The organism is Clostridium sp. CCUG 7971, assembly GCF_017590215.1.
In the GTDB taxonomy this organism is placed as follows: domain Bacteria; phylum Bacillota; class Clostridia; order Peptostreptococcales; family Peptostreptococcaceae; genus Faecalimicrobium.
In genome coordinates, this window is record NZ_JAFFPK010000031.1 from 1 (window position 1) to 54094 (window position 54094).

The following is a 54094-nucleotide window of genomic DNA, read 5'->3' on the forward strand; positions in this document are numbered from 1 at the left end:
CTCTATAGGATACATTTTAATGAGAAAATCTTTAGGGGTATTTTTTATTTTATTTTTGTAATATTTTTATGAATTTATAAATAGAATTATATAAACAAACAAGAGAGGAGGACAAGGTATGAAAAAACTTTGTGATGAGATAATAAACTCGCTTTCAATGAACTTAAGAGAAAAAATTAAAAATATTTCAAATGATAATGTAAGTATAGAAGAAATTAGACTTAGGTCAAATAAGCCATTAATAGTAAATGCAAATAATAAAGACTACTTCTATAATCTAAATTCAAATAAGTTAGATTTAAATATGGACAATCCATATATAGTGAGTAAAGAAGATGTAGAACAAACATTTCAAATAATATGTAAATATTCAATCCATTCTTTTATGGATGATATTAAAAAAGGATTTATAACACTTAGGGGAGGGCATAGAGTAGGATTAGTTGGAAAAGCAATAGTTGAAGATGGACAAGTTAAGAACATAAAGCATATATCTTCACTTAATATAAGGGTTTCTAGAGAAATAATTGGATGTTCAGATAAAATATTATCTCATATTATAAGGGGAGAAAATCAAGTAAATAATACTTTGATAATATCTCCGCCTCAATGTGGTAAGACAACTTTAGTTAGAGATATAGTAAGAAATTTAAGTAACGGAAATAAAAATTATGGATTTAAGGGCATAAAGGTAGCATTAATAGATGAGCGTAATGAAATATCAGGGTCATACCTAGGTCAGCCTCAGATGGATATAGGTATTAGAACAGATATAATAGAGACTTGTCCAAAAGACTTAGGTATTACAATGCTACTTAGATCAATGTCTCCAAATCTTATAGTAACAGATGAAATAGGAAATATGGAGGAAATAAAGGCTTTGTATACAGCTTTAAATGGAGGGGTAAGTTTAATTACTACAGTCCATGGTGACTCAATAGAGGATATAAAAAGTAGAAAAGAGCTAAGTTGTTTATTAGATAAAGAACTATTTACAAAAGTAATCATATTATCGGCTAAAAAGGGTCCTGGAACCATAGAAAAAATATATGATTTAGAAGAAAAGAGATGGTATTTTGCAAATTAAAATAATTATTATAGGTATTTTAGTTGGATGTAGTTATTTAATAGGAGAACATATTTATAAAGCTTATACAAATAGGCATAAACAGCTAAATGACCTCATAAGAATATTAGAGATAATAAGAATGGATTTATCTTTTGGGTTATATACATTAGAGGAAATATTTAAAAGAATTGGTGAAAAAACAGAGTATTGCACATCAAAATTTTTTAAGAGTATGGAATATGAGCTACATAACAATCAAAGTAAGGTATTAGATGAAATTTTAAATGACAATATAGGGATTTTAATAAAAGAAACTTACCTACAAAATAAGGAGGTTGATGAATTAAAAAAACTTATACTTACTTTAGGAAAGAGCGACATAGAATCTCAAACAAGAATGATAGATTTATCTGTTGAAAACTTCAAGGCATTAACTAAAGAGACTAAAGAGGATGTAGAAAAAAAAGGTACAGTCTATCGAAAATTATCTACCGTAATAGGATTAATAATAGGAATAATTTTAATATAGGGGGGAGCTATGGATATATCTTTAATAATAAAGGTTGCAGGAATTGGTTTATTAATATCAGTCCTTAATATGCTTTTAGAAAAAACAGATAGAAAAGATTGGGCATCATTTACAACATTAGCGGGAGTAATAATTGTATTAAGTATGGTACTAGGGGAGATAGGTAATTTATTTAATGCAGTTAAAACAATGTTTCAACTTTACTAAAGAGGAGGCGATATTTTGGAAGTTATGCAATTAGTAGGGATTGCAATAATATCAACGACACTCTGTTTAGTAATAAAAAAGGACAGACCAGAAATAGCAATGTTTATAGCAATACTTACAGGAATAACAATATTATTATCAGTAATATTTAAGCTTAATTTTATAGTAGAAAGTATACAAGATTTGGCACAAAGAGCCAATATTCCTACTATGTACATATCTTTAATAATAAAATTAATTGGGATAGCATATCTTATGGAGTTTGCCATACAACTTTGCAAAGATTGTGGGGAAGGCAATATTGCTTCTAAACTAGAGTTTGGAGGGAAAATAATAGTTATGACAATGTCATTTCCCATACTGTTATCAATTGTAGAAATGGTACTAAATATTATCCCATAGGAGAATGGTTACTTATGAAAAAAATATTTTCAAGCATAGTATTAGCCATACTTTTAGTATTTGGATCTTTTATGGTTTGCTTTGCAAATGATAAAAAGGAAGAAAACTATGGTGAAACTAAAAAAAGTATAGATAAATATATTGATGGGCAATTAGAAAAATAAATTTAGATGAAATACAAGGTTATATAAAAGAATCTACAGCTCTAGATAATGTAAGTCTAAAAACATTTATAAAAGAGCTTGTCAGTGGAGATAAAACAATGTTGGACTTATTTAACAAAGAGGGAATCAAGTTAATGATATTTGATGAAGTTAAGTCTAGTATAAAGGTAGCCACCATAATTTTAGTATTAGCATTATTATCATCAGTTTTAAAAAGTTTGGACAATTCTTTTTCATCAGGTGCAGTTAGCCAAATAACTACATATATAGTATTTATAACAATGGTTTCACTTACATTAATAGGATTTAAAGATGTACTTGAAATATGTAATAACACCATAAATTCAACAGTTGGTCTTATGCAAGTTATAATGCCGGTATTAATAACATTATTAGTATTAATTGGATTTCCGATCACATCGACAGTGTTAAATCCAATATTTATAGGTGGAGTAACATTTATAAATGTTGTATTCAAAAACTTTTTATTTGTATCAATTGCAGTTGCTTTTGCAATTTTAGTCGTAAACAACTTATCTAAAAATATTAAACTAAAAAAATTATCATCATTTATAAAGCAAATAAATTTAGTGTCTTTAGGAGCGATGTTTACCATATATTTAGGGCTTGTTTCAATGCAAGGTTTATATGTAACAAACATTGATAACTTTACAGTAAAGACAGCTAAATATGCTATAGGAAATTTTATACCAGTTGTAGGTGGATTTGTATCAGATTCAGTTGATATATTATTATCCTCATCTCAACTTATAAAAGGTGTATTTGGTGGATTAGGGCTTGTTTTATTAGTTGGAATTTGCTTAGTACCTGTAATAAAAATATTATCAATAATAGTTGTATATAAGGTTTCTGCAATAGTAGTAGAACCTATAGGAGAAGAAGGTATATCAAGTTTTTTAAATGAAGTTGCAAACTTAATGGTAATAATGCTTGCATGTATAATAGCTATAACAATAATGTTTTTTGTAACAGTAGCAGTATTAACTTCAATAAGTGTAGTAGCTCAAGGATAGAGGAGGAGCTATATGATAGATAACATAAAAATGTGGATTATAACTATTTTAATAGGAGCATTTATAGTAAATATAGTAAATATGATTTTGCCTGAATCTAAAATAAAGCCATATATAAATTTAGTACTTAATTTTATATTTGTGTTTATTGTACTAACTCCAGTAATAGGATTTTTTTCAAAGGATATTAGCCTAGAGGATAAAATATTGCAATCTATGAGTCACTATAATAAAGAATATGTAGATAGTATAAATACACTGGCTGATAAAACAGGCAATAATAGCTTATCAAAAGGATATGAAAATGGATTAAAAGATGTATTAAAACTTAAATTAGATGAATACGGTTATGAGCTTGATGATATAGAATTTAACGGATCAGAAATAGGAAATATTAAAGTAAAAGAAAAAAATAATAGTAATAAAAGTCAAAATGAGGACATACAATCTAATGAAAAAGAAAAATCTAAACAAGTATTTAAAGAAAAGGATGCACCAAAAGAAAAGGAGCATGAACTTAATCTAAATGAAAATAAGTTAAAAGAAGATTTAGTAAAAATACTTGATGTATCAATTGAAACTATAGAAATTGATTAATAGGGGTTGGGTGAATGTTTAAAAACTTAAATGAAAAAGATAAGAAAAAGATATACTCACTATTATCTTTAGGGGTTATATGTGCTATAGCGCTTATAGTATTGCCGGGCTTTTCTAATGATAAAAAAGGTGAAGAAGAAAAAAATGCTAAGACTGATAAACAGACAGAAGCATCAAAGGAAAATAAAAATGACGCTATAGAAACAAAACTAAAAAATATACTATCAAAAATAGAGGGAGCTGGAGATGTTGATGTAATGATAACATTTGAATCTAGTGAGGAGATTCAACCGGCATTTAACTCTAATTCAAACACAGAAAAAACGCAAGAAACAGATGCGCAAGGTGGAGAAAGAACAGTAACGACATCTAGCGAAAATAAAACTATGATAACATCTGGTTCAAATAACCCTGTAGTACTAAAAACCAATGAGGCTAAAATAAAAGGGGTTATAGTGGTATCAAGTGGAGCTAGTGATTCGCGTGTTAAAGAAACTCTTTATAGCGCAGTACAAACAGCATTACAAGTATCAGGACATCAAGTAGAAGTATATACTAAATAATTATATTAAACTTGGGGGGATAAAAATGAGATTCAATTATAAGGGAAGAGGATTTGTAGTAATAAGTTTATCAGCAATGCTAGTTGTATTAGGAGTAGTTAATTATAAGTTCAGTCAAAAGTCTGTACTTGAAACGTCTAAAGAAATGAAGGCATATGAACAAGCTCAAATGAAAAAAAATGAAGATAGCGAAAATAATAAAGAAGCTAAAAGAGAAGCAAGTAAAGAAGATGTAGAAGTTGAAGTAGTAGATAGTAAAACTAACAAAATAAATGAAAAAGCTACAGAAACTAGTAAGGAAATAAAAAGCCAATTAACATCAGAAAAAAATATGAAAAAAGCTACATATATATTAGATATGAAAATGACTAGAGAAAAACAAAGAAATGAGTTAACTCAAGACTTAAATGAAATGATAAATAATCCATCTACAACTGAAGAATCTAGAAAAGAAGCTTCATCAATGAAACTTCAATTAGTTAAAGATCAAGAAACAGAACTAAAAATAGAAAATTTACTAAGCGCTAAAGGATTTGAAGATGCACTAGTGTACATAAGCAGTGAAAATGTAAATGTTGTTGTAAATGAAGAAAAATTAGACAAAGCAGATGCAGCTAAAGTATTTGACTTAGTAGCAGAACAAGCAAGTGTAAAATATGAAAATATAAAATTAATGAATAATAATCAAAATTAGAAATAAAATAATCCTAAATATCTTAAGAAAATATATAAACCTCAGAATATAACTGAGGTTATTTTCTTGCAAAGTTCATTTGTATTTGGTATTATTATACTTATAAAATAGTTCCTTAAAATAAGGGGGTAGTCTTTATCATGGAAAATAACAATTTTGGACAAGTGAAAATATCTAATGAAGTTATTGCTACTATAGCAGGACTTGCAGCTTTAGAGGTTGAAGGCGTAGAAACGAATACAACATTCACAGATAAATTACTTAAAAATAATGGCGTAAAAATACAAATAGAAGAAGAGGAAGTTAACTTAGATGTAATGGTTATGATAGACTACGGTGTATCTATACCTGACATAGCTTTTAAGATTCAAGAAAATGTAGCTAATACTGTTGAAACAATGACAGGATTAAAAGTTTCTCAAGTGAATATACATGTTCAAGGAGTCAGCTTTAAAAGAGAAAAGGCTGAGAAAGAAGAAGCTAAGCAAATCAAAAAAAGTTAATACATACCCTCTGAAAAATCAGAGGGTTTTTTCTTGCTTAATGTGCGCATAATAGGAATTGAAGGAGGATTACAACCAATGAGAAACGATAAGGCAAAAAAAGTAACAAGTAGAGAATATATGATGAAATTAATATATCAAGCGGATTTAACTAAAGAAGATATGGGTGATATATTAGATAGTTTTTTAAATAATAACTTTGAATATATAGTTAATAGATATGAAGAACTTAGATTACAATACTCTAATAATCCGGAAATAGAACTTGGAACATTAGAATTAGAAAATGTAATAGATAAAGATTATATGAAAAATATGTGCGGTTACTTAAAAGAAAACAATGATAAAATAAATGAATTAATAAACCAATATGCTAAGAACTGGACAGTAGACAGAATGCCAAAGGTAGATGCATCTATATTAAAGTTAGCGGTATGTGAAATTTTATTTGCTAAAGAAATACCAAATAAAGTTTCTATAAATGAAGCAGTAGAAATTTCAAAAATATACTGTGATGACAAAGCTCCTAAGTTTATAAACGGAATATTAGGAAGTGTTGTTAATGAACTTTCAGGAAAATAATATAATAATCGGAATAGATACTAGCTGCTATACAACTTCTATAGCAGCTATATCTTTAGGTAAAAAAGTAATTTTTAATAAAAAAATTATGCTAAAGGTAAAAGAAAATGGAAATGGGCTTAGACAAAGTGAAGCTGTATTTCAGCATATTAATAACTTAGGAGAATTAAGCTTGGAAATAAAAGAGCTTACTAAAAACTATAATATAGTAGGTATATGTGTATCAAATAAACCAAGGCCAGTAAAGGATTCATATATGCCAGTATTTATGGCAGGATATAATTTTGCGAAATTGTCATCTAGCATGATTAAGTGTCCATTATATGTAACTAGTCATCAAGAAAATCATATAGAATCAAGTCTTTTAATAAACGAAATAAAAAATAAAGAAAAGTTTTTATCTGTTCATATGTCTGGAGGTACTACGGAAATACTTTTGATAAATGAAAATAAAGATAAAACTAATTCCAAGTATAGTATAGATATAGTTGGGGGAAGTAAAGATATAAGTTTTGGGCAGTTTATAGATAGAGTAGGTGTAAAGCTTGGATATAAATTTCCAGCTGGAAAATACATAGATGAATCTGCTATGAAATGTAAAGAAAAAATAAAACAAGGTCTAAAAACTTCTGTAAAAGAAGGTTATATGAATTTATCAGGTCTTGAAAATCAAATATATAAAATTATAAATGATGAAAGCGAAGAATATATATCTAAATTAGTACTAGATTCAGTTGTTAGAAATATGTATAAGTCTATACTATATATAAGTGAAAAATATAATGTAAATGAGGTTGTATTTGCAGGAGGAGTATCGGCAAGTAAGTATATATCAAAAGAATTAAGCTTAAAGCTAAAAAAGCATAAAGTAGATACATATTTTACAAAGCCTGAGTATGCAACTGACAATGGTATAGGATGTGCTATAATAGGCTTAGATAAGCAAATTTTAGGAGAATAAAAATGAAACTAAGAGCTTTAGATATAAGTGAAGCAAACTCATATATAAAAAGAATTTTAAGTAATGACCCAATATTATATAATTTAAAAGTTAAAGGAGAAATATCAAATTTTAAAGTACACACTAGTGGTAATGTTTATTTATCATTAAAAGATGAAAATTCTAAATTAAATTGTGTAATATTTAGAAATAACTATGATCCTACAATGAAGCTAAATAATGGGGTAAAAGTTATAGCTGACGGGTATATATCTGTTTATGAAAGAGATGGTTCATACCAATTATATATAAATAGTGTAGAGATAGAAGGAATAGGAAACTTATATATAGAGTTTAATAAGCTAAAAGAGAAGTTAAGTAAAGAAGGTTTATTTGATACAAAGCATAAAAAAACTATACCTAAAATTCCAAATTCAATAGGAGTTGTAACATCTCCAACTGGAGCTGTTATAAGAGATATAATAAATGTTATAAAAAGGAGATACCCTAAGGTTAGCATTAAACTTTATCCAGTAAATGTTCAAGGTGATAGATCTAAGTATGATATATGCGAAGGTATTAAATTTTTCAACGAAAGAGATAATGTAGATACCATAATTGTTGGAAGAGGTGGAGGATCTATAGAAGAACTTTGGTCATTTAATGAGGAAATTGTTGCTAGAGCAGTATTTGAATCAGAAATTCCTATAATATCAGCAGTAGGCCATGAAACAGATTTTACTATATGTGATTTTGTATCTGACATGAGGGCGCCGACACCTTCTGCAGCAGCAGAGATAGCAACTCCATCACTAGATGATATAAATTATAAGCTTGAAAATATAAAAAACAGAATGAATAAGTCATTAATAAATAATATCCAAGTTAATGAATATAAATTAAATTCAACATTTGATAAAATAAATGGTTACCTAGAATCATACATCATAAGAGATAAAATTATACAATTAGACAAAATATATGATAAAATAAGTTCTGAGATAGAAAATAATATATACAAAAAAACGGAAAAACTTTCAAATGTAGGAGCTATACTTCATAATCTAAGCCCACTTGCTACAATAGATAGAGGATATAGTATAGTTCAAAAAGATGGAGAAGTTATAAATAGTGTACAAGAATTAAAATTCAAAGACGATATAGATATAGTATTAAAAGATGGAAATATAGAGTGTATTGTAGAGAAAATTAAAAATAAAGAGGTATAAATATGAATTTAACATATGAACAAGCCTATAAGAAATTGGAAGAAATATTAGAAAAATTAGAATCTAAAGGTGCTAGCTTAGATGAATCATTAAGTTTATATGAAGAAGGTATCAGTCTTTATAAACATTGCAATAAACTTTTAGAAGATGCACAGCTTAAAATAAGTAAATTTACTCAATTGGGAATAGAAGAAGATTTAGATATGAGGGAGGAATAAACATGGAGTTTAAACAATCTCTAAAGGAAAGAGCTAATTATATAGAAGAGCTATTAAATATATATATGCCTAAAGAAGAAGGATATCAAAAGACTATTATGGAGTCTATGAATTATAGTTTAAGAGCTGGAGGAAAAAGGTTAAGGCCTATTTTGACACTAGAAGCATGTAAAATTGTAGGCGGTAATGAGAAAGATGCAATACCTTTTGCAGTTGCTATAGAAATGATACATACATATTCATTAATACATGATGATTTACCAGCACTTGATAATGATGATTTAAGAAGAGGAAGAAAAACTAACCATATAGTATACGGAGAAGATATGGCAATACTTGCAGGAGACGCTCTTTTAAATTATGCTTTTGAAATTATGCTTTCAAATTCAATAGAAAAGGAAAACCCTAGAGAATATTTAAAGGCTATAAATGAAATAGCAAAGTCATCGGGAATATATGGCATGATTGGTGGACAGGTAGTTGATGTTCAAAGCGAAAATAAACAAATACCTAAGGAAAAGTTAGATTATATACACAATAATAAAACAGCGGCAATAATAATTGGATGTATGAGAGCTGGAGCTATAATCGGTGATGCTAGCGAAGAAAATTTAGATAAGATAACAAAATATGCAAAAAATATAGGATTGTCATTCCAAATCGTAGATGACATATTAGACATAGTAGGTGACGAGGCAAAGCTAGGCAAAAAAGTTGGAAGTGATATAGACAATCATAAATCAACATATCCTTCTTTATTAGGTTTAGAAGAATCTAAAATAATTGCACATAAGTTAATAGAAGAAGCTAAAGATAATATAAAAGATATAGGGACTAATTCAGAGTTTCTAGTTGGCTTAGCAGATTATATAATAGATAGAGAATATTAAGGAGGATAAATGGACGTTTTTTCGGAGATTTTTAGCAACAGAGTTTTAGGAATAAGTATATATGCTTGTTTTTTAGCACAATTTTTTAAAATATTTACTGGAGAAGTTAAAAGAATTGATTTTTCAAGAATTTTTACTTCTGGAGGTATGCCAAGTTCTCATAGTTCCTTTGTAACAAGTCTAGCGACACTAGTAGGAATCGAACGAGGATTTAGTTCAACGGACTTTGCAATAGTAGCAGTATTTGCACTTATAATAATGTATGATGCGTCAGGTGTTAGAAGATCGGTAGGAAAGCAGGCTGCTATTTTAAATCAAATATTAGATGATTTACATCATAAAAAACATATAGAACAAAATAGATTAAAGGAGCTAGTAGGACATACTCCAAAAGAAGTTTTATTTGGAGCAATACTAGGAATTGTAACTGCCATAGTAATGTCTTAGTTTGAAAGAACATATACAATATGATATGATTTTTATATTTTAATATAGTTATAAAATGAATATAACTTAGTCAATACTAAGATATATTCATTTTGCGATTATGTAAAACTATGTAAAGAAAAAGTCTTCTCATAGAAGGCTTTTTTAAGTTAATAAAAATTTGATCAGTAAAAGGTGAGGATAGCATGTATAAATATTTAGATAAAGTAAATTCTCCAGATGATATAAAAGTTATGAGCATAGATGAAATGGATTTTTTAGCAAAGGATATAAGGAAATTTTTGGTAAGATCTGTTTCTCAAACCGGAGGTCATCTCGCATCTAACTTAGGTGTAGTAGAGTTAACCTTAGCACTTCATAAAGTATTTAATAGTCCAAAAGATAAAATAGTTTGGGATGTAGGTCATCAATCTTATGTACATAAGATTGTTACAGGCAGAAAGAATGACTTCATATCTTTAAGACAATTTAATGGATTAAGTGGATTTCCAAAGGAGAATGAAAGTCCTCATGATATATTTGACACTGGGCACAGTTCTACATCAATTTCAGTGGCTGAAGGTATTGCATGTGCTAGAGATATAAAAAATGAAGACAATAGTGTAATAGCAGTGATAGGAGATGGATCTATAACTGGTGGTATGGCTCTTGAAGGGCTTAATCATTTAGGATATACAAATACAGATATGATAGTTATTCTTAATGATAATGAAATGTCTATAGATAAAAATGTTGGCGGTATGTCAAAACATCTATCAAGCTTAATAAGAAATTCAACAATGAATAAAGTAAAAGATGAAGTTGAAAAAATATTAAGTGTAGCTCCAGGAGGGAACTTAATATCTAAGACTGCAAATAAAGTAAAAGATAGTATTATAGATAAGTTTACACCTCAAGAATGTGCATTTTTTGAGTCTATAGGTATAAAGTATTACGGTCCAATTGATGGTCATAACACTAAAGAATTAATAGAAATATTAAAAAAGGTAAAAAATCGCAAAGGTCCAACTTTAATTCATGTAATAACTAAAAAAGGTAAGGGATATAGATACGCAGAGGAAGCACCTGATAAATATCATGGTGTATCAAAATTTGATATAAAAGAAGGAATAAAAAGTTCAGGTACGAAATCAATATCTTCACAAGTAGGTGAGAAATTAGTACAAATGGCAGCTAATAATGATAATATTGTTGCAATAACTGCAGCTATGCCGTCTGGAACAGGACTTAATGTATTTGAAAAAGTATATCCTAAAAGGTTCTTTGATGTAGGTATAGCTGAACAACATGCAGCTACATTTGCAGCTGGACTTGCAAAAAATGGAATGAAGCCATACTTTGCAGTGTACTCTTCTTTCTTACAAAGAGGGTATGACCAACTTATACATGATGTATGTATAACAAAAAAACCTGTAACATTTCTTATAGATAGAGCTGGAATTGTAGGAAATGATGGAGAAACACACCATGGTATGTTTGATTTAAGTTACTTAAATATAGTTCCAAATATTATAGTAATGGCACCGAAAGATAGCAGGGAATTAAGTCTAATGATGGATTTATCTTTAGAATTAGATTCACCTTTAGCCATTAGATATCCAAGAGGAAATGCTTATGACATAGATTTAGGAGATTATAAGCCTATAAAATTAGGAAGTTATGAGGTTTTATCAGAAGGTAAGGATATAGCAATATTAGCAATAGGGACTATGGTTAAACATAGTATAGAAGCTAAAAAAATGCTATCAGAATCAGATATAAACCCTACCATAGTAAATGCAAGGTTTTTAAAACCTATGGATGAGGAGATATTACACTCTTTATTTAAAGAATATAAAACTATAGTTACAATAGAAGATAATGTAGTTGTTGGAGGATTTGGAAGTAGAATAAATAAATTTGCTATTGATAATGGATATAAATCTAAGATAGTAAATATAGGTCTTCCAGAAGAATTTGTACCGCATGGAAATGCAGACGACATCTATGAAAGTATAAATTTATCACCAAGTAAAATAGCAGATAAAATAAAAAGTTTATAAACAAGAAAGGTAACTTCATGAAAAAAAGAATAGATGTATTATTAGTAGAACAAGGTCATTTTGAAAGTAGAGAAAGAGCCAAAAGAGCTATAATGGCAGGTCTTGTATTTGTTAATGATCAAAGATGTGACAAAGCAGGAGTAGATGTAAATGATGATGCAAAGATAGAAGTTAAAGGTAATCCAATACCATATGCAAGTAGAGGTGGATTAAAGTTAGAAAAAGCTATGAAAAACTTTGATTTAAGCTTAGAAGGCAAGGTATGTATGGATATAGGTGCATCAACAGGAGGATTTACTGACTGTATGCTTCAAAATGGAGCAGTAAAAGTATTTTCTATAGATGTAGGATATGGGCAACTTGCTTGGAAATTAAGACAAGATGAAAGAGTTGTTTGTATGGAAAGAACTAATATAAGACATGTAACCATAGAAAACACAAAAGAGTTTGCAGATTTTGCATCAATAGATGTTTCATTTATATCTTTAAAACTAGTTCTTCCAAAGGCAAAAGAACTTACATGTCCTGGAGGAGAAGTAGTAGCATTAATAAAACCTCAATTTGAAGCAGGGAGAGAAAAAGTAGGTAAAAAAGGTGTAGTTAGAGAAAAATCTACTCATATTGAAGTTATAGAAATGGTATCTAATTTTGCAGTGAAAAATGGATTTGAAATATTAGGCTTAGATTATTCTCCTATAAAAGGTCCAGAAGGCAATATAGAATACCTAATCCATTTAAGAAATGGAAATGAAGAATATACTTTTGATAGTGAAATTCATAGTAAAAAGATAGTAGAAGTTGTAGAAGCTTCTCATACTTTAGACTAGGCAAATTAAAAATAACTAGATACTAACATACAAATTATACAAATTATAAATTGTATATAAAAAGAGGGGGATTTAATTTGATCCTTGAACTATATATGAAAAATTGTGCTTTAGTCGAAGAATTAAGACTAAGCATTGATGAAAATTTAAATATATTAACAGGAGAAACAGGTTCAGGAAAATCTATAATAATAGATGCATTAGGACTTTGTTTAGGTGAAAAATATGATAGATCTTTCCTAAGAAAAGGAACGGAAAAGGGATTAGTAGAAGCTATATTTCAATGCCAAAATGTTAACCTAAAACAAGTTTTAAATGAAAATGATATAGAATTAGAAGATGATAATTTACTAGTAATAACAAGAGTTATATATTCAGATGGAAAAAGTGTTGCAAGAGTAAATGGAAGAACTGTTAAAATGTCTGTACTTAAGGATATATCAAAAACACTAATAGATGTTCATGGTCAACATCAAACTCAAGCGTTATTTAATAAAGAAACACATTTAGAATTTTTAGATTTATTTGGAGAAAATGAATTAGAAGAATTTAAAGTTGATTATAAAGATATATACCGTAAGTATAGTGAAGTTAAAAGAGCATTAAATACACTAACTGAAAATAAAGATGATATGCAAATTCAAAGAGAAATTGATTTGTTGAAATTTCAAATAAATGAAATTGAAGCTGCAAATTTAAGTAAAAATGAATATGAAGAACTATTAAAACAAAGAGATGTTTATAGAAATAGCGAAAAAATATATAGCAACTTAAATTTAACTTATCAACATTTATATGAGGGAAGTGTAAATGCAGTTGATTTAATAGGAAATGCAGTTAGCGAATTAAGTTCTATATCTCAATATGATAAAGCATTAAGTGATTACAATAATGATATAGAAAGAATAATGTATGAACTTCAAGATATATCTAGAGATATAAGAAATTATAAAGATAGTATAGATTTTGAACCATATGAATTAGAACAGATAGAGACTAGAGTTGATGAAATCAATAACCTAAGAAGGAAATATGGGGAAGATATAGACGAAATCTTTGAATATTATAATAAAACTAAAGCTAGATTAGATGAAATATTAAATAGAGATGAAAAAGTAGAAGAGTTAAAGTCCGAAATAATAAAATTAGAAAAAGTTCTTTTAGAAAAAGCAAATAATCTAACAAATGAAAGATTAAAAGTAGCATCAAAGTTAGAAGCAGTTTTATTAGACGAATTAAAAAGCTTAAATATGAAAAACGTAGTATTTAAGGTTAACTTTAAAGATAGTTCATTTACTGCAAATGGAAAAGATGATATTGAATTTATGATATCATTTAACTTAGGTGAAGATATTAAACCAATATACAAAGTTGCATCAGGTGGAGAGATGTCTAGATTTATGCTTGCATTTAAGACAATACTAGCAGATATAGATCAAATAGATACATTAGTATTTGATGAAATAGATACAGGGATAAGTGGAATAGCGGCTCAAATTGTAGGTGAAAAACTTAGTAATATAGGTAAGAAAAAACAAATTATATGTATAACTCATTTACCTCAGATTGCAGCAAATGCAGATACTCATTATTGTATAGAAAAAAGTACTTCAAATGATAGAACCTTTACCACTATAAAAAAACTTAATCATGATCAAAAGCGTGATGAGATAGCAAGACTTATAGCAGGAAGTAATATAACAGAAAAAACAATGGAACATGCCAGTGAAATAATAGAATTAGCAAAAAGAAGCCTTTAAGGCTTCTTTTTTTATTTCTATTATATTAGAAAAAGTAAATAATAAGGGAATAAATTTTTCATACCAAGGAATGCTAAATACATAAAATAGAAATCAGGGAGCGGGTAAAATGAAAAATATTAAAAGTAATAAATTAGTATTATTTATAGCAATATTCAGTTTTATATTTTTAGGATTTAAATTTTTAAATGAAAAATATATGCAATCTGGTATTGAAACACTAAATTTAAGTGAAGGTGATAAAAAAAAATATGTGTATCCATTTGGAAAAGTAGTAGGGGTTAAGGCTGATACAGATGGAGTGTTAGTAGTAGGATATGAAAAAGATGATATTGAGTATATAGGTAATCTTAAAAGAGGAGATAATATAGTAAAAATAAATGGACAGGAAATAAAAAATACTGAACAAGTAAAAGAAATTTTAAAAGAAACTAAAAAAGATAAAATAGAAGTAGTATTTGAAAGAGATAATAAATATTTGAAAGAAAATTTAAAATTAAAAAAAGAAAATGGAAAATCTAAATTAGGTTTATGGGTAAGAGACAGAATATCTGGGATAGGAACAGTAACATTTTATGACCCAGAAAATGATAAATTTAAGGCAATAGGACATGCTATTACAGATGTAGACATAAATGAATTATTAAGAATAAAACAAGGATACATATATAACCCCACAAGTCTTAAAATAATAAAGGGAAATGACAATAAAGTTGGACACATAAAAGGTGAATTTAGTACAGAAAGTCCAATAGGAAAGTTTTCTGAAAACTCTAATTTTGGAATAAGCGGAAGTATGATAGGAAAAAAAAATAAATTTACACAATTAATAGAAGTAGGAAATTCTAAAGATGTAAAATTAGGAAAAGCATATATTTTATTTGAAGATGAAAATAGAAATATAATAAGTTATGATATAGAAATAAAGAGTATATTAAGTGATAAAAATAATGATAGGGATATGGTAATCCAAGTGATAGACCCAAAGTTGATTGATTATACAGGTGGAATTGTTCAAGGTATGAGTGGATCGCCCATAATACAAAATAATAAAATAATTGGTGCAATAACTCATGTTTTTAAAGATAATCCTAAAAAAGGTTATGGTATTTTTATAAGTGAGATGATAGAATTAGATAAGAGATATTAAAAAAAACAAAACTTGTAGAAGGAATATAATTTTAGTATGTCGAATATGCTTAGTAGTGAAAAACTTTTGATATTATTATATATAAAAAAGATAATATGTTTTATTAATGGGGGGAATTTTAGTGAACGAAAAAATTAAAATAGTTTTAGCCGATGATAATAAGGATTTCTGTCAAGTCCTAAAGGAGTATTTATCTAATGAAAATGATATAGAAATATTAGGTATTGCAAAAGACGGGATAGAAGCGTTAGACTTAGTACAAAGAACGCAACCAGATTTATTAGTATTAGATGTTATAATGCCACACTTAGATGGTTTAGGGGTTATAGAAAAATTAAATGCTATGAATATACCTAAAATGCCAAAAATAATAGTTTTATCAGCAGTAGGTCAAGATAAGATAACACAAAGTGCTATAAACTTAGGAGCAGATTACTATATAGTTAAACCTTTTGATTTTGTAATATTTATAAATAGAATAAGAGAATTAGTGTCAAATAGGGTAAGCCATATAGAAACAAAGCCTAAAAGTCATGCTGATATACAAATGACAAGAAGTGACTTTGTTAAAAATGTAGGAAATATAGAAACAGAAATAACTAATATAATACATGAAATAGGTGTACCAGCTCATATAAAAGGGTATTTATATTTAAGAGAAGCTATAAAAATGGTTATAGAAAATGTTGAATTGTTAGGAGCTGTAACAAAAGAATTATATCCTAGTATAGCTAAGAAGTTTAATACTACTCCAAGTAGAGTAGAAAGAGCTATAAGACATGCGATAGAAGTTGCATGGAGTAGAGGTAAAGTTGATACAATAAACCAATTATTTGGATATACAGTTCATAATACTAAAGGAAAGCCAACTAACTCTGAATTTATAGCAATGATAGCAGATAAATTAAGATTAGAACACAGTATGGTAAAATAATTATATAAAGAAAAAAGCCTTCTAGATAAAAGAAGGCTTTATTTATGCCTAAGTATATAAATAGTAAAACTACATAAAATTTATATAAAATACAGTGTTTTCATTATTGTATATAAGGAGAAAAATATGAAAATAAATCTACCTAAAAAAGTTGAATTTATAATTAATAAGATATATGAAAATGGATATGAAGCTTTTATAGTCGGTGGATGTGTAAGGGATTATATTTTAAATTTAGAGCCTAGTGATTATGATATAGCTACCAATGCTACACCAAAGAAAATATTAGAAATATTTAAAGAGTATAAAACTATAGAAACGGGAATAAAGCATGGGACTGTAAGCGTCATAGTTAATAAAGAACTATATGAAATAACTACATATAGACTTGAAAGTGAATATGAGGGTAATAGAAGGCCTAAAAGTGTAGAATTTACATCAAATATTTATCATGATTTAAAAAGAAGAGATTTTACTATAAACGCAATGGCATACAACGATAAAGTAGGATTAATTGATAAATTTGATGGAGTAAATGATATAAAAAGAAAAATTATAAAAACAGTAGGAAACCCAAATGAAAGATTTAACGAAGATGGATTGAGAATAGTAAGAGCTATTAGATTTAGCGCAAAATTGGGATTTGAAATTGAAGAAAATACTTTAAATAGTATATATAAAAATGCGAGTATAATTAAAAACATAAGTATAGAGAGAATAACAGATGAATTTAATAAAATAATACTAAGTAAAAATCCTAAAATGATTATTATTTTATACAAAACTAAAATTTTAAAATATTTAGGTATTAAACTTGATTTAGATAAAGATGAAAAATATATATTTGAAAACAAGCTAGATATATTATCTAAGTGTAGTAATAGCTTAGAAGAACGTTTAGTTATGTTAGAATATTTAATTATAAATAGAAAAGAAAATGAAGTTAGTTATGAAGAAGATAAAAGTATAATTAATTTACTTAGATACTCAAAAAAACTATAGATAATTGTAATAAATTAATTGAAAATATGTTTTTAGATGAAAATAATACAGATGAAATAAAAATTAAAGAAAGGCTAAGGCAAATAGGATATAGTAATTTAATTAAAGTTTTTAAGTTAAAAAGAATTTATTATAGTTATATTTTAAAAGACGATAATTGTAAATTAAAAGAAAAAAATAAAGTATTAGATACATATGTTAATACGATAATAAAAATAGAAAGAAATAAAGAGTGTTACACTATAAAAGATTTAAATATAGATGGAAAATTATTGAGAAATATTGGATATATGGGAAAAGAAATTGGTGAAAAATTAGAAGAATTACTTTATGAAGTTATGAAAAATCCAAATTTAAATAAAAAAGAAACACTTATAGAACTAGCTAAAATACAATAAAATTATGTCATAAAAGTTAATATAAAGTATAAAAAAATTTTAATATTAAATAAAATTTCTTATTAATATAAGAAAATCAATAAAGATAAGTAAAAAAGTAAAACAACCTTAAAACATTTCTTTTATTGTTAAATAATGCTATAATGTTATGTGATTTTAAAAATGATATCGGAGGTTTTAAATATGAGAGTCGAAGCCCCTATTAAGGTAGACCGAAAAACGAAAAGACTTGCGAAGAGGCTTACAGGTGGAGAAATAGCAGTAATAAATCATATAGATATTGATGAAGTAGCTGCAAATTCTTTAGTAGAAGGTAAAGTCAAACTTATAATAAATGCATCACAATCTATAAGTGGAAGGTATCCTAATAAAGGACCAGGAATATTGACTGAAAAAAATATCCTTATAGTTGATAATGTAGGAGAAGAGTTATTTCATGAACTAAAAGAAGGTCAAATAATTGAAGTTATAGATGGAAAGATATATAGAGACGGAGAAGTTTTAGGACAAGGTGAAGTTTTAGATAAACAAGAAGTATCAATTAAATTAAAAAAAGCGTATGAAAACTTATCTGTTGAACTAGATAGATTTATAGATAATACAATAGATTATGCAAAGAAAGAAAAAGGATTCATACTAGGAGAGGTTGAAATACCTCATGTTACAACAAACTATGCTAACAGGCATGTGCTAATTGTTGTAAGGGGTCAAGATTACAAGCAAGACTTAAGTACAATATTATCTTACATAGAAGAAATGAAACCAATACTAGTTGGTGTTGATGGTGGAGCAGATGCACTTTTAGAATTTGGATATACTCCAGATGTTATAGTTGGAGATATGGATAGTGTAAGTGATGAAGCACTAAAGAAAGCTAATGAAATAATAGTACATGCATATACAGACGGAAGAGCACCAGGACTTAAAAGAGTACAAGATTTAGGACTAAATGCAATAGTATTTCCAGCACCAGGAACTAGTGAGGATATAGCTATGCTTATAGCGTATGAGTATAAGGCTGAACTTATAGTTGCTCTTGGAACACATTCTAATATGATTGACTTCTTAGAAAAAGGAAGAAAAGGAATGGCAAGTACATTCTTAGTTAGATTAAAAATAGGTTCTAAACTTATAGATGCAAAAGGAGTTAATTTACTATACAGAAGTAAATTAAAAATGAAATATATTTGGGCACTTATAGCTACTGCACTATTCCCGATATTAGTTCTTATATTGATATTGCCAGGTGCTCAACAATTTATACACTTAATGCAACTTAAGCTTAGATTATTATTACAGATGTAAATTAGGAGGAAAAAAATGCATATAAATATGAAATATTATATAGTCACTATAGGTGCTATATTTATAGCTTTAGGAATAGGTATATTAGTTGGATTTAACCTAAACTATGACCAAGAACTAGGCAAACAACAAGCTGAGATTATAAAGGATTTAGATACTAAATTTGAAAGTTTAAAAAGTAAAAATGATAATTTAGAAAAAACTTTAGCTACCGTAACTACTGATTACGATAAAGCAATAGAATTTATTAACCAAAATGTAGATAAAGTAATAGTTAGTGAATTACAAGAAAAAAATATAGGTATAATATCAACTAATGATAATAATGACTATACAAAAGAAATAGGGGAAACAATAACTAAAGCTAATGGTTCTTTAGCATTTGACATTGTCCTAAAAAATAATATATATAATGATACTAAATTAAAGGAAATATCAGAAAAGTTAAATATAGAAATGAAAAGTGAACAAGACCTAATAAACTATATAGTAGAGGCACTAAAAGGTGAAGATGCTAGTGATAAATTAAGATATCTTCAAGAATTAGGAGTATTAAAAGTAAATGCTTTAAATAGTAACTATATGAATTATGATTCTGTTGTTTTAGCTGGAGGGAATGACCCTAAAACTGGTAAAGAACAATTTGAAAAAATAGATAAAATATTAATTTCTAAGTTAAAAGAAGAAAATAAGTATATGGTAGGTGTTCAAAAATCTGATGCCAAATTTTCAAATATAGAATTATATGCTAAGGATAAAATTACAACTATAGATAATATAAACGAAGGTGTAGGAAAATTATCTTTAGTTATATCTTTGAAAGAAGGTAGAACAGGTGAAAACTTTGGAAGATTAGAAGGTTCAGATGCATTAATACCATATAAGAAATAAATAAAGGAGAGATAAAAATGAATCCTTATATAAGTATAATAATACCAGCTTATAACGAAGAAGATAAAATAAAAGATACATTAGAAAGTATAGAAAATATAAAAGAGATAAATGAAGTGATAGTTGTAGATGATGGTTCTAGTGATAAGACAAGTTTAGTAGCATCGAATGTTAAAGATGATAAAATTAAAGTATTTACACTAGATAAAAATAGAGGTAAAGGATACGCACTAAACTATGGACTTAAAATAGCTATGAAAAATGCAGATATTATAGGTTTTTTAGATGGAGACTTAGGAAGTTCATCAAGAGAAGTTGAAAAACTTATAACACCTATATTGAATAATGAAGCAGATGTAATAATAGCAAAATTCCCACCTGCTAAGAAAAAGGGTGGATTAGGTTTTGTAAAAGGATTAGCTAAAGAATCTGTTTTAGAAATGACAGGTAAAGAATTAGATGCAACTTTATCTGGGCAAAGAATTTTCAAAAAAGAAGTTTTAGAAAAATTTGATGAAATACCATTTGGATATGGTGTGGAAGTTGGAATGACCATAGATATATTAAAGTATGGATATACAATAAAAGAAGTGCTAGTTAATATGACTCATAGTGAAACTGGAAGAAACTTAAAAGGATTTATTCATAGAGGAAAGCAGTTCTATCATATTAAGAAAGTTTTAAAGCAAAAAAGAAAAGAATGGAGGTAGTATTTTGGAAACTTATATACTTTATACCATTTTATTAATAGTAGGTATAGGCGGCACGTATGCCATAATACCTTTATTTAAAAATTTATTAGTTGATAGCAACGTTGTTAGACCAAATTATAAAGGCGATATGATACCTGTAAGTATGGGTATTGTATTTCTTCCAATGGTAGTAATAAATAGTGCAATACTTGTATTTTCAACAACGAATTATGAAAATTTATTATACTTATTTATGTATATATTTGGAATGATATGCATGTTTTTTGCAGGGATATTAGATGACATAGTAGGAAACAGAGATGTAAGTGGATTAAAAGGTCACTTTAAAAGTCTATTAAAAGGTAGTCTTACTACTGGTGGATTTAAAGCATTATTTGGAGGGTTTATAGGTATTGTAATATCTTTAGGAGTATCTAAAAGTATAGGAGATTTGATTATAAATACTTTAATAATAGCTTTATCTACAAACTTAATGAATTTACTAGATTTAAGACCAGGAAGAGCTATAAAGGTATACTTAATTATAATGGTATCAATATTTATAACTTTAACTGGATTTACAAAAGCACTTCCTCTTTTAATACTTCCAAATGTATTAGCGTATTTTGGATATGATTTAAAAGCTAAAGCTATGATGGGTGATACTGGATCTAACGTGCTTGGAATATCAATAGGAATACTATTTGTACTTGGATATTCGTTAAAAGTTAGATTATTATGGTTAGCATTTTTAATTTTTATACATATACTTACAGAAAAATATTCACTAACAAAAATAATTGAAAAAAATAAAGTTTTAAATTTCATAGATAAGTTAGGAAGGTAGTATAATGATAAGTAAAAGAGTAGCAATAGTAGAATCCATAGTTGATAGAACTAATGGACTAGATGATATAAGAGTTAACTTAAATGGAGATATTCAAAGAGCCTATAATTACTCTAAGATGACTGGTGAGATAAATATAGGAGATGAAGTTGTTTTAAATACAACAGCAGTGGAACTTAGTTTAGGAACTGGAGGATACCACTTTGTTATAGCAAATTTAAACAATTTAGAATCCAAATTTACTGAAGGCGGACATATAATGAAATTAAGGTATACTCCATTTCAAGTAAAAGTTGATTCAGTAGAAGAACAAGAAAGTCCTTATCATGATAAAATTGAAAACTTTTCAAGTTTAGACAATATGCCAGTGGTAGTAGGTACTCTTCATAGTATGCTAACTCCATTTGTTGCATCATATAAAAAGAATAACCCTAATAAAAAATTAGTGTATATAATGACTGATGGAGCTGCGCTTCCTATATTTTTAAGCAAAAACGTATATACACTTAAAGAAAAAGGGCTAATAGATAATACAATAACAATAGGAAATGCATTTGGTGCAGATTATGATTGTATAAATATATATACAGCTTTAATTACAGCAAAAGAAGTTTTAAAAGCTGATGCAGTATTTGTAAGTATGGGCCCAGGAATTGCAGGTACAGGAACTAAATATGGATTTACAGGTATAGAACAAGGACCTATTTTAGACGCTGCTAAAAAGCTTGGAGGATTCCCAATAGCTATACCTCGAGTAAGTTTTGCAGATAAAAGAGATAGACACAGAGGAATATCTCATCATAGTTTGACAGTATTTAAAGATATTGTTAATGTAGAGGTAAACATACCGATAACAACTTATGATGATGAAAAATTAAATCTAATAAAAGAACAAATAATAAATAATAAATTAAAAGATAAACATAATGTAGTATATATTAAAAACGATAGCACACAAAATGATTTAAATCATTTTGGACTTAAAGTTAGAAGTATGGGTAGGAATTACGAACAAGATAAGGAATTTTTTGATGCTGCAAGTAGTGCAGCGTATTACTTAATGGAGGTTTGTGATGAGAGAAGAAGAAAAGACCATAAGTAGTGATAGAATATATACAGGTAAAGTGATTAGTTTAAAAGTTGATACTGTTGAAATTGAAAAAAAAGGGTATCAAAAAAGAGAAATTGTAGAACATGGTGGAGCCGTGGCAATAGTTGCAATAAATGATGAAAATGAGGTTATACTAGTTAAACAATTTAGAAAAGCAATAGAAAAAGTTATATGGGAAATTCCTGCAGGAAAATTAGAAATAGGAGAAAATCCTAAAGATTGCGCTATAAGAGAATTAAAAGAAGAGACTGGTTATAGTGCAGAAAATATGAAGTTAATACATAAATTTTACACATCAGCAGGTTTTTCTAATCAAAAAGTATATGTATTTTTAGCTACAGGACTTACAGCTGGAGATAATAACTTTGATGATGATGAAGATCTAGAAGTTCATAAAATAGACTTAGAAGAAGCTTATAATATGATATCTAGAAATGAAATTGAAGATGCAAAAACTTCAATAGGTCTTTTATTATCTAAAGAATTAATATAAAATGCATAACCTCCTCTTTACTTACATAGTATTTTGTAAGGTAGTAGAGGAGGTTATAAATTTGAGAAAAACATATAGAAAAGGGAATTTTAGAGAAATAAACGAACAGACAATAGTTGTAGGATTTATATTTATAGTATTTGTGATATTAGGTGCATTTTTAAATAAAATATGGCCAGTTCATCAAAATAATATAATGGATAATATTAATCCAGTTATAGAATACTATAATTTAAGTTCAGGTACAAAGGATGCAGTAATATCTAATTTAAAGAATGATTTTATATTTATGAGTTCTATAAGTATATTTACTTTATTAGTTATAACTTTTCCTATAATACTTATAATATTTATGCTAAAAGGTTTATCAATAGGCTATACTATAAATAGTGCTATACTAGCATTAAAGCTAAAAGGTAGTAAGATGATTTTAATAGTTTTACTTAAAAATTTAATTATCATACCAGGTGCAATCATACTAATATTAATTTCACTTAATTACCTAAAAGAAGTTATTTATGAGTTGAAAAAGGGAAAAAGAGATAATATACTATTTTTAGGAAAAAGATATTTACTAAATGCCATAATTGTACTAGCTATAACAGTTAGTTTACAATTAATATTAAATACTATAAGTATTGGTATTATTAAGTTCCTAGTCAGATAAGGAGTTTACTATGGAAGTTATAAAGGAATATATAGCATATATAAAAGATAAAAAAAGATTATCAGATAATACTGTATCATCTTATTTTATAGACATTAAAAAATACTTAGACTATCTAAAAGAAAAAACAATAAAATTAAATGATGTAGTAGAAAATGATATTATAGGGTATATAATAAAACTAGAGAAAGACAATATATCAGTGGCAACAATATCAAGAATGATATCTTCAATAAAATCTTTTCATGATTATCTATTTTTAAATCATGTTAGTGAAACTAATCCGGCAAAAAGTATAAAAAAGCCTAAAATAGAAAAAAGTGATTTAGATATATTGACAGAAGAAGAAATAGAAAGACTATTAAATTTTCCGAAATTAACAACTCCTAAATTAATAAGAGATAAAGCTATATTTGAAGTCTTATATGGGACAGGCATAAAGGTATCCGAATTAGTTGAAATGGATATAGATGATGTAGATTTAGAAATAGACTATATATATTGTAATATTACTAAAAACCAAAGAGTTATACCTCTTTCTGAAATAACCAAAATATATTTAGAAAAATATATAAAAGAAGCAAGACCAGAGTTAATATTAAAAGGGGAAAAAGCATTGTTTGTAAGCTCTCTAGGGCAAAGGTTTACAAGACAAGGTCTTTGGAAGCTTATAAAAAAGCATGCTGGCTCTGTTAATATAAATAAAAATATAAACCCAAGTATGCTTAGACATTCATTCGCAATTCATTTATTAAATGAAGGAGCAAATATAGCTGTAGTTAGTAAAATATTAGGAAATGCTAACTTATCTAGTTTACAGTCATACTTAAACCACATAAATAAAAATGTAAGAAGAGAAATAAAAGAAAAACATCCTAGAAAGTAAACCATAATAAGGAGGACAAAACAAATGAGTAGAGTAGTATGGGTTATAATCGACAGTGTAGGAATAGGTGCGCTTCCAGATTCTAAGGAATTTGGCGATATAGGAGTTAATACTTTAGGAAACATAGTTAAAGAACATAGAGATATAAAAATACCAAACCTAATAAAATTAGGAGTTGGAAATATAGATGGTGTTGACTTTTTAGAAAAAACAGAAAGCCCAATGGGTATATTCGGTAAGTGTAGTGAGGTATCTCAAGGAAAAGATACAACTACAGGACATTGGGAGATGACAGGAATATTAGTTGAAACACCTTTTAAAACTTTTGAAAATGGATTCCCTAAAGAAATAATAGATGAATTTGAAAGAAGAACAGGAAGAAAAGTAGTAGCAAATAAACCAGCTTCTGGAACAGCTATATTAGATGAATATGGAGAACATCAAATGAAAATTGGAGATGTAATAGTATATACTTCAGCTGATAGTGTATTCCAAATAGCTGCCCATGAAGAAATAATACCTTTAGATGAATTATATAAAATGTGTGAAATAGCAAGAGAAATAATGATGGGAGATAATGCTGTAGCAAGAATAATAGCAAGACCATATATAGGAACAGGTGTTGGAAAGTTTGAAAGAACTTCTAATAGACGAGATTATTCATTAAACCCATTTGAACCTACAGTACTTGATAACATTAAAGAAAGTAGTCTTGATGTTATAGCGGTTGGTAAAATAGAAGATATATTTAATGGACAAGGTATAACTGAAGCTATACACACTAAAGACAATATGCATGGTGTAGATGAAACTATAAACTACATCAAAAAAGAGAATAATGGATTAATATTTACAAACTTAGTTGATTTTGATTCAAAATATGGACATAGAAGAGATTCTTTAGGATATAGAAAAGCTTTAGAAGAGTTTGATGCAAGAATACCAGAAATAATAGAATCATTAAATGATGATGATATACTTATAATAAATGCAGACCATGGTAATGACCCAACTTATAAAGGGACAGACCATACGAGAGAATATATACCTGTATTAGTTTATGGAAAATCATTAAAGACAGGTGTAAACTTAGGTATAAGAAATAGCTTTGCAGACATAGGAGCAACAGTTGCAGATATATTAAATGTTAAGATGCCAAAACATGGTACTAGCTTTAAAGATGAGATGACAAAATAATTTGTGGAGGACAAAATTTATGGATAATATATTTGATAGAATACAAGAAAGTGCAGAATTTATAAAATCAAAGAGTAGTGTAAAACCTAAAATAGGACTAATATTAGGGTCGGGATTAGGTGTATTAGGTGATGAAATACAAAACCCGGTAAAGATTAAATATAATGATATACCAAACTTCCCAGTATCAACAGTAGAAGGGCATGCAGGATGCCTTGTTATAGGAGAACTTGAAGGTAAAGAAGTTATAGCTATGCAAGGAAGATTCCATTACTATGAAGGATACACTCAAAAAGAAATAACTTTCCCTGTTAGAGTTATGAAAGCATTAGGGGTAGAAACTATAATAGTAACTAATGCAGCAGGTGGATCAAATGAAAGCTATAAGCCAGGAGATTTAATGGTTATTAAAGATCATATAAATTTAAGTGGAAGTAATCCATTATTAGGAAAAAATGATGATAGATTAGGAGTAAGATTCCCTGATATGTCAACAGCTTATAAACCAGAATATATAAACTTAGTTAAAGAATGTGCAAAAGGATTAAACATGGAAATACAAGAAGGCGTTTATGCATTCTTCAGTGGTCCAACATATGAGACACCAGCAGAAGTTAAAATGGCAAGACTATTAGGTGCAGATGCAGTAGGTATGTCGACAGCTCCAGAAGTTATAGTTGCATCTCATTCTAACATGGATGTTATAGGAATATCATGTATAACTAATATGGCAGCTGGAATACTTGACCAGCCTCTTGATCATGAAGAAGTTATAGAAACTACTCAAAAGGTAAAGGCAGAATTTTTAAGCTTAGTAAAAACTGTAGTTAATAAAATATAGCTTTATATAATAAGCTTAATGCTAATTTTTAAATTAGTATTAAGCTTATTGTGATTAGCCTAAATAATAAATTAATATAAGTGTATTAAGGAGAATTATTATGAGAATGTATGATATAATCAGAAAAAAAAGAGATAATCATGAATTAAGTAAATCAGAAATAGAGTTTTTTGTAGATAAATATTCAAAAGGGGAAATACCTGATTATCAAGCATCAGCTTTATTAATGTCAATATACTTAAATAAAATGAATAAAGAAGAAACTGTATACCTTACAGAAGCAATGATGAAGTCTGGAGATGTAATAGATTTATCAGATATAGATGGTATAAAGGTAGATAAGCATAGTACAGGAGGAGTAGGAGATAAAACTACAATAGCATTGGCACCACTTGTAGCAGCATGCGGTGGGCCTGTAGCAAAAATGTCAGGTAGAGGTTTAGGGCACACAGGAGGTACTCTAGATAAACTAGAATCTATACCAGGATTTTCAATAGAAATGGAAGCTGATAAGTTTATAAAGTCAGTAAACGAGCATAAAATAGCTGTATGCGGACAAACTGCATCTATAGCAGTAGCAGATAAGAAAATGTATGCACTAAGAGATGTTACAGCAACAGTTGATAATATATCTTTAATAGCAGCAAGTATAATGTGTAAAAAACTAGCTTCAGGAGCTGATGCTATATTACTTGATGTAAAAACTGGAGATGGGGCATTTATGAAAACATTAGATGACTCATTTGAATTAGCAAAAGCTATGGTTGATATTGGTTGTGGTATGAATAGAGAAACTATAGGTATGATAACTGATATGGATGAACCATTAGGATTTGCAGTAGGGAACGCTTTAGAGGTTATAGAAGCTATAGAGACACTAAAGGGTAATGGCCCTAAAGACTTTGTTCTTTTATGTGAAACTCTAGGAGCTTATATGTTAGTTTTAGCTAAAGTTTGTGATAACTTTGAAGATGGAGTACAAAAAATAAGAGAAGCTATAAATTCAGGAGCGGCACTTGATAAACTAAGAGTATTTATAGAAAATCAAGGGGGAGACAAAAATATAGTTGATGATTATTCATTACTTCCAAAAGCTAAGAATATAGTAGCTATAAAAGCTCCAAAGCGTGGATATATAAGTAAAATAGAAGCAGAGGAAGTTGGAATGGCAGCTATGATTTTAGGTGCAGGAAGAGAAACTAAAGAAGATACACTTGATATGGCAGCTGGAATAGTTTTAGAAAAGAAAGTTGGAGAGTATGTCAATGAAGGTGATGTATTAGCATATATTCACTATGATAGAGAAGATAAATTTGAAGCATCTAAAGAAAGATTTATAGAAGCTTATTCAATAGTAGAAGAAAAAGTAGAGCCTAAAAAACTAATCTATGGTGTTGTAACTAAAGATGAAATGAAAAAATTCTAAAAAGTGATTATAAAAAGCCTAACGTGTAAACAATAACGTTAGGCTTTTTAATTATAGGAAATTAATAATTTCCATTCAAATAAGCTTTAATAACTATAAGCCTAGTGAAATTTTTTATATTATAAATAGAGCTTAAACAAATTTGTTCGACAATTTTATTGAAAATTTTCATGCTTAGATTTATAATATAAAGGATATAAATATATTTATAAGGAGTAGAAAACTCTATGGATTTTAGCAAGAATAAGTGGAAAGTAGTAGGATTAACTGCTATTATATTAATAATTTTGATCGGAATATTTGTATATATGCAAATAGGAGCAGTTGATAGAAATAATAAAGAAAACATAGTTATAGAAATACCTCAAGGTGCAAGTGTTGGTACTATGTCTAATATATTATATGAAAATAATCTTATAAAAAATAAGACTCTATTTAAAGTTGTAGTGAAACTAAGTAATAAAGCTCCGTCAATAAAGGCTGGAAAATATTTACTTAATAAAACATATTCAAACGATGATATATTAAATGTATTAGCTTCAGGTAAGACGTATAATGATGGGATCAAGGTAACTATTCCAGAAGGCGCAACATCGAAAGAAATAGTTTCATTATTAGTAGATAAAAAACTAGGAACTAAAGAAAATTATGAAAAGTTAATAAAAAATCCAAAGGATTTTTATAAAGAAGCTAGCTTTTTAAAAGAGGATGATATAACTTCTTTAGAAGGATTTTTATACCCAGAAACGTATTATTTTGACAAAGATGTATCAGAAAAAGAAGTATTAAACACAATGTTATTAGGATTTAAAAATGTTTATAGCGATAAATTAAAAGATAGACAAAAAGAGTTGAAAATGACTCTTGCACAAGTTGTAAACTTAGCATCAATTGTAGAAAAGGAAGCCGTTTTAGATGAAGATAGACCAACAATAGCAAGTGTATTTTATAATAGACTTGATATAGACATGCCTCTTCAATCAGATGCAACAGTACAATATATTTTTGAAGAAAGAAAAAAAATAGTAACATACAATGATTTAAAAATAAACTCTCCATATAATAGCTATAAAAATAAAGGTCTTCCACCTACACCTATAGCTAATCCAGGAATCAAATCTATAGAGGCTACATTGTATCCAGAAGACACAGAATATTTATACTTTGTGGCTAAGATGAATGGTGGAAACAATTATAGTACAAACTACGAGGACCATTTGAAATACGTTAAAGAATATAAAGATGAAAGAGATAAATTAAGTAAAAATAAAGCTAATGAGAAATAGACTAAAAATTATTTAATTATAAGATTTTAAATTATGGATTATGCTTTAGAATTTTAAGGTGTAATCCTATATTAATTTTTTTCGTCACTTAAGGAGCGAGTGTTATGAGTAATATAGTAAATGATTTAGTAGAAGGTTATATAAGAAATACATTACAAGATAAAAGTGGACTTTTAAGAGACTTAGAAGTTTATGCAGAGGAAAATAATGTACCTATAGTTCACAAAGAAGTATCTGATTTATTAAAGGTATTATTAAAGGTGCAAAAGCCTAAAAGAATATTAGAGGTTGGGTGTGCAATAGGATACTCATCTATATTATTTGCATCTACATTAGGTGAGGATGTAGAGATAATAACTGTAGAGAGAAATGAAAAGATGATAGAAAAGGCTAAAGAAAATATAAAACTAGCTGGATTTGAAAAAAATATAACTATATTAGAAGGGGATGCTGAAGAATTACTAAGTGGAGTTTCAGGTGAGTTTGATATGATATTTTTAGATGCTGCTAAAGGTCAATATCAATTATTCTATGATATGGTTATAGGAAAATTAAAAATAGATGGTTTATTAATATCTGATAATATACTTTATAAAGGTATGGTAGCTCATGATGATTTTGTAATAAGAAGAAAGAAAACAATAGTAAAAAGAATGAGAAATTATTTAGACTATATATGTAAGTGTGATTATTTAGACACATCTTTAATACCTATAGGAGATGGTGTAGCACTTAGTTACAAAAAAGAAGAAAGAGGTGATATAAATGCATAAAGTTGAGCTTTTAGCGCCAGTATCAAACTTAGAAGAATTAAAAATAGCATTAAAGTATGGAGCAGATGCAGTTTATACAGGTGGAGAAATATTTGGTTGTGAAACAACTTCAAGAAACTTTACTAAAGAAGAAATAAAAGAAGGTAGTGAATTTGCTCATAAATTAGGAAAGAAACTTTATGTAACAGTAAATGTAATTCCTCATAATGATGATTTTATACAATTAGATGAATATCTACTAGAACTTCAAGAAGCTAAAGTGGATGCAATTATAATCGCTGACCCAGGAGTATTAAGTATAGTAAGAAATGTAGTTCCTAATATGGAGGTGCATTTAAGTAGTCAGGCTAACATTGCCAATTATGTAACAGCTGATTTTTGGTATACTCAAGGAGTAAAAAGAGTAACTGTAGCTAGAGAATTATCATTTAAAGAGATATCTCAAATTAGAGCAAAGACATCTTTTGATATGGATATAGAAGCATTTATGCACGGAGCTATATGTATATCTTATTCGGGCAGACGCTTAATAAGTAACTATCTAAATGGAAGAGGAGATGCTAATAATTCAAATGATTACTCAGGAAAATTAGAATATAGCCTAATAGAAGAAAAGAGACAAGGTGAATATTATCCTGTTTATGAAGATAAGAGAGGGACATTCTTCTATAACTCTAAAGATTTATGTATGATAGAATATATCCCAGATTTAATAAAGACTGGTATAAATAGCTTAAAGATTGAAGGAAAAACAAAAAATATTTACAATTTAGCTTCGATAGTTAGAGCATATAAAATGGCTATAGATGAGTTTTATAAAAATCCTGATGAATGGAAATTTAATCCTACTTGGTTAGAAGAGATTAAAAAAGGAACTAGTAGAGATTTTACAACAGGATTTTATCTAGATGAAACTAGAGAATATGATAATGAAGATGAACAATATTACAATATTAATAAATATGAATTTGTTGGTTTGGTAAAAGATATTGAAAACAAACTGGCTTTAATAAAATTAGAAGATAAAATAAATATTGGAGATGAAGTTGAAGTAATATCTCCATTTAAAGAAACTATATCATCTAAAATAGAACAAATATATAACGCTAATGACGAAGAAATAGAGTTAGCAGAAAAAGAACAAATTGTAAAAATTAAATTATCACAAAGTATAGACAAGGACTGTATGTTAAGGAGAGAATCAAAAGATGAAAAATAAGAAAAGACCGCTTATAATAGGGATAACGGGAGGAACTGGATCTGGAAAAAGTACTGTCTGTAAGGCTATAATAGAGAACATACCAGAAGAAAATATAGCAATATTAGAACAAGATGCTTACTATAAAGATCAAACTCATTTAAGTTTTGAAGATAGATTAAAAACTAATTATGATCACCCTCTTGCATTTGATAACAAACTTCTTATAAAACATATAGAAGATTTATGTGAAGGAGAAACTGTTGAAAAACCAATATATGATTACGAACTTCACACAAGAAAGAAAAATGAAACAATAAGCATATGTCCTAAAGATATAATTATTGTTGAAGGTATAATGATATTAGAAGATGAAGAACTAAGAGATAAATTAGATATAAAAGTATACGTAGATACTGAAGATGATATAAGAATACTTAGAAGAATTCAAAGAGATATAAAAGAAAGAGGAAGAACTGTAGATTCTGTTATAGAACAATATTTAACTACAGTAAAGCCTGCACATGACCAATTTATAGAGCCATATAAAAAATATGCAGATATTATAATGCCAGAAGGTGGGCAAAATGAAGTGGCTATAGATATAGTTATAACTAAAATAAGAACACAATTAAATTAATATATATAGTATTAACCCCTTAGAAATTGTCAAAAATGACAAGTATCTAAGGGGTGATTTTATGTCAAGAAAAAAGGGTGTAATAGATAAAAAACTTATAAGAAGAGCTTGGAGTATGTTTTTTATAAGCGCTATAGTATATACATTTTTAATTTACAGGTTATTTGATATACAAGTTACAGACTCTAACAGTTATAAAGAAAGAGTTGATAACCAAAGTTTACAAAAAGTAGATTTAAATAGCGGAAGAGGAACAATATATGATAGAAATGACAAACCATTAACTGATATTGAAAAAAAGAAAATAATAATAGCTGAAAAAGAAAGAATTATTAAAGACTATAATATTCGTGAATTAATAAAAGACGTAGCTAAAATGGATGAAGCAAGTATATATAAAAATATAGAAAAACAAATTGATTCATCAGTAGTTCAAATTGAAGTAGCTAAAATGGACAGTAAAACTAAAAAGAAATTAGAAGATAATGGATTAATAGTTGAAGAAAAGACATTAAGATATTCAAAAGATAAATTACTATCTCATACAATAGGATATATAAAAAGCTCAGACAAAACAGGTCAATCAGGAATAGAAAAGAGTATGAATGATGTACTTAGTGGATCTAATGAAAAATATGTGTCTGCATTTAAAGCTGGAGATTCAGGGAATACAGGTAATATAAATATATTAAAAGGTAGTATAAAAACAGTAAATGAAAATAAAGATGCTAAGCATATTAAATTAACAATAGATAAAGATATTCAAAGAAAAGTTGAAAGTGTATTAGATAAAGAAGAAAACCCAACAGCTGTAGTAATATCAGATGTAAACACTGGAGAAATATTATCTATGAGTTCAAGGCCAACCTTTGATTTAAATAGTATATCTAAAGATAATAAAAGTGATGACGGTGAGTTTATAAATAGAGCTATACAAGCCACATACCCACCAGGATCTGTATTTAAAATAGTAGTTCTTTATGCAGCTTTTGAAAATAATATTATAGATGAAAATTATACATATACTTGTACTGGTAATGCAAAAATTGGAGTAAAAGGAGAAGTTTTAAATTGTAATAAGCTTGATGGTCACGGTCCTCAAACTCTACAACAAGCCTTTTCAAATTCTTGCAATACAGCATTTTTAGATATAGCATTAAAAGTAGGTGAAAAAAATATAATAAAAGCTTTAAAGCAGCTTCATTTAGATGAGAAGGTAGATATAGGATTAGACGAAGAAAAGATAAATGATATACCAACAGATATAGCTATACGTAATTTAGCGATAGGTCAAGGAGACATAGAGTTTACACCTCTACAAATAAATCAAATGACTCAAATAGTTGCCAATAATGGTACATATAAGCCTTTGTATATGTATGATAGTATTATAGATAATAAAAAGAATATCATTAAAGGATTTAGAAGTTCTAAGTCAGAAGAAATTATATCTCCTTATACATTAACTAGAATAAAAGAGATGATGAAAGATGTATCAAAAAATGGTACAGGTAAAGAGTTAAAAGATTTAGATGCAGGATGCGGAGTTAAAACAGGAACAGCACAAAGTAGGTCAGATGGAAAGGATATAAACCATGGCTGGATAACAGGATACTATCCAGAAAATAGACCTAAGTATGCAATTACAGTATTAGTAGAAGGGAAACCTGATAAAAGTAAGTCTGCAACACCTCTATTTAAAGAAATATGCCAAAAATTAAATGAAAAATAAAAAATAAATATTTATGAAACAAGCAATTTAAGCACTCCCTCGTCATATAATTTACAATGACACGTCAAAAAGAGGGGGTGCTTTGTGACTATTCTTAAATCATTTGAAAAACCATTAACCCCTGAAGAAGAAGTTAATTATCTAACAAAATTTAAAGACGAAAAAGATGAATCTGCTAAAGAAATTTTAATTGAAAGAAACATGAGACTAGTAGCACATATTGCAAAAAAGTATAACAATTCTAGTGAGGATCAGGATGATCTTATATCCATAGGCACAATAGGCCTTATAAAGGCTATAGAAACGTATAAAGTCGATAAGGGAACTAGACTTGCAACGTATGCTTCTAAGTGTATTGAAAATGAGATATTGATGAGTATTAGAACAAATAAAAAAAATAAAGTTCAAGTATCTCTTCAAGATCCTATAGGCATGGATAAAGAAGGTAACGAAATTAGTTTAATTGATGTATTAGGAACAGATATTGATGATATAATAGATCAAGTAGAGCTAAAGGTACAAATATCCAAACTGTATGAACAGTTGGAAAAAATACTTACTAAGAGGGAAAAAGAAATAGTTCTCTTACGATATGGATTAACTACCAGTGGATATAAGACACAAAGAGAAATTGCACAAAAATTAGACATATCCAGATCTTATGTATCTAGAATTGAAAAAAGAGCTCTTAAGAAGCTTAGAAAAGAGTTAAAATCAGAAAAAAGCCTTGTTTAAGGCTTTTTTTTGTACGTTAAAATACTTTATTTAGAGTGTATTAAAGTGTTATAAAAGAGAATTTTTTGTTGAACAAATTTGTTTTTTCTAATCAAGAAGTGACAAAATATTCAGATTGCATGTGCTATTATAACTTATATAGTAGCAAAAGCAAGTATTATCAAGACATATAAATATATATATCGTATTTAGTTAAAAATCAATTAAATTTATACTAAGCAGTAATAAATTAGAAAAGGATGGTGACTATTATGATAACTTTATATAAACATAGGGATATATTGGAAATTATAAATATAGCTATAGTTATATCAGTTCCATTAATATCTCTTATACTCTATAGAACATCTAAAATCACATCATTTCTTATTACATCTTTAATCTTCACTGTAGAGTTAATATTAATAATATATTTATCAGAACAAGGATATGAATATCCTATTGTAGCTAATATATTAATAAATGTTATTATAATCAAATCGACAATAATAAATCATATAAAATCAAATTCCCTAGACCTAAAAGAAATTAAGCATAAATTAAAAAAGAATAAAAAAATTATTTCTAAATCTATTGATGAAATAAATGTAGAGTGCAATTTACAAAATAAATATGAAGATAAAATATTAAAATTAAATAAGGAAATAGAGAAAGCTATAGAGGAGTCAGAAACCCCTATATTTGTAATAGGAGGCAAAAAGGAAAACTTTTATAGCAATGAAGCATTTAAAAAATTTATAAATGAAGATAAGGTTAGTAATGCAGAAAAAGATATATTTGCCTATCTAAATTATAAGTTCATGAACAGCAATGAAATCATAGAAAGTATAAAATCTAAAAAACAAAATAGTATAAATATTAATGCCTATGATGGAAAAATATACAGATTTGTAAGTTTTGCTAATAAAATTGACAATAAAAACATTCAGATATGCATATTAAGTGATATAACTCAAAGTACATTAATCCAACATAAGTTAATGGAAAGTGAGGAAAGATATAAAAAACTAATGGATATATTAAATGATGGAGTGATAATCCACAATATGAATACTGTAAACTATGCGAATAACAAGGCTATAGAGTTATTTGATTTAAGCAATGAATCATTAGATAACATATTAGTAGATGATATGAAATTAAATATAAATAAAAAGTTTAAACAAGACTTTATGAAGAATATGAGTACAGTTAAATTAAATAAACAAGAAAAAACAACAATGAAATTAGAGACAAATCAAGGTAGAATTATTGAATTTATAACAACAAGCATTACCTTAGATAACGAAAGTATGTTACTTAGCATAGCTATAGACATAACTGATTCTGAAAAAGTAATAACTTATCTAGAACAAAGTGAAAAAACATATAAATTATTACTAAAGACATTGCCTGAAGGGATAATGATAATTGATAAAAAAAGTAATAATTATATATACAGAAATAAAGTTATGATGAAGCTATTAAAAGATATTGGTGTGGATAATTTAAATGAAGTGATAAAAGATTATATTGATAAATGTGAATATGGAGTATTTAAAAAATTCACTTTAAATTTAGAAGAGAAAACTAACATATCTGTTGCGATAATAGATAGAATAGAAGATGAAACTTTTGTAGTAGTAGTTAGAACTTTAGATGATCAATATAAGATAGAAAAAATGGAAGAAGAATTAAATGAAATAAGTGATAAAAATAAGTTTAAAACAGAGTTTTTAGCAAACTTAACAAATGATATAAGAAAGCCAATAGATACAATATTTACTGTTAATAATATGCTAAATATTAATAAAGATAAATACAACTCTAAGTACATAAGTAACTATACTAGATTAGTTAAACAAAATTGCTATAGATTAATAAGATTATTAAATAATGTAGAAGAGATTGAAAAAGCAGACAATGGCATCTATAGCATGAATTTAAAAAAATATGATGTAGTAAAACTAATTAAAGACATAGTTGAAAAATCAAAATATTATATTTATGAAAAAGGTTTAAGTATTTGTTTTGAGTCTGATGTAGAAGAAAAAGTAATAATTATGGACAAAGAAAAAATAGAGAAAATTGTGCTAAATTTATTATCCAATTCAATTAAATTTACAGAAAAAGATGGAAATATAAAAGTATCTGTAAACGCTAAAGATGACAAAGTTAGAATAAAAGTCTCAGATACAGGAGTTGGAATACCAGAGGATAAAATGGAAGTTATATTTAATAACTTCGAACAAGTAGACAGAACACTATCAAGGGGTGCAGAGGGCTCTGGAATAGGATTATCTTTAGTTAAGAAACTAGTAAATCTTCATAAAGGAGAGATATCTGTTGAAAGCAAACTAGGAAAAGGAAGCCAATTTGAGATTACGCTAAACAATAATGAAGTATATGATACATTAAATAAAGATATAGAGCTAGGGTATAACTTAAGTGATAATGAAAAAATAGATATAGAGTTTTCAGATATATATTTTGATGTAAGTTCTTAAAATATAAGGCAACATGAGGGGGGATTAAAATGTATAAATATATAAGTATATTAAGCATCTCGATTTTTCTCATGAGTTTATACATAATATATTCAAATTTTACAATAAATAAAAGTAAAAAAAATTTTAGTTTATTAGTATCAATGACTATGATAATTATTAGTAAAGTTATATTCTTAATGGATAATAATCTTATGACAATAGACTTTTTATATAAATTTATAATTATACTAACTATAATGCAACTAAATTTAGTAAAAAAGAAAAGACAATATATTTTACTTTTAGGGGGGTATTCCATATATATAATAATGAATTTAGCATTTAAGGATAAATTTATAAATTTTAAAGAAACATTAGATTTAATATTAGCAATATATATTTTTTATACTGTATACATAGTTGATATTAAAGGTATGTTTAAAAAAGAATTAACTCTAAATAGTAAGTTAAATAAAGTTGAATACAAAATGAAAGTAAGTAATGAAAAATTAAACCATACTAAGTCTGTTACTAAAGGAATAAACGATAATTTAGAAATAAAAGAAACTATTTTAGATGCCATTTTAAATGAATCTAAAAAATGTATAATGATAATAGATAAAGATGGATACATAGTAAGCGATGAAAATAATTTTATAAAAATGTGGAAAGAGTATGAAGGATTCAAAGGTAAGATAAATATAAGTTTATTCTTAATGGAAAGTATAAAAAATTCAGATGAGTTTTTACACAATTTAAGAAAAGCTAGAGAGTTTGAAAAAGAAATAAAAGGAGAATTAGAGGGTAAGGATGGAAGATATTTTGAAATAGACTACGCTCCTTTTATAATTAGTAATGAAAATATAGGAGTTATTTGCTCAGTAACAGATATTACATACGAAAAGAAAAGTAAATTAAAAATAAAAGAAAATGATGCTAAATATAAAAAGGTAGTTGATAATATACCTTATTCAGTACTTATTACTGATGAAAATAATATATTATACGATAATGATAAGAATAAAAATATAAACTTTAATAAAGAAAATATAAAAAATATAATACTAGAACCATGTATAAAAGGAGAAATATACTATACAGATGAAAAATGTAAACAAACATGTTTAAATATTGACAGGAGAAGTTTTAAAGACAGAGAAAGTACTAAAAATGTAATTACTATAAGAGACATAACACAATATAAAAAGTTGCTACAAGATTTAGAATATAGTAAGAAAAAATATGAATCTTTGGTAAACATAATTCCTGAAGGTATATGTATATTAGATTTACCTAAAAAGAAAATGACCTATTCAAATAAAGCAATAGAAAATATGATAAATAGTGTTGATATGAAAAAAATTCAAAATAGTATAAATGAAAATATTATAATACCATCAGAAAAAGATAATGATGTAGTTCAATTTGAAAGAAAAGTTATAAAAAATAAATTTGGAGAAGATGTATACTTAGAATGCGGGGCTATGGTTATAGATGTAAATGAAAAATTAAAAATGATTGGTATAACAAGAGACGTAACAGACCAAGTCAAAGCTGAATTAATGGAGAAAGAAATAGAGGAAAAGAAAAAAGAAAATAAAATAAAAAATGAATTCTTTATAAATATGTCCCATGAGTTAAAAACTCCATTAAATGTAATAACATCATCAAATCAATTGTTAGAAGTTATGCATAAAGACTATATAGATAAAAATCCAGAAAGTGAAATGTCTAAAGTTGTAGGAGTAGTTAAGAAGCACTCTTATATGCTAATGGGATTAATCGACAATATTATAAATTTATCTAAACTAGAATCAGATTTCCACGAGTCTAAAATGGATTATTATAATATAGTAAGCATTGTAGAAGATGTATGTTCTGAGTTTGATAAATATGTTAAAGTAAATAATGTGAGTATATTATTTGATACATATGAAGAAGAAAAGGTAGCAAAAATTGATCCACAAGATATAGAAAAAGTTATATTAACTTTACTATCTATGATAATAAGATACTTAGATAATGATAGTATAGTTTGTGTTGACTTAAATGTATTAGATGATAAAACAACTATACATATGAGTAGTAAGGGACAATTTAATTATCAAAGGTATATAAATGACCAAGAAAGAAAAAGTTTAGATATGGGAATCGAAGTAGCCAAATCTATAGTAAAACTGTATAACGGAGAAGTAGATATAAAAATAGGATTAAATAATGATATAGATATAAATGTAGACTTTAAATCAGATGAAGAATTTGAAACTTATAAAAAAAGAATTAAAAATAAAGGTGATGACTTTATTTATGAAGAGTACTTAAGAATATGTAAAAATTAACCATTTAATGGTATAAATTAAGGTATGAATGACAATAAAGCTAGATAGGAGAACATATGAATATAAAATCAACAACTAAAATAATATGTTTATTGGGACATCCAGTTAAGCATAGCTTTTCACCTGTGATACATAATTATTTGTTTGAGAAATACAATGAAAATAAAATATATACATGTTTTGATGTAGAATCAGATAAGTTAAAAAATAGTGTAAATGGTATAAAAGCATTAAAAATAGAAGGGTGTAATGTTACCATACCGCATAAAGTAGATATAATAAAATACATCGATAGTATTGATTCAAATGCTAAATTAATAGGTGCAGTAAATACTATTAAAAATGAAGGTAGTGTATTAAAGGGATATAATACCGATGGAATGGGATTTGTTAAATCTATATTAGATAAAGAATATGATTTATGTGGTAAAAAAATAATGATAATAGGCGCTGGTGGTGCGTGTAGAAGTATAGCTATTGAGTTATGTTTAAATGATGTTAAATCTATCGAAATTAGAAATAGAAGCATAAATAGCGCTATGGAAATATCAGATGTAATTAAATCGAATTTTAATACATATATATCGTATTCAAATGAATCTATAATAGAAAGGGATTTAAATAATATAGATATATTGATAAATACAACACCTATAGGAATGGAAAGTAAACTATGCCCGATAGATGAAAATTTAACTCCTAAAAATAACTTATTAGTATGTGATATAGTTTACAAACCACATGAAACAGCTTTTATTAAGTGGGCAAAAAAACATAACTTAGATGTAGTATATGGAATAGATATGTTGATAAATCAAGCAATAGAAGCCTTTTATATATGGACAGGTATTAAAGCTAATCATGAAGATATAAAACATATAAAGATGCTTTATGAAGAAAGTATAAAAACTAAGTAAAATCTCTAGTTAAAGGAGAAAAAATGAAGTATAAAAAAGATGGATTTGTATCTATTGAATGTATAATTAGTTTATCTATAATAAGTTTGGCCGTATATATAATATCAACATCACTTTATAGTAATTACGTTATAGTTAATACTAATAAAGAGCAGCTAGAAATGTTAAATCTAGCTAAAACTAATTTAGAACTTACTAAATATCAAATTAAAAAAAGTTCAAATGAATTTACAGAAAATACGAAGAATACAAAAATAGTAAACTCATACGAAATAAGTACAATAATAGAAAAAGATATATACTATGAATGTCATAAAGTAAATGTTGAAGTTAAAAATGAAAAAAATAATATAAGTCTTTATAGTTATGTATTTAAACAATAAAGGTTCAATTTTAATAACTACATTAATGATATTTTCTATTATAAGTACGGTATGTATGATGTGTATAGGTTTAAACTATAGTAATAAAAGTATTTTTAATTTAGAATACAAAAATATACATCTAAAGGAATTGGCATTAGGTGCGATAGAAATTGTACATAGTAATATTTCAAAAGAAGTAGAAATTGCAGTAGAAAGCAGTAGAAATGAAGAAGAATTTAAACAATATTTCTTGGAAAATAATTTTATACATAATATAAAAGATATATCAAAGAGTGACTTAGATAATGTATTAGTAAATACATCTAAGAAAATATTATATGATAAAGAAGGGTTTATATACTTTGATATTATATGCAATTCATCAGAAGATACTTATACAAAAAAGATTCAAGCTAGTGTAAAAATATTGAATCCTTATTTAGAGATAAAAGAAAATGAAAAAGATGAAGACAACATAATAGATAAACCAGAAGTTGATGATTCAAATTTAAATGATATAAAAGATTACTATGAAGAAAATAAACATGATAGTATAGACTCTAAAAACTTAGTAATTATATATAATTACAAGGAGATATAACCTATGAAAAGAGAAGGAATGTGACCTTAGTAGAAGTAGTCATAACTATTAGTATAATGCTAATAATATCAAGTTTATGCTTTCCAAAAGATAGTATCAATAAACATCAAATAAACTTGTTTACAAAGCAATTGTGTTCAGATATAAGATATGTAAGAAAGGCAAATATGCTTGGTAATTTAAAAACATACATATATTACTTTGAAGATAATCAATCAACTAGTTATATAGTAAGAGAAGATGGAAAAGATTTAAAAAAAATTCATTTGCCAAGTGGTGTGAATATTCAATATGGAAATAGTAAGATTAAGTTTAAATCTGATGGATCTCCAGATCCTAAAGGGCAAACTATAAATATATATAAAGAAAATGTGAAAATAGAACTAACAATAGTACCAGTTAGTGGAAGAGTGCTTTTGAAAGAAGGTAAGTATGAGACGTAGAAGAGGATACTTACTGTTAGAAAGTGTAGTATCACTTTCTATAATAATGATTTTAATGGGTGTATCATACTATTTGCTATTTTTTTGTATGAATACAAAAACTAAAATTGAAGATAAGATAGAGTTACAGCAACAAGCAAGTGAAATAAGTAAATATATAGAAGAAATTATAGGTAATTCTAAAGGAATTATATCTATAAGCTCAAAATCAAATGAAGAGAGTGATAAATTATTAGAAACTAATTCTATTAAATGTAAATATAGAAATGAAAGTTCTAGTGATAAAAGCATAAAAGATAAAGAGATTAGTTTAAAGGAAGATAAAAGTAAACTATTTATAAATACTCTTAATTATTTGGGTAATAGTGAAAGTGGAGGATATGAAATAGGCGATTATATAGACAAAATGTATGCATTTGTTTATGAAGATGGTAATTTTGTTAAGGTAAGACTAAAGTTATCAAAAAACAATCAAATTCATGAAACTGAGTTTGATGTATTTATAAGAAACTTTAATGGAGATTGTGTATGAGAATAATATTAGTTGGATTTATGGGGTCAGGAAAAACAGTAGTAGGAAAAAAGTTATCTAAAAAATTAAAATTAAAGTTCGTTGATATGGATGAAGAAATAGAAAGAGAAAGTAATTCCTCTATAGAAGATATATTTGAAGAAAGTGGAGAAGAATACTTTAGAGAAAAAGAAAGCAACTTGCTTAAAAGATTATTAAATAAAGAAAATATAGTTATATCAACTGGTGGGGGAATAATTAAAGAAAAGAAAAATTGTGAGCTATTAAAAAAAGAAAAATGTGTAATCTTTTTAGATGCAAATGAGCAAACTATAATAAATAATGTATCATATGATTTAAATAAAAGACCACTACTTAAAAATAGTTCCAATTTACATGAAACTATAAATAAGCTTTTATCACAAAGATATAAAAAATATAATAATATATCTAAAATAAAAATTAATGTTAATAATAAAAATGTAGATGAAGTAGTTAGTCAAATACTTGTTTATACTAGATAATATGTGATATTATTATATTGGTAAAAGTTTGTAGTCGCACAACCAGGGGGTATTTATGAAAATTATAGTTATAAATGGACCTAATTTAAATATGTTAGGTAAAAGAGAACCAGGTATTTATGGAAATGAAACTTTAGATGATTTAACGAAATATGTTAAAGATGAATTTAAAGATGATCTAGATATAGAATTTTTCCAAAGCAATCATGAAGGATGTATAATAGATAAGCTTCATGAAGCTAATGAAAAGTTTGATGGAGTAGTTATAAATCCAGGTGCTTTTACACATTATAGCTATGCAATTCATGATGCTATAAAATCTATATCTACTAAAGTAGTAGAAGTTCATATATCTAATATTCATCAAAGAGAAGAATTTAGACAAAAGAGTGTAACTGCTAGCGCTTGTATAGGCCAAATATCAGGTTTTGGTTTTGAAAGTTATATCTTAGGAATAAAATCATTACTTAAATAGATATAAATATATATTTATATAACTTGACAAGATTACAATAGTATATATAATTGAAAAAGGATACGATGATATAATACATACATAGCGGCAGATATACAAATTGATTGAATTATTTGCCTAAGATTAAAATTAAAATTTTGATTATAATAATAAAGAAATAAACTTAATTATTAGTATCATCGAAAATAAACTTTATATGGAGGGACAAAAATGGTATCAGCAAGTGATTTTAGAAAAGGTGTTACATTCGAAAAGGATGGACAACCATGTTTAATAGTTGATTTCCAACACGTTAAACCAGGAAAAGGTGCAGCGTTTGTTAGAACTAAATACAAAAACTTAAAAACTGGAGCAATAAGAGAGGAAGCTTTCAACCCAAGTGATAAATTCCCTAAAGCTCATATAGAAACAAGACAAATGCAATACTTATACAATGATGGTGAATTATACTACTTCATGGATGAAGAGACATTTGATCAAGTGCCTCTAGATTATGAAAAAGTTGAAGATGCTATAAAATTCTTAAAAGAAAATGAAGTTGCTACAATAAGATTCTACCAAGGGCAAGCTTTCCAAGTTGAAGCTCCGAACTTTGCAGAATTAGAAGTTGTTGAAACTGAGCCAGGGATAAAGGGAGACACTGCAAGTAACGTAACAAAAGCTGCTACAGTTGAAACAGGAGCTGTTGTTCAAGTACCTTTATTCATAAACCAAGGAGACAAAGTTAAAATAGATACTAGAACTGGAGATTATTTATCAAGAGTTTAAGAATTAATGTATATAAAAGCTTGTATATCTTAATAATAAAGATGTACGGGCTTTTAATTATATAATAAAGAAAGAGAGGGCTACTCATGAAATACTTATATGAAGAAGTTGCATATCTAAAAGGATTAGCAGAAGGATTAGAAATAAGTAATGAAACAAAAGAAGGTAAGATCATACATAAAATAGTTGAGACTTTAGAAAGTTTTGCTGATGCTATAGTAGAACTAGAAGAAGAACAAGCTGATCTTGTAGAGTATGTAGAATCTATAGATGAAGATTTAGCAGATATAGAAGATGATATCTATGAAGATGGCGAAGAAGATGAAGACGATGATGATGAACTTAGCTTTATAGAAATGGAATGCCCAAATTGTTCTGATTTAGTAGAAATAGATGAAGAACTTTTATATGATGATGAAATAGACATTGTTTGTCCAAACTGCCAAGCTATTATATTATCATCAGAAGATGATGAATGTATATGCGATGATTGTGATGACTGTGAATAAAATCAGATAAATAAAAAGCCTATGGGATATATCTCATAGGTTTTTTGTTTATTATATAAAAACCGACTAAATACATATTTTATTTTGCAATACTTCTAGAAAAATAGTACACTATAATCTAGAGAGAATTAACTCGGAGGTAGTAGTATGAAATTAAATAAAAAAATATTAAATAATATAGATAAATTCGAAGATATTATAGATTATAAATTTGAAAATAAAGAATATATACTTGAAGCGCTTACTCATAGTTCTTATTCTAATGAAAATAAAAACTATGACTTTAATGAAAGATTAGAATTCTTAGGAGATTCTGTACTTAGTGTAGTTGTAAGTGACTATTTATTTAAGAAAGAAAAAGATTTGCCTGAAGGAGAACTTACTAAGCTAAGAGCGAATATAGTTTGTGAGGAGTCTCTAAGTGAAGTGGCTAATGAAATAAATCTAGGAGAGCATATACTATTAGGAAAAGGCGAGGAAGCTACTGGTGGTAGACAAAGAATATCAATATTAGCAGATGCATTTGAAGCAGTAATAGCAGCTATATACCTAGATGGTGGAATAGATAGTGCTAGAACGTTTATTTTAAAATATATGGAAAATATAATATGCGACTCTAGAAAAGGTAAAATATTTAGAGATTATAAGACTCATCTTCAAGAAGTATTACAAGGTAGAGGCGAAAGTAATATATGGTATAAATTAGTAGAGGAAAAAGGACCAGACCATAACAAAAGATTTGTTATGCAAGTTGGAAGCAATGAAGATGTGTTAGGAACAGGCGAAGGAAAAAGCAAAAAAGAAGCAGAACAACTTGCTGCAAGAGTAGCATTAAAAAGCATAATATAGAATTTATAAAATACAGAAAGAGGATAATACCACATGAAAAAAAGAATAATTCCTATATTTGTACCTCATAGAGGATGTCCTCACGACTGTATATTTTGCAACCAAAAGAAGATAACAGGCGTAAGCACAGATATGACAAGTGATGATGTAAGAAATATTGTTGAAGAATATTTAACTACTATAGATAAAGATGCAAGTGTTGAAATAGCATTCTTTGGAGGTAGCTTTACAGCTATAGATGAAGATATACAAAAGAGTTTATTATCGGTTGCCAAAGAATACGTAGATAAAGGTGTTGTTCAAGATATACGAATGTCTACAAGACCAGATTGTATAAGTCAAGATATATTAACTATGTTAAAAGAATATAAGACAAGCATAATAGAATTAGGTGTACAATCTTTAGATGAAGACGTACTAAGAGATAGTATAAGAGGGCATCATGCTGATGAAGTATTTGAAAGTGCAAAATTAATAAAAGAAAATGGTATACAATTAGGGTTACAAATGATGGTAGGTCTTCCATCTGATACAGAAGAAAAATGTATAAATACAGCCAGAGAATTTATAAAGCTTAATCCTGATTGTGTTAGAATATATCCTACATTAGTAGTAAAAGAAACAGGACTTGAAAACTTATTATCTAAAAAAGAGTATAATCCATTTACTTTAGATGAAAGTATACAAATAGTTAAGAAACTACTAGCTATGTATTATGTTAATAATATAAATGTAATAAGAGTTGGATTACAAGCAACTGATGATATACAATTAGGTAAAGCTATAGTTGATGGTCCATACCATCCAGCTTTTAGAGAACTAGTTGAAGGCGAAATGATAAAAGACTATTTAAAATCTATTGTTTTAGATTTTAAAACTGTGGATAGTGTAGTAGTAAAAACTAATAAGAAAAATGTATCTAAGATAATAGGAAATAAAAAATGTAACAGTTTATATATGAAAAATGAATTAGGTATAACTTTAAAAACGCAGGAAGAAGATATTGATATAGATAGATTAGAAATTGTACTAGATAATCAAAAGAATATAAACGTTGATATGAAAGACATTTACAAAAGCTTATATAATATTTACAACCTTTAGTTTTATCATTGAAGGGGGAGAAAAAATTGTATTTAAAACGATTAGAATTAAAAGGATTTAAATCCTTTCCTATAAAAACAGACATTATATTTAAAGAAGGTATAACTTCAATAGTAGGGCCAAATGGTAGTGGTAAAAGTAATATATCTGATGCAGTTAGATGGGTATTAGGTGAACAAAGTATAAAAAGCCTTAGAGGTGATAAGTTAGAAGATGTAATCTTTGCAGGCACTGATACTAAAAAGCCAATGAATTACTGTGAGGTTGCACTTACTATTGATAATGAAGATAATAAATTAGAATTAGACTTTAGTGAAGTAACTATAAAAAGAAGAGCTTATAGAAATGGAGAAAGTGAGTTTTTCTTAAATAATAAAAGTTGCAGATTAAAAGATATAAAAGAAATACTACTAGATACAGGTATAGGGAAAGATGGATACTCTATAATAGAACAAGGTAAGGTAGATGAAATACTTAGTAATAACCCTGTAAATAGAAGAAAAGTATTTGATGAAGCTTGTGGAATATCTAAATTTAGATATAAAAAGCAAGAAGCAGAAAGAAATTTGAAAAATACGAAAGAAAACCTAGAAAGAATAAATGATATATATGTAGAGATTGAAAACCAACTTAAGCCTCTTTTTAATCAACAAGAGAAAGCTAAAAAATATATAGATCTTAGTGAAAAACTAAAAACTATAGAGGTTAATAGCTATGTAAAAGAAATAGAAGAATTAGAAAGAGAACTAAATGAAATAACCAAACATAGTGATTTATTAGAAAAAGAATCTAGCGAAGTTGATAAACAAAAGTCTTTAATAGAAAAAAGCTTTAATGAAACTAACAAAGAAATTGAAGAGATAGATGAAAGTATAAACAAATCTCAGGAATATATTAATACAATAAAGTCGGTAATATCTCAAAAAGATGCTCAAGTAAATCTTATTAATGAAAGAATAAAAAACTGTAAAAATGAGATAGAAAGAAAATCTAGAGAAATAAGCGATATAAAAGAAAAATTAAGCAATAATAAATTACTTATAACTGAATTAAAAGAAAAACAAACTAAAAAAGAAGAAAAAATAAAAGCTTTGACAGAAGAGATAAAGCTTATAGAAGAAAAGAATAGCGATAAGAAAAATAAACTTGGGGATATAGGAACTAATATTGAAAATTTAAAAGATGATATAATAAACCTTTTAAATAAAAGGCAAGAATCAACTAGTAAATTATCAACATTAGTTGCTAACACAGAAAATATAAATTCTAGAACTAAAAATATCGATTTAGATATAGATGAGATAAACGTTAGTTTAAAAAATAAAAATGAAGAATTAAGTAATTTAGAATCTTTATTTAAAGCTAAAAACGAAGAATTAAAAAGTTTGAAAATTAAAAACGAAGATGTAAATAAAGAACTAAACAGCCTAATTCAGAATAATAATGATTTAGATAGAAAAATCCAAAATAATAAATATAACTTAAATGATTATAATTCAAAACTTAATATTTATGTTGAAATGGAAAATCATAATGAAGGATTTAATAAAGGTGTAAAAGAAGTTCTTAAAAATAAAAGCTTACAAGGTATACATGGAGCTTTAGGACAAGTTGTAAATGTAGAATCTAAATATGAAAAAGCTATAGAGTCGGCATTAGGTGCATATATGCAAAATATAATAACTGATAATGAAAATAGTGCCAAGTTTGCTATAAGTTATTTAAAGAAAAATAATTTAGGAAGAGTTACATTTTTACCTTTAAATATTATTAAATCAAACAAAATAGATGTTAGAAATATAAGATGTAATACTAAATTTATAGGGGTTGCTAGTGACTTAATATCATTTGATGAAAAATATAGAAATATATTTGAAAGTATACTAGGAAGGACTATTATAATAAGTACTATAGACGAAGGGATAAAATTTGCTAAAGAAACAGGTCATAAGTTTAAGGTTGTAACTTTAGATGGAGAAATATTAAATCCAGGGGGATCTTTAACTGGAGGAAGTTTTAGAACTAATGGAAATATATTATCTAGAAGAAGACTTATAAATGAATATAGCGAAAAAATAGAATTAGTAAAAAAAGATATTTTATTATTAAATAATCAAAAAGAAGAATGTATAAAATCTATATCTATAACTAAAGAAAAAGCACTTGATTTAGAAAAGAATATAAAAGAGCTTGATAAATCTATAATAATAGAAAATTCTAATATAAATAGAGTAGATGCTGAGAGAAGTTCATTGCAAATGAGCATAGATAAATTAGAGAAAGAAAAGACTGGATTAGACTCTAACTTAAACTATACATTAGAAAAATCTGAATTAGTTAAAGCTGAAATACTGGATATAGATAATAAGCATAAAGAACATAAAGAAAAAATAGAAATACTAAGTAAAGAACATAAGGAAGCAAGTGGCTTATATGAAAATGAAAAACTTAGATACGATGAATTAAACTTAGAACTAGTAAAATACAAACAAATACATGAATCTTTAATAAATGACATACTAAGAATCAATAATGAAGATAAAGAACTTGAAGAAAAGTCTAAAAATTTAGATGAGTCTCTAAGAGAAGGTGAGAAAGAAACTTTTAAATTAGAAGAAGAAATAGTTATTGAAGAAACTGAAAAAGTAAGCTTAAATAAACAGTTATTTGATAATAGTAGAGGTTTAGAGAATAAAAAACTTTCTAAAGAAGGACTAAAAAGCAAGTTAGATGAATTAAACAAAGAGCTTAAATCTACAGATAGAACATATATAGAGTTAAAAGAAAGTTTATTTAAAATTCAAGGAAAACTTGAAAGACTTAAATCAAGTCAAGAAACTTATATAAACAAGTTATTTGAAAAATATGAAATGACTGTAGTTCAAGCTAAAGAAATTAAAGATGAGAACTTAGAAATAGATAAAAAATTACTAGAAAGCCTAAAAAGAGAAATAAGAAATTTAGGGAATGTAAATATAGATTCTATTAAAGAGTATGAAGAAGTTAAAGAAAGATATGATTTCTACAGTGAACAAAAGCAAGACTTAGAACAGTCAATAGAGGCAATAGAGATTTTAATATCTGACTTAGAAGAAAATATGAAGTCAGAATTTGAGGCTAAGTTTAATGAAATTAATGAAAACTTTAAATTCGTATATAAAAGGCTATTTGGCGGAGGCTACGGAGAACTTACTATTATAGATAAAGAAAATATATTAGAAAGTGATATAGAAATAACCGCACAACCACCAGGAAAGAAAATGAAAAATCTAAATCTATTATCAGGTGGAGAAAAGGCACTTACTGCAATAAGTATACTATTCTCAATACTTTTAGCTAAGCCAACTCCGTTTTGTATATTAGATGAGATAGAGGCACCATTAGATGATGCCAATATATATAGATTTGGAGAGTTTTTAAAAGAACTAGCTAAAGATACTCAGTTTATATCTGTAACTCATAGAAGAGGTACAATGGAAGCATCTGATTACATATACGGTGTAACAATGCAAGAAAAAGCAATTTCGAAAGTATTAAGTCTAAAGCTTAAAGAAGCTCAAGAAATGACTGATATTATATAAAACATAATAGTAAATCTATTAGGAGGTAAATAAGTGTTAAAAAAATTATTTAACTTTGGAAAGAAAAAAGAAGAAAAACAAGAAGAAGTAAAAGAAGCAGAAGTTGTAACTAATGAAGATGAACAACCTCAAACTAGCAATGAAGAAAATAATACTAAAGAAGATTTAAAGCAAGAAATAAATATTGAATCTAATGAAGTTGAAGTAACTTATGAAGAAAAAGTAATTGAAACAGAAAGTACAGAAGAAAAAAAAGAAGAAGTAACTACCAAAGAAGAAAATGAAACTCTACATGAAGAAATAGCAGTAGAAGAAATGGATATTACTAAAGAACTAGATATATTAGATACAATTGAAGCTATTAATGAAGACAAAATAGAAGAAGAGATATATGAGAAAGAAGAATTAGAAATAGTAGAAGAGCCAAAAGAAAAGAAAGTTAATCTATTTGATAGATTAAAACAAGGTTTAACTAAAGCTAAGCAAGGAATAACAGATAGAATAGATGATGTATTGAAATCATATACAAAAGTAGATGAAGAATTATTAGAAGAATTAGAAGAAATACTAATAACTGCGGACGTTGGTGTAAACACTACTATGGACATAATAGATTCCCTAAGAGATAAAATAAAGTCAAAAGGTATTACAAATCCACTGGATGTAAGAGAAGAATTAAAAAGTGTAGTAGAAGAGATATTAACTAATGAAAACTCTACATTAGATCTAGAAACTTCTCCAACTATAATACTTATGGTGGGTGTAAATGGTGTTGGTAAAACTACTACAATAGGAAAACTAGCAAATAGATACAAAAGAGAAGGTAAGAAAGTTTTATTAGCAGCAGGAGATACATTTAGAGCAGCAGCTATAGAACAGTTAGAAGTTTGGGCTGGAAGAAGTAATGTAGATATAATAAAGCATCAAGAAGGAGCAGATCCAGGAGCAGTAATATTTGATGCTATAAAAGCTGCAAAAGCTAGAAATGTTGACTTATTAATTTGTGATACAGCAGGAAGATTACATAATAAAACTAATCTTATGAATGAGCTTGGAAAAGTGTTTAAAATAGTAGATAGAGAATTCCCAGAAGCTAAAAGAGAAGTTTTACTTGTAGTAGATGCTACAACAGGTCAAAATGCAGTATCTCAAGCTAAAACATTTAAAGAAGTTGCAGATATAACAGGTATAGTTTTAACTAAGCTTGATGGAACAGCAAAAGGTGGAGTAGTTCTTGCGGTTAAGAGTGAAGTAGATGTTCCAGTTAAGCTTATAGGAGTAGGAGAAAGTGTAGAAGATTTACAAGATTTTGATGCAAAAGCATTTTCTGATGCTTTATTTGGGAAGTAATTAGCTTTTAAAAATTAAATGTTGACAAGATTGTCTATATGATATAAAATACAATGTGTAAAGTAAATAACCTTTACAGTATATCACTGGGAAGTGTAGCGATGAATATAGAGAAAATGGTTGAAATTGGATTGTTATTTGAACAATATAAAGAGTTACTAACTGATAAGCAAAAAGAAATAGTATCTTTATACTATGAAGAAGATTATTCTTTAGGTGAAATTAGTGAAAACTTAAATGTATCAAGACAAGGCGTATATGATACATTAAAGCGTTCAGAAAAAATACTAAAAGATTATGAAGCAAAATTACAATTAGTATATAAAATTCAAGAACAGGAAAAATTCGTCAAAATTATCGTAGATAAAATTGTTGACATTAAACAAGATTTATTGCAAAATAGAGATTGTGCTAATTTAATCCCTAAGCTAGAAAATATAGAAGATGTATGTAGGGAGATGTTAAAATGATATTTGAAGGATTATCTGATAAACTACAAGGAGCACTTGGTAAGTTAAAATCTAAAGGAAAACTTACTGAAAAAGATGTAAAAGATGCTATGAGAGAAGTTAAGCTTGCTCTTTTAGAAGCAGACGTTAACTTCAAAGTAGTTAAAGATTTTATAAAGAAAGTTCAAGAAAGATGTGTTGGACAAGAAGTTATGGAAAGTTTAACTCCTGCACAACACGTAATTAAAATAGTTAATGAAGAGCTAACTAGCTTAATGGGTGATGTAGCAAGTAAAGTTATGATATCTCCTAAGCCACCAACAGTTATAATGATGGTTGGTCTTCAAGGAGCAGGGAAAACTACAACATCAGGTAAGCTTGGAGCATACTTTAAAAAGCAAGGAAAAAGACCATTACTTGTTGCATGTGACGTTTATAGACCAGCTGCTATAAAACAGTTACAAGTTGTTGGAGAAAAATTAGATATACCAGTATTCAACATGGGTGACAAGGAAAGTCCGATAAATATAGCTAAAGCAGGATTAAGTCATGCGCTTAAATATAACAATGACTTAGTTATTATAGATACAGCAGGTAGACTTCATATAGATGAAACTTTAATGGATGAGTTAAAATCTATAAAGTTAGAAGTTAAACCTCATGAAATACTTTTAGTTGTAGACTCAATGACAGGTCAAGATGCAGTAAATGTTGCTGAAAGCTTCAATGAAGCTCTTGGTGTAGATGGAGTAGTACTTACTAAATTAGATGGAGATACAAGAGGTGGGGCAGCACTTTCAATAAGAGCTGTAACACAAAAACCTATAAAGTTTATAGGTATGGGTGAAAAGCTAGATGATTTAGAACCATTCCATCCAGATAGAATGGCATCTAGAATATTAGGTATGGGAGATATCCTAAGCTTAATAGAAAAAGCTCAAGAAAATATGGACTTAGATAAAGCTAGGGAATTAGAACAAAAAATTAAGAAACAAGATCTTGATTTTGAAGATTTCCTACAACAAATGGAACAAATACAAAATATGGGTCCTCTGGATAAGATACTAGGTATGATGCCTGGTATGGGAAATATCAAAGACCAACTTGGTGATGTAGATTTAAATGGTAAGGAAATGAAAAGAACTAAAGCCATTGTACAATCTATGACAGTAGAAGAAAGAAGAAATCCAAGTATATTAAATGCTTCTAGAAAGAAAAGAATAGCTAGGGGTAGTGGATGTAGTGTTCAAGATGTAAACAGGCTGATAAAACAATTCAACGAGATGAAGAAAATGATGAAGATGTTTACAGGCTCACAAAAAAGTATGAAGAAAAGGGGCGGTTTTGCCGGACTTCCTTTCTTTAAATAAATAATAGACAAAAAAATTTTCGGAGGTGACTGTAATGGCAGTTAAAATAAGATTAAAAAGAATGGGATCAAACAAGAAGCCTTTCTACAGAATAGTAGTAGCTGATTCAAGATCTCCAAGAGATGGAAAATTCATAGAAGAAATAGGATTCTACAATCCAATTTCTCAACCAAAGCAAGTTAAAATAAACGACGAGAAAGCTGTAAAGTGGTTATCAAACGGTGCTCAACCAACTGATACTGTTAAAACTTTATTAGTTAACAACGGAGTAATGGAAAAATTCGAAGCTTCTAAAAAATAATAATTTAATTAGGAGATGAGTATATGAAAGAGCTAGTGTTAGATATAGCTAAGGCTCTAGTCGATGATCCTGAATCTGTAGTAGTTGAAGAGACTAAAGAAAATGATGAAATAATCTTAAAACTTAAAGTTTCTCAAGATGATATGGGGAAGGTTATCGGAAAGCAAGGCAGAATAGCTAAAGCTATAAGAACTGTCGTAAAATCTGCTGCAAATAGAGAAAAAGTTAAAGTTTCTCTTGAGATAGTATAAAAGGATTAGGTATATACC

At 27.3% G+C, this 54094-nt stretch carries 59 protein-coding genes; all 59 read left to right on the forward strand.

The genetic code is table 11. The annotated features are described in order from the left end of the window. Positions 1 to 118: 118 nt before the first annotated feature. The 59 genes from spoIIIAA to JWF52_RS04465 all read left to right on the forward strand — a co-directional run bounded on the left by spoIIIAA (position 119) and on the right by JWF52_RS04465 (position 54076). A complete protein-coding gene (gene spoIIIAA / locus JWF52_RS04180; protein ID WP_208332100.1) occupies positions 119 to 1087 on the forward strand; it encodes a stage III sporulation protein AA in 969 nt (322 codons plus the stop codon). Beyond that, positions 1077 to 1598 (forward strand): stage III sporulation protein AB, encoded by a 522-nt coding sequence (gene spoIIIAB / locus JWF52_RS04185; protein ID WP_208332101.1) that lies wholly within the window; start codon positions 1077 to 1079, stop codon positions 1596 to 1598. The genes spoIIIAA and spoIIIAB overlap by 11 nt, the downstream gene beginning before the upstream one ends. A 9-nt stretch (positions 1599 to 1607) precedes the next feature. Beyond that, entirely contained in the window at positions 1608 to 1805 is a 198-nt protein-coding gene (gene spoIIIAC / locus JWF52_RS04190) for a stage III sporulation protein AC (RefSeq protein WP_042271848.1), read from the forward strand. A gap of 24 nt (positions 1806 to 1829) precedes the next feature. Continuing rightward, the gene (gene spoIIIAD, locus JWF52_RS04195) at positions 1830 to 2207 is read left to right on the forward strand and encodes a stage III sporulation protein AD (RefSeq protein ID WP_242824042.1); all 378 of its coding nucleotides are present in this window, start codon (positions 1830 to 1832) and stop codon (positions 2205 to 2207) included. Positions 2208 to 2221: 14 nt separating this feature from the next. Continuing rightward, positions 2222 to 2371, forward strand: coding sequence for a hypothetical protein (locus tag JWF52_RS19205; RefSeq protein ID WP_286183996.1), 150 nt, complete (start codon positions 2222 to 2224; stop codon positions 2369 to 2371). A 23-nt stretch (positions 2372 to 2394) separates the two neighbouring features. After that, complete coding sequence (gene spoIIIAE / locus JWF52_RS04200) at positions 2395 to 3405, forward strand: stage III sporulation protein AE (protein ID WP_353654868.1); 1011 nt, start codon at positions 2395 to 2397, stop codon at positions 3403 to 3405. Positions 3406 to 3417: 12 nt separating this feature from the next. Continuing rightward, positions 3418 to 4002 (forward strand): stage III sporulation protein AF, encoded by a 585-nt coding sequence (locus tag JWF52_RS04205; protein WP_208332102.1) that lies wholly within the window; start codon positions 3418 to 3420, stop codon positions 4000 to 4002. 14 nt (positions 4003 to 4016) lie between these two features. Continuing rightward, positions 4017 to 4565, forward strand: a complete 549-nt coding sequence (locus tag JWF52_RS04210) for a SpoIIIAG-related protein (protein WP_208332103.1) — start codon at positions 4017 to 4019, stop codon at positions 4563 to 4565. 25 nt (positions 4566 to 4590) lie between these two features. Further along, entirely contained in the window at positions 4591 to 5259 is a 669-nt protein-coding gene (locus JWF52_RS04215) for a SpoIIIAH-like family protein (protein WP_208332104.1), read from the forward strand. A gap of 140 nt (positions 5260 to 5399) precedes the next feature. Beyond that, positions 5400 to 5762, forward strand: a complete 363-nt coding sequence (locus JWF52_RS04220; RefSeq protein WP_208332105.1) for an Asp23/Gls24 family envelope stress response protein — start codon at positions 5400 to 5402, stop codon at positions 5760 to 5762. A gap of 78 nt (positions 5763 to 5840) precedes the next feature. Then, positions 5841 to 6344: a transcription antitermination factor NusB gene (gene nusB, locus JWF52_RS04225; protein WP_208332106.1), complete on the forward strand. Its 504-nt coding sequence runs from the start codon at positions 5841 to 5843 to the stop codon at positions 6342 to 6344. Then, complete coding sequence (locus tag JWF52_RS04230) at positions 6325 to 7305, forward strand: Kae1-like domain-containing protein (RefSeq protein WP_208332107.1); 981 nt, start codon at positions 6325 to 6327, stop codon at positions 7303 to 7305. Before nusB ends, JWF52_RS04230 begins: the two co-directional genes overlap by 20 nt. 2 nt (positions 7306 to 7307) lie before the next feature. Further along, positions 7308 to 8513: an exodeoxyribonuclease VII large subunit gene (xseA, locus tag JWF52_RS04235; protein ID WP_208332108.1), complete on the forward strand. Its 1206-nt coding sequence runs from the start codon at positions 7308 to 7310 to the stop codon at positions 8511 to 8513. A gap of 2 nt (positions 8514 to 8515) precedes the next feature. Further along, positions 8516 to 8731, forward strand: a complete 216-nt coding sequence (gene xseB, locus JWF52_RS04240; RefSeq protein WP_042271876.1) for an exodeoxyribonuclease VII small subunit — start codon at positions 8516 to 8518, stop codon at positions 8729 to 8731. Between the two features lie 2 nt (positions 8732 to 8733). Next, positions 8734 to 9621, forward strand: coding sequence for a polyprenyl synthetase family protein (locus tag JWF52_RS04245; RefSeq protein WP_208332109.1), 888 nt, complete (start codon positions 8734 to 8736; stop codon positions 9619 to 9621). A gap of 9 nt (positions 9622 to 9630) precedes the next feature. Beyond that, the gene (locus JWF52_RS04250; protein WP_208332110.1) at positions 9631 to 10068 is read left to right on the forward strand and encodes a divergent PAP2 family protein; all 438 of its coding nucleotides are present in this window, start codon (positions 9631 to 9633) and stop codon (positions 10066 to 10068) included. Positions 10069 to 10253: 185 nt separating this feature from the next. Next, on the forward strand, positions 10254 to 12110 hold the full coding sequence (dxs, locus tag JWF52_RS04255) for a 1-deoxy-D-xylulose-5-phosphate synthase (RefSeq protein ID WP_208332111.1): 1857 nt from the start codon (positions 10254 to 10256) through the stop codon (positions 12108 to 12110). Between the two features lie 17 nt (positions 12111 to 12127). Beyond that, complete coding sequence (locus JWF52_RS04260) at positions 12128 to 12937, forward strand: TlyA family RNA methyltransferase (RefSeq protein WP_208332112.1); 810 nt, start codon at positions 12128 to 12130, stop codon at positions 12935 to 12937. 77 nt (positions 12938 to 13014) lie between these two features. After that, complete coding sequence (recN, locus tag JWF52_RS04265) at positions 13015 to 14697, forward strand: DNA repair protein RecN (protein WP_208332113.1); 1683 nt, start codon at positions 13015 to 13017, stop codon at positions 14695 to 14697. 109 nt (positions 14698 to 14806) lie between these two features. Further along, positions 14807 to 15847, forward strand: coding sequence for a SpoIVB peptidase S55 domain-containing protein (locus tag JWF52_RS04270; RefSeq protein WP_208332114.1), 1041 nt, complete (start codon positions 14807 to 14809; stop codon positions 15845 to 15847). 106 nt (positions 15848 to 15953) lie between these two features. Continuing rightward, positions 15954 to 16781: a sporulation transcription factor Spo0A gene (gene spo0A, locus JWF52_RS04275; protein ID WP_042271891.1), complete on the forward strand. Its 828-nt coding sequence runs from the start codon at positions 15954 to 15956 to the stop codon at positions 16779 to 16781. 126 nt (positions 16782 to 16907) lie between these two features. Next, positions 16908 to 17783 carry a CCA tRNA nucleotidyltransferase gene (locus tag JWF52_RS04280; RefSeq protein WP_208332115.1) on the forward strand — a complete coding sequence of 292 codons (876 nt, stop codon included), beginning with the start codon at positions 16908 to 16910 and terminating at the stop codon, positions 17781 to 17783. A gap of 26 nt (positions 17784 to 17809) precedes the next feature. Then, on the forward strand, positions 17810 to 18181 hold the full coding sequence (locus JWF52_RS04285; protein WP_208332116.1) for a hypothetical protein: 372 nt from the start codon (positions 17810 to 17812) through the stop codon (positions 18179 to 18181). A 183-nt stretch (positions 18182 to 18364) separates the two neighbouring features. Continuing rightward, positions 18365 to 19486, forward strand: a complete 1122-nt coding sequence (gene steA, locus JWF52_RS04290; protein ID WP_208332117.1) for a putative cytokinetic ring protein SteA — start codon at positions 18365 to 18367, stop codon at positions 19484 to 19486. A 15-nt stretch (positions 19487 to 19501) separates the two neighbouring features. Then, entirely contained in the window at positions 19502 to 20377 is an 876-nt protein-coding gene (locus JWF52_RS04295; protein WP_208332118.1) for a copper transporter, read from the forward strand. Between the two features lie 17 nt (positions 20378 to 20394). After that, on the forward strand, positions 20395 to 21087 hold the full coding sequence (locus JWF52_RS04300; protein WP_208332119.1) for a glycosyltransferase family 2 protein: 693 nt from the start codon (positions 20395 to 20397) through the stop codon (positions 21085 to 21087). A 4-nt stretch (positions 21088 to 21091) separates the two neighbouring features. Then, entirely contained in the window at positions 21092 to 21916 is an 825-nt protein-coding gene (locus JWF52_RS04305; protein WP_208332120.1) for an MraY family glycosyltransferase, read from the forward strand. 4 nt (positions 21917 to 21920) lie between these two features. Continuing rightward, complete coding sequence (locus JWF52_RS04310; protein ID WP_208332121.1) at positions 21921 to 23018, forward strand: DUF3866 family protein; 1098 nt, start codon at positions 21921 to 21923, stop codon at positions 23016 to 23018. After that, on the forward strand, positions 22990 to 23520 hold the full coding sequence (locus tag JWF52_RS04315; RefSeq protein ID WP_286183997.1) for an NUDIX hydrolase: 531 nt from the start codon (positions 22990 to 22992) through the stop codon (positions 23518 to 23520). The genes JWF52_RS04310 and JWF52_RS04315 overlap by 29 nt, the downstream gene beginning before the upstream one ends. Before the next feature lie 61 nt (positions 23521 to 23581). Further along, positions 23582 to 24187, forward strand: a complete 606-nt coding sequence (locus JWF52_RS04320) for a stage II sporulation protein M (RefSeq protein ID WP_208332123.1) — start codon at positions 23582 to 23584, stop codon at positions 24185 to 24187. A 10-nt stretch (positions 24188 to 24197) separates the two neighbouring features. After that, positions 24198 to 25073 carry a tyrosine-type recombinase/integrase gene (locus JWF52_RS04325; RefSeq protein ID WP_208332124.1) on the forward strand — a complete coding sequence of 292 codons (876 nt, stop codon included), beginning with the start codon at positions 24198 to 24200 and terminating at the stop codon, positions 25071 to 25073. 24 nt (positions 25074 to 25097) lie between these two features. Then, positions 25098 to 26270, forward strand: coding sequence for a phosphopentomutase (locus JWF52_RS04330; RefSeq protein WP_208332125.1), 1173 nt, complete (start codon positions 25098 to 25100; stop codon positions 26268 to 26270). A 19-nt stretch (positions 26271 to 26289) separates the two neighbouring features. Beyond that, positions 26290 to 27111, forward strand: a complete 822-nt coding sequence (locus JWF52_RS04335; RefSeq protein WP_208332126.1) for a purine-nucleoside phosphorylase — start codon at positions 26290 to 26292, stop codon at positions 27109 to 27111. 100 nt (positions 27112 to 27211) lie between these two features. After that, positions 27212 to 28537, forward strand: coding sequence for a pyrimidine-nucleoside phosphorylase (locus JWF52_RS04340; protein ID WP_208332127.1), 1326 nt, complete (start codon positions 27212 to 27214; stop codon positions 28535 to 28537). A gap of 227 nt (positions 28538 to 28764) precedes the next feature. Next, positions 28765 to 29823 (forward strand): endolytic transglycosylase MltG, encoded by a 1059-nt coding sequence (mltG, locus tag JWF52_RS04345; protein ID WP_208332128.1) that lies wholly within the window; start codon positions 28765 to 28767, stop codon positions 29821 to 29823. Between the two features lie 104 nt (positions 29824 to 29927). Continuing rightward, positions 29928 to 30596 (forward strand): O-methyltransferase, encoded by a 669-nt coding sequence (locus JWF52_RS04350; protein ID WP_208332129.1) that lies wholly within the window; start codon positions 29928 to 29930, stop codon positions 30594 to 30596. Next, the gene (locus JWF52_RS04355) at positions 30589 to 31815 is read left to right on the forward strand and encodes a peptidase U32 family protein (protein WP_208332130.1); all 1227 of its coding nucleotides are present in this window, start codon (positions 30589 to 30591) and stop codon (positions 31813 to 31815) included. The genes JWF52_RS04350 and JWF52_RS04355 overlap by 8 nt, the downstream gene beginning before the upstream one ends. Beyond that, positions 31805 to 32434: a uridine kinase gene (udk, locus tag JWF52_RS04360; protein ID WP_042271926.1), complete on the forward strand. Its 630-nt coding sequence runs from the start codon at positions 31805 to 31807 to the stop codon at positions 32432 to 32434. The genes JWF52_RS04355 and udk overlap by 11 nt, the downstream gene beginning before the upstream one ends. A gap of 61 nt (positions 32435 to 32495) precedes the next feature. Then, positions 32496 to 34166 (forward strand): peptidoglycan D,D-transpeptidase FtsI family protein, encoded by a 1671-nt coding sequence (locus JWF52_RS04365; protein ID WP_208332131.1) that lies wholly within the window; start codon positions 32496 to 32498, stop codon positions 34164 to 34166. 84 nt (positions 34167 to 34250) lie between these two features. Beyond that, entirely contained in the window at positions 34251 to 34901 is a 651-nt protein-coding gene (gene sigK, locus JWF52_RS04370) for an RNA polymerase sporulation sigma factor SigK (RefSeq protein WP_208332132.1), read from the forward strand. 251 nt (positions 34902 to 35152) lie between these two features. Further along, entirely contained in the window at positions 35153 to 37387 is a 2235-nt protein-coding gene (locus tag JWF52_RS04375) for an ATP-binding protein (RefSeq protein ID WP_208332133.1), read from the forward strand. 311 nt (positions 37388 to 37698) lie between these two features. Then, entirely contained in the window at positions 37699 to 39708 is a 2010-nt protein-coding gene (locus tag JWF52_RS04380; protein ID WP_208332134.1) for a PAS domain-containing sensor histidine kinase, read from the forward strand. Positions 39709 to 39764: 56 nt separating this feature from the next. Continuing rightward, entirely contained in the window at positions 39765 to 40625 is an 861-nt protein-coding gene (gene aroE / locus JWF52_RS04385) for a shikimate dehydrogenase (protein ID WP_208332135.1), read from the forward strand. Between the two features lie 23 nt (positions 40626 to 40648). Continuing rightward, positions 40649 to 41008, forward strand: coding sequence for a hypothetical protein (locus tag JWF52_RS04390; RefSeq protein ID WP_208332136.1), 360 nt, complete (start codon positions 40649 to 40651; stop codon positions 41006 to 41008). Next, positions 40992 to 41591: a hypothetical protein gene (locus JWF52_RS04395; RefSeq protein ID WP_208332137.1), complete on the forward strand. Its 600-nt coding sequence runs from the start codon at positions 40992 to 40994 to the stop codon at positions 41589 to 41591. The genes JWF52_RS04390 and JWF52_RS04395 overlap by 17 nt, the downstream gene beginning before the upstream one ends. A 20-nt stretch (positions 41592 to 41611) precedes the next feature. After that, on the forward strand, positions 41612 to 42034 hold the full coding sequence (locus JWF52_RS04400) for a hypothetical protein (RefSeq protein WP_208332138.1): 423 nt from the start codon (positions 41612 to 41614) through the stop codon (positions 42032 to 42034). Continuing rightward, the gene (locus JWF52_RS04405; RefSeq protein WP_208332139.1) at positions 42024 to 42566 is read left to right on the forward strand and encodes a type II secretion system protein; all 543 of its coding nucleotides are present in this window, start codon (positions 42024 to 42026) and stop codon (positions 42564 to 42566) included. Before JWF52_RS04400 ends, JWF52_RS04405 begins: the two co-directional genes overlap by 11 nt. Then, positions 42563 to 43069: a shikimate kinase gene (locus JWF52_RS04410; protein ID WP_208332140.1), complete on the forward strand. Its 507-nt coding sequence runs from the start codon at positions 42563 to 42565 to the stop codon at positions 43067 to 43069. The genes JWF52_RS04405 and JWF52_RS04410 overlap by 4 nt, the downstream gene beginning before the upstream one ends. 55 nt (positions 43070 to 43124) lie before the next feature. Then, positions 43125 to 43544 carry a type II 3-dehydroquinate dehydratase gene (gene aroQ / locus JWF52_RS04415; RefSeq protein ID WP_208332141.1) on the forward strand — a complete coding sequence of 140 codons (420 nt, stop codon included), beginning with the start codon at positions 43125 to 43127 and terminating at the stop codon, positions 43542 to 43544. Positions 43545 to 43754: 210 nt separating this feature from the next. After that, positions 43755 to 44312: an elongation factor P gene (gene efp, locus JWF52_RS04420; protein ID WP_042271953.1), complete on the forward strand. Its 558-nt coding sequence runs from the start codon at positions 43755 to 43757 to the stop codon at positions 44310 to 44312. 86 nt (positions 44313 to 44398) lie between these two features. Further along, on the forward strand, positions 44399 to 44821 hold the full coding sequence (locus JWF52_RS04425) for a CD1247 N-terminal domain-containing protein (RefSeq protein WP_208332142.1): 423 nt from the start codon (positions 44399 to 44401) through the stop codon (positions 44819 to 44821). 147 nt (positions 44822 to 44968) lie between these two features. Continuing rightward, the gene (gene rnc, locus JWF52_RS04430) at positions 44969 to 45670 is read left to right on the forward strand and encodes a ribonuclease III (protein WP_208332143.1); all 702 of its coding nucleotides are present in this window, start codon (positions 44969 to 44971) and stop codon (positions 45668 to 45670) included. Between the two features lie 33 nt (positions 45671 to 45703). Beyond that, positions 45704 to 46774: an elongator complex protein 3 gene (locus JWF52_RS04435; protein WP_208332144.1), complete on the forward strand. Its 1071-nt coding sequence runs from the start codon at positions 45704 to 45706 to the stop codon at positions 46772 to 46774. 26 nt (positions 46775 to 46800) lie between these two features. Further along, entirely contained in the window at positions 46801 to 50355 is a 3555-nt protein-coding gene (gene smc, locus JWF52_RS04440) for a chromosome segregation protein SMC (RefSeq protein WP_208332145.1), read from the forward strand. A 411-nt stretch (positions 50356 to 50766) separates the two neighbouring features. Further along, positions 50767 to 51705, forward strand: coding sequence for a signal recognition particle-docking protein FtsY (gene ftsY / locus JWF52_RS04445; protein WP_353654869.1), 939 nt, complete (start codon positions 50767 to 50769; stop codon positions 51703 to 51705). Between the two features lie 101 nt (positions 51706 to 51806). Beyond that, positions 51807 to 52175 (forward strand): YlxM family DNA-binding protein, encoded by a 369-nt coding sequence (ylxM, locus tag JWF52_RS04450; RefSeq protein WP_208332147.1) that lies wholly within the window; start codon positions 51807 to 51809, stop codon positions 52173 to 52175. Continuing rightward, a complete protein-coding gene (gene ffh / locus JWF52_RS04455) occupies positions 52172 to 53524 on the forward strand; it encodes a signal recognition particle protein (protein ID WP_208332148.1) in 1353 nt (450 codons plus the stop codon). The genes ylxM and ffh overlap by 4 nt, the downstream gene beginning before the upstream one ends. A 34-nt stretch (positions 53525 to 53558) precedes the next feature. After that, positions 53559 to 53825 carry a 30S ribosomal protein S16 gene (gene rpsP / locus JWF52_RS04460; protein ID WP_208332149.1) on the forward strand — a complete coding sequence of 89 codons (267 nt, stop codon included), beginning with the start codon at positions 53559 to 53561 and terminating at the stop codon, positions 53823 to 53825. A gap of 23 nt (positions 53826 to 53848) precedes the next feature. Then, complete coding sequence (locus JWF52_RS04465) at positions 53849 to 54076, forward strand: KH domain-containing protein (protein WP_042271972.1); 228 nt, start codon at positions 53849 to 53851, stop codon at positions 54074 to 54076. Positions 54077 to 54094: the final 18 nt, after the last annotated feature.

What these genes read in the sequence shown, in the direction of transcription:
- JWF52_RS04435 (WP_208332144.1), top strand. Translation starts at nt 45,704, where the DNA reads ATGAAAAAAAGAATAATTCCTATATTTGTACCTCATAGAGGATGTCCT.
- rnc (WP_208332143.1), top strand. Translation starts at nt 44,969, where the DNA reads ATGAAATTAAATAAAAAAATATTAAATAATATAGATAAATTCGAAGAT.
- efp (WP_042271953.1), top strand. Translation starts at nt 43,755, where the DNA reads ATGGTATCAGCAAGTGATTTTAGAAAAGGTGTTACATTCGAAAAGGAT.
- JWF52_RS04315 (WP_286183997.1), top strand. Translation starts at nt 22,990, where the DNA reads ATGAGAGAAGAAGAAAAGACCATAAGTAGTGATAGAATATATACAGGT.
- aroE (WP_208332135.1), top strand. Translation starts at nt 39,765, where the DNA reads ATGAATATAAAATCAACAACTAAAATAATATGTTTATTGGGACATCCA.
- nusB (WP_208332106.1), top strand. Translation starts at nt 5,841, where the DNA reads ATGAGAAACGATAAGGCAAAAAAAGTAACAAGTAGAGAATATATGATG.
- JWF52_RS04405 (WP_208332139.1), top strand. Translation starts at nt 42,024, where the DNA reads ATGAGACGTAGAAGAGGATACTTACTGTTAGAAAGTGTAGTATCACTT.
- JWF52_RS04355 (WP_208332130.1), top strand. Translation starts at nt 30,589, where the DNA reads ATGCATAAAGTTGAGCTTTTAGCGCCAGTATCAAACTTAGAAGAATTA.
- JWF52_RS04220 (WP_208332105.1), top strand. Translation starts at nt 5,400, where the DNA reads ATGGAAAATAACAATTTTGGACAAGTGAAAATATCTAATGAAGTTATT.
- ffh (WP_208332148.1), top strand. Translation starts at nt 52,172, where the DNA reads ATGATATTTGAAGGATTATCTGATAAACTACAAGGAGCACTTGGTAAG.
- JWF52_RS04335 (WP_208332126.1), top strand. Translation starts at nt 26,290, where the DNA reads ATGGATAATATATTTGATAGAATACAAGAAAGTGCAGAATTTATAAAA.
- JWF52_RS04285 (WP_208332116.1), top strand. Translation starts at nt 17,810, where the DNA reads ATGTTTTTAGATGAAAATAATACAGATGAAATAAAAATTAAAGAAAGG.
- xseA (WP_208332108.1), top strand. Translation starts at nt 7,308, where the DNA reads ATGAAACTAAGAGCTTTAGATATAAGTGAAGCAAACTCATATATAAAA.
- aroQ (WP_208332141.1), top strand. Translation starts at nt 43,125, where the DNA reads ATGAAAATTATAGTTATAAATGGACCTAATTTAAATATGTTAGGTAAA.
- JWF52_RS04280 (WP_208332115.1), top strand. Translation starts at nt 16,908, where the DNA reads ATGAAAATAAATCTACCTAAAAAAGTTGAATTTATAATTAATAAGATA.
- JWF52_RS04410 (WP_208332140.1), top strand. Translation starts at nt 42,563, where the DNA reads ATGAGAATAATATTAGTTGGATTTATGGGGTCAGGAAAAACAGTAGTA.
- JWF52_RS04340 (WP_208332127.1), top strand. Translation starts at nt 27,212, where the DNA reads ATGAGAATGTATGATATAATCAGAAAAAAAAGAGATAATCATGAATTA.
- JWF52_RS04210 (WP_208332103.1), top strand. Translation starts at nt 4,017, where the DNA reads ATGTTTAAAAACTTAAATGAAAAAGATAAGAAAAAGATATACTCACTA.
- steA (WP_208332117.1), top strand. Translation starts at nt 18,365, where the DNA reads ATGAGAGTCGAAGCCCCTATTAAGGTAGACCGAAAAACGAAAAGACTT.
- JWF52_RS04245 (WP_208332109.1), top strand. Translation starts at nt 8,734, where the DNA reads ATGGAGTTTAAACAATCTCTAAAGGAAAGAGCTAATTATATAGAAGAG.
- JWF52_RS04215 (WP_208332104.1), top strand. Translation starts at nt 4,591, where the DNA reads ATGAGATTCAATTATAAGGGAAGAGGATTTGTAGTAATAAGTTTATCA.
- ylxM (WP_208332147.1), top strand. Translation starts at nt 51,807, where the DNA reads ATGAATATAGAGAAAATGGTTGAAATTGGATTGTTATTTGAACAATAT.
- JWF52_RS04250 (WP_208332110.1), top strand. Translation starts at nt 9,631, where the DNA reads ATGGACGTTTTTTCGGAGATTTTTAGCAACAGAGTTTTAGGAATAAGT.
- spoIIIAC (WP_042271848.1), top strand. Translation starts at nt 1,608, where the DNA reads ATGGATATATCTTTAATAATAAAGGTTGCAGGAATTGGTTTATTAATA.
- JWF52_RS04300 (WP_208332119.1), top strand. Translation starts at nt 20,395, where the DNA reads ATGAATCCTTATATAAGTATAATAATACCAGCTTATAACGAAGAAGAT.
- JWF52_RS04390 (WP_208332136.1), top strand. Translation starts at nt 40,649, where the DNA reads ATGAAGTATAAAAAAGATGGATTTGTATCTATTGAATGTATAATTAGT.
- JWF52_RS04270 (WP_208332114.1), top strand. Translation starts at nt 14,807, where the DNA reads ATGAAAAATATTAAAAGTAATAAATTAGTATTATTTATAGCAATATTC.
- JWF52_RS04365 (WP_208332131.1), top strand. Translation starts at nt 32,496, where the DNA reads ATGTCAAGAAAAAAGGGTGTAATAGATAAAAAACTTATAAGAAGAGCT.
- JWF52_RS04325 (WP_208332124.1), top strand. Translation starts at nt 24,198, where the DNA reads ATGGAAGTTATAAAGGAATATATAGCATATATAAAAGATAAAAAAAGA.
- JWF52_RS04350 (WP_208332129.1), top strand. Translation starts at nt 29,928, where the DNA reads ATGAGTAATATAGTAAATGATTTAGTAGAAGGTTATATAAGAAATACA.
- JWF52_RS04380 (WP_208332134.1), top strand. Translation starts at nt 37,699, where the DNA reads ATGAATTTAGCATTTAAGGATAAATTTATAAATTTTAAAGAAACATTA.
- spoIIIAA (WP_208332100.1), top strand. Translation starts at nt 119, where the DNA reads ATGAAAAAACTTTGTGATGAGATAATAAACTCGCTTTCAATGAACTTA.
- JWF52_RS04375 (WP_208332133.1), top strand. Translation starts at nt 35,153, where the DNA reads ATGATAACTTTATATAAACATAGGGATATATTGGAAATTATAAATATA.
- JWF52_RS04260 (WP_208332112.1), top strand. Translation starts at nt 12,128, where the DNA reads ATGAAAAAAAGAATAGATGTATTATTAGTAGAACAAGGTCATTTTGAA.
- JWF52_RS04205 (WP_208332102.1), top strand. Translation starts at nt 3,418, where the DNA reads ATGATAGATAACATAAAAATGTGGATTATAACTATTTTAATAGGAGCA.
- JWF52_RS04465 (WP_042271972.1), top strand. Translation starts at nt 53,849, where the DNA reads ATGAAAGAGCTAGTGTTAGATATAGCTAAGGCTCTAGTCGATGATCCT.
- JWF52_RS04425 (WP_208332142.1), top strand. Translation starts at nt 44,399, where the DNA reads ATGAAATACTTATATGAAGAAGTTGCATATCTAAAAGGATTAGCAGAA.
- JWF52_RS04230 (WP_208332107.1), top strand. Translation starts at nt 6,325, where the DNA reads ATGAACTTTCAGGAAAATAATATAATAATCGGAATAGATACTAGCTGC.
- JWF52_RS19205 (WP_286183996.1), top strand. Translation starts at nt 2,222, where the DNA reads ATGAAAAAAATATTTTCAAGCATAGTATTAGCCATACTTTTAGTATTT.
- JWF52_RS04295 (WP_208332118.1), top strand. Translation starts at nt 19,502, where the DNA reads ATGCATATAAATATGAAATATTATATAGTCACTATAGGTGCTATATTT.
- rpsP (WP_208332149.1), top strand. Translation starts at nt 53,559, where the DNA reads ATGGCAGTTAAAATAAGATTAAAAAGAATGGGATCAAACAAGAAGCCT.
- udk (WP_042271926.1), top strand. Translation starts at nt 31,805, where the DNA reads ATGAAAAATAAGAAAAGACCGCTTATAATAGGGATAACGGGAGGAACT.
- mltG (WP_208332128.1), top strand. Translation starts at nt 28,765, where the DNA reads ATGGATTTTAGCAAGAATAAGTGGAAAGTAGTAGGATTAACTGCTATT.
- JWF52_RS04395 (WP_208332137.1), top strand. Translation starts at nt 40,992, where the DNA reads ATGTATTTAAACAATAAAGGTTCAATTTTAATAACTACATTAATGATA.
- spo0A (WP_042271891.1), top strand. Translation starts at nt 15,954, where the DNA reads ATGGGGGGAATTTTAGTGAACGAAAAAATTAAAATAGTTTTAGCCGAT.
- spoIIIAD (WP_242824042.1), top strand. Translation starts at nt 1,830, where the DNA reads ATGCAATTAGTAGGGATTGCAATAATATCAACGACACTCTGTTTAGTA.
- JWF52_RS04310 (WP_208332121.1), top strand. Translation starts at nt 21,921, where the DNA reads ATGATAAGTAAAAGAGTAGCAATAGTAGAATCCATAGTTGATAGAACT.
- dxs (WP_208332111.1), top strand. Translation starts at nt 10,254, where the DNA reads ATGTATAAATATTTAGATAAAGTAAATTCTCCAGATGATATAAAAGTT.
- xseB (WP_042271876.1), top strand. Translation starts at nt 8,516, where the DNA reads ATGAATTTAACATATGAACAAGCCTATAAGAAATTGGAAGAAATATTA.
- JWF52_RS04330 (WP_208332125.1), top strand. Translation starts at nt 25,098, where the DNA reads ATGAGTAGAGTAGTATGGGTTATAATCGACAGTGTAGGAATAGGTGCG.